The sequence below is a fragment of the Flavobacterium silvaticum genome (assembly GCF_012911565.1).
Classification (GTDB): Bacteria; Bacteroidota; Bacteroidia; order Flavobacteriales; family Flavobacteriaceae; genus Flavobacterium; species Flavobacterium silvaticum.
The window spans coordinates 1-47897 of record NZ_JAAMPU010000093.1; the positions used below are offsets into that span (position 1 = coordinate 1).

At 44.7% G+C, this 47897-nt stretch carries 44 protein-coding genes; 25 read left to right on the top strand and 19 right to left on the bottom strand.

Annotated elements, in window-relative coordinates:
* The first annotated feature begins 162 nt into the window (after nucleotides 1–162).
* Complete coding sequence (locus G6047_RS00985; protein ID WP_169525542.1) at nucleotides 163–546, top strand: heavy-metal-associated domain-containing protein; 384 nt, start codon at nucleotides 163–165, stop codon at nucleotides 544–546.
* Nucleotides 547–1383: 837 nt separating this feature from the next.
* Here G6047_RS00985 and G6047_RS00990 read toward each other — a convergent pair.
* Genes G6047_RS00990 through G6047_RS01000 form a run of 3 tightly spaced genes read right to left on the bottom strand, consistent with a single transcriptional unit; the run spans nucleotide 1384 to nucleotide 6291 of the window.
* Nucleotides 1384–2814, bottom strand: a complete 1431-nt coding sequence (locus G6047_RS00990) for a DUF5689 domain-containing protein (RefSeq protein ID WP_169525544.1) — start codon at nucleotides 2812–2814, stop codon at nucleotides 1384–1386.
* A gap of 10 nt (nucleotides 2815–2824) precedes the next feature.
* A complete protein-coding gene (locus G6047_RS00995; RefSeq protein WP_169525546.1) occupies nucleotides 2825–3457 on the bottom strand; it encodes a choice-of-anchor J domain-containing protein in 633 nt (210 codons plus the stop codon).
* Nucleotides 3458–3468: 11 nt separating this feature from the next.
* The gene (locus G6047_RS01000) at nucleotides 3469–6291 is read right to left on the bottom strand and encodes a TonB-dependent receptor (RefSeq protein WP_169525548.1); all 2823 of its coding nucleotides are present in this window, start codon (nucleotides 6289–6291) and stop codon (nucleotides 3469–3471) included.
* A 136-nt stretch (nucleotides 6292–6427) separates the two neighbouring features.
* Here G6047_RS01000 and G6047_RS01005 point away from each other — a divergent pair, with 136 nt between their 5' ends.
* The 4 genes from G6047_RS01005 (at nucleotide 6428) to G6047_RS01020 (ending at nucleotide 10492) form a co-directional block, all read left to right on the top strand.
* Nucleotides 6428–7528 (top strand): endonuclease/exonuclease/phosphatase family protein, encoded by a 1101-nt coding sequence (locus G6047_RS01005; RefSeq protein ID WP_169525550.1) that lies wholly within the window; start codon nucleotides 6428–6430, stop codon nucleotides 7526–7528.
* A gap of 180 nt (nucleotides 7529–7708) precedes the next feature.
* Complete coding sequence (locus tag G6047_RS01010) at nucleotides 7709–8242, top strand: 3-hydroxyanthranilate 3,4-dioxygenase (RefSeq protein WP_169525552.1); 534 nt, start codon at nucleotides 7709–7711, stop codon at nucleotides 8240–8242.
* Nucleotides 8243–8543: 301 nt separating this feature from the next.
* Complete coding sequence (gene amaB, locus G6047_RS01015; protein ID WP_169525553.1) at nucleotides 8544–10097, top strand: L-piperidine-6-carboxylate dehydrogenase; 1554 nt, start codon at nucleotides 8544–8546, stop codon at nucleotides 10095–10097.
* Between the two features lie 11 nt (nucleotides 10098–10108).
* Nucleotides 10109–10492 (top strand): peptidase associated/transthyretin-like domain-containing protein, encoded by a 384-nt coding sequence (locus G6047_RS01020; protein WP_169525555.1) that lies wholly within the window; start codon nucleotides 10109–10111, stop codon nucleotides 10490–10492.
* Nucleotides 10493–10522: 30 nt separating this feature from the next.
* Here G6047_RS01020 and G6047_RS01025 read toward each other — a convergent pair whose 3' ends face one another.
* Nucleotides 10523–11038 carry a DUF3575 domain-containing protein gene (locus G6047_RS01025; RefSeq protein ID WP_169525557.1) on the bottom strand — a complete coding sequence of 172 codons (516 nt, stop codon included), beginning with the start codon at nucleotides 11036–11038 and terminating at the stop codon, nucleotides 10523–10525.
* A gap of 311 nt (nucleotides 11039–11349) precedes the next feature.
* Between G6047_RS01025 and G6047_RS01030 the strand changes: the two genes are divergently transcribed.
* A complete protein-coding gene (locus G6047_RS01030) occupies nucleotides 11350–12216 on the top strand; it encodes a DUF6515 family protein (RefSeq protein ID WP_169525559.1) in 867 nt (288 codons plus the stop codon).
* A gap of 68 nt (nucleotides 12217–12284) precedes the next feature.
* Here G6047_RS01030 and G6047_RS01035 read toward each other — a convergent pair whose 3' ends face one another.
* From G6047_RS01035 to G6047_RS01050, 4 genes are all read right to left on the bottom strand, one after another.
* Nucleotides 12285–13007 carry a metallophosphoesterase family protein gene (locus G6047_RS01035; protein WP_169525561.1) on the bottom strand — a complete coding sequence of 241 codons (723 nt, stop codon included), beginning with the start codon at nucleotides 13005–13007 and terminating at the stop codon, nucleotides 12285–12287.
* A 58-nt stretch (nucleotides 13008–13065) separates the two neighbouring features.
* Nucleotides 13066–14211, bottom strand: coding sequence for an ATP-binding protein (locus tag G6047_RS01040; protein ID WP_169525563.1), 1146 nt, complete (start codon nucleotides 14209–14211; stop codon nucleotides 13066–13068).
* 278 nt (nucleotides 14212–14489) lie between these two features.
* The gene (locus tag G6047_RS01045; protein ID WP_169525565.1) at nucleotides 14490–15239 is read right to left on the bottom strand and encodes an SDR family NAD(P)-dependent oxidoreductase; all 750 of its coding nucleotides are present in this window, start codon (nucleotides 15237–15239) and stop codon (nucleotides 14490–14492) included.
* Nucleotides 15240–15338: 99 nt separating this feature from the next.
* Nucleotides 15339–16211: an aldo/keto reductase gene (locus G6047_RS01050; protein ID WP_169525618.1), complete on the bottom strand. Its 873-nt coding sequence runs from the start codon at nucleotides 16209–16211 to the stop codon at nucleotides 15339–15341.
* A gap of 155 nt (nucleotides 16212–16366) precedes the next feature.
* On the opposite strand from G6047_RS01050, the gene G6047_RS01055 reads away from it, so the two are divergent.
* The 8 genes from G6047_RS01055 (at nucleotide 16367) to G6047_RS01090 (ending at nucleotide 25297) form a co-directional block, all read left to right on the top strand.
* On the top strand, nucleotides 16367–17371 hold the full coding sequence (locus G6047_RS01055; protein ID WP_169525567.1) for an AAA family ATPase: 1005 nt from the start codon (nucleotides 16367–16369) through the stop codon (nucleotides 17369–17371).
* Between the two features lie 84 nt (nucleotides 17372–17455).
* The gene (locus tag G6047_RS01060; protein ID WP_169525569.1) at nucleotides 17456–18319 is read left to right on the top strand and encodes a DUF58 domain-containing protein; all 864 of its coding nucleotides are present in this window, start codon (nucleotides 17456–17458) and stop codon (nucleotides 18317–18319) included.
* Nucleotides 18320–18323: 4 nt separating this feature from the next.
* Complete coding sequence (locus G6047_RS01065; RefSeq protein ID WP_169525571.1) at nucleotides 18324–19949, top strand: hypothetical protein; 1626 nt, start codon at nucleotides 18324–18326, stop codon at nucleotides 19947–19949.
* The gene (locus G6047_RS01070) at nucleotides 19949–20950 is read left to right on the top strand and encodes a vWA domain-containing protein (protein WP_169525620.1); all 1002 of its coding nucleotides are present in this window, start codon (nucleotides 19949–19951) and stop codon (nucleotides 20948–20950) included. Before G6047_RS01065 ends, G6047_RS01070 begins: the two co-directional genes overlap by 1 nt.
* A gap of 2 nt (nucleotides 20951–20952) precedes the next feature.
* The gene (locus G6047_RS01075; RefSeq protein WP_169525573.1) at nucleotides 20953–21990 is read left to right on the top strand and encodes a VWA domain-containing protein; all 1038 of its coding nucleotides are present in this window, start codon (nucleotides 20953–20955) and stop codon (nucleotides 21988–21990) included.
* Nucleotides 21990–22763 carry a tetratricopeptide repeat protein gene (locus G6047_RS01080; RefSeq protein WP_169525622.1) on the top strand — a complete coding sequence of 258 codons (774 nt, stop codon included), beginning with the start codon at nucleotides 21990–21992 and terminating at the stop codon, nucleotides 22761–22763. Before G6047_RS01075 ends, G6047_RS01080 begins: the two co-directional genes overlap by 1 nt.
* Nucleotides 22764–22778: 15 nt before the next feature.
* Nucleotides 22779–24542 carry a BatD family protein gene (locus tag G6047_RS01085; RefSeq protein ID WP_169525575.1) on the top strand — a complete coding sequence of 588 codons (1764 nt, stop codon included), beginning with the start codon at nucleotides 22779–22781 and terminating at the stop codon, nucleotides 24540–24542.
* Nucleotides 24539–25297, top strand: a complete 759-nt coding sequence (locus tag G6047_RS01090; protein WP_169525577.1) for a tetratricopeptide repeat protein — start codon at nucleotides 24539–24541, stop codon at nucleotides 25295–25297. The genes G6047_RS01085 and G6047_RS01090 overlap by 4 nt, the downstream gene beginning before the upstream one ends.
* On the opposite strand, the gene G6047_RS01095 is transcribed toward G6047_RS01090, so the two are convergent.
* Entirely contained in the window at nucleotides 25298–25792 is a 495-nt protein-coding gene (locus G6047_RS01095) for a CvpA family protein (protein ID WP_169525579.1), read from the bottom strand.
* A 53-nt stretch (nucleotides 25793–25845) separates the two neighbouring features.
* Here G6047_RS01095 and G6047_RS01100 point away from each other — a divergent pair, with 53 nt between their 5' ends.
* The 3 genes from G6047_RS01100 to G6047_RS01110 all read left to right on the top strand — a co-directional run bounded on the left by G6047_RS01100 (nucleotide 25846) and on the right by G6047_RS01110 (nucleotide 27867).
* Nucleotides 25846–26202, top strand: a complete 357-nt coding sequence (locus tag G6047_RS01100; protein ID WP_169525581.1) for a hypothetical protein — start codon at nucleotides 25846–25848, stop codon at nucleotides 26200–26202.
* Between the two features lie 144 nt (nucleotides 26203–26346).
* Nucleotides 26347–27366, top strand: a complete 1020-nt coding sequence (gene pheS, locus G6047_RS01105; RefSeq protein ID WP_169525583.1) for a phenylalanine--tRNA ligase subunit alpha — start codon at nucleotides 26347–26349, stop codon at nucleotides 27364–27366.
* A 93-nt stretch (nucleotides 27367–27459) separates the two neighbouring features.
* A complete protein-coding gene (locus tag G6047_RS01110; protein WP_169525585.1) occupies nucleotides 27460–27867 on the top strand; it encodes a hypothetical protein in 408 nt (135 codons plus the stop codon).
* A gap of 3 nt (nucleotides 27868–27870) precedes the next feature.
* Here the strand turns inward: G6047_RS01110 and G6047_RS01115 are convergent, their stop codons facing one another.
* The gene (locus G6047_RS01115; protein WP_169525586.1) at nucleotides 27871–28236 is read right to left on the bottom strand and encodes a winged helix-turn-helix transcriptional regulator; all 366 of its coding nucleotides are present in this window, start codon (nucleotides 28234–28236) and stop codon (nucleotides 27871–27873) included.
* 101 nt (nucleotides 28237–28337) lie between these two features.
* Here G6047_RS01115 and G6047_RS01120 point away from each other — a divergent pair, with 101 nt between their 5' ends.
* Complete coding sequence (locus G6047_RS01120; protein ID WP_169525588.1) at nucleotides 28338–28937, top strand: FMN-dependent NADH-azoreductase; 600 nt, start codon at nucleotides 28338–28340, stop codon at nucleotides 28935–28937.
* Nucleotides 28938–28982: 45 nt separating this feature from the next.
* Here the strand turns inward: G6047_RS01120 and G6047_RS01125 are convergent, their stop codons facing one another.
* The 6 genes from G6047_RS01125 to G6047_RS01150 all read right to left on the bottom strand — a co-directional run bounded on the left by G6047_RS01125 (nucleotide 28983) and on the right by G6047_RS01150 (nucleotide 33463).
* Complete coding sequence (locus tag G6047_RS01125) at nucleotides 28983–29978, bottom strand: NAD(P)H-dependent glycerol-3-phosphate dehydrogenase (protein ID WP_169525590.1); 996 nt, start codon at nucleotides 29976–29978, stop codon at nucleotides 28983–28985.
* A gap of 273 nt (nucleotides 29979–30251) precedes the next feature.
* On the bottom strand, nucleotides 30252–30830 hold the full coding sequence (nadD, locus tag G6047_RS01130; protein WP_169525592.1) for a nicotinate (nicotinamide) nucleotide adenylyltransferase: 579 nt from the start codon (nucleotides 30828–30830) through the stop codon (nucleotides 30252–30254).
* Nucleotides 30830–31405: a guanylate kinase gene (gene gmk, locus G6047_RS01135; RefSeq protein WP_169525594.1), complete on the bottom strand. Its 576-nt coding sequence runs from the start codon at nucleotides 31403–31405 to the stop codon at nucleotides 30830–30832. The genes nadD and gmk overlap by 1 nt, the downstream gene beginning before the upstream one ends.
* On the bottom strand, nucleotides 31402–32262 hold the full coding sequence (locus tag G6047_RS01140; RefSeq protein WP_169525596.1) for a YicC/YloC family endoribonuclease: 861 nt from the start codon (nucleotides 32260–32262) through the stop codon (nucleotides 31402–31404). Before G6047_RS01140 ends, gmk begins: the two co-directional genes overlap by 4 nt.
* 57 nt (nucleotides 32263–32319) lie before the next feature.
* Nucleotides 32320–32670, bottom strand: coding sequence for an arsenate reductase family protein (locus G6047_RS01145; protein ID WP_169525598.1), 351 nt, complete (start codon nucleotides 32668–32670; stop codon nucleotides 32320–32322).
* A 10-nt stretch (nucleotides 32671–32680) separates the two neighbouring features.
* Nucleotides 32681–33463, bottom strand: coding sequence for a DUF3298 and DUF4163 domain-containing protein (locus tag G6047_RS01150; protein ID WP_169525600.1), 783 nt, complete (start codon nucleotides 33461–33463; stop codon nucleotides 32681–32683).
* A 109-nt stretch (nucleotides 33464–33572) separates the two neighbouring features.
* Between G6047_RS01150 and G6047_RS01155 the strand changes: the two genes are divergently transcribed.
* Nucleotides 33573–34715 carry a cystathionine gamma-synthase gene (locus tag G6047_RS01155; RefSeq protein WP_169525602.1) on the top strand — a complete coding sequence of 381 codons (1143 nt, stop codon included), beginning with the start codon at nucleotides 33573–33575 and terminating at the stop codon, nucleotides 34713–34715.
* A gap of 46 nt (nucleotides 34716–34761) precedes the next feature.
* Here G6047_RS01155 and G6047_RS01160 read toward each other — a convergent pair whose 3' ends face one another.
* The gene (locus G6047_RS01160) at nucleotides 34762–35547 is read right to left on the bottom strand and encodes a THC0290_0291 family protein (RefSeq protein WP_169525604.1); all 786 of its coding nucleotides are present in this window, start codon (nucleotides 35545–35547) and stop codon (nucleotides 34762–34764) included.
* A 297-nt stretch (nucleotides 35548–35844) separates the two neighbouring features.
* Here G6047_RS01160 and gdhA point away from each other — a divergent pair, with 297 nt between their 5' ends.
* The 3 genes from gdhA to recO all read left to right on the top strand — a co-directional run bounded on the left by gdhA (nucleotide 35845) and on the right by recO (nucleotide 40429).
* On the top strand, nucleotides 35845–37188 hold the full coding sequence (gdhA, locus tag G6047_RS01165) for an NADP-specific glutamate dehydrogenase (RefSeq protein ID WP_169525606.1): 1344 nt from the start codon (nucleotides 35845–35847) through the stop codon (nucleotides 37186–37188).
* Between the two features lie 114 nt (nucleotides 37189–37302).
* Nucleotides 37303–39606: a type IX secretion system anionic LPS delivery protein PorZ gene (gene porZ, locus G6047_RS01170; RefSeq protein ID WP_169525608.1), complete on the top strand. Its 2304-nt coding sequence runs from the start codon at nucleotides 37303–37305 to the stop codon at nucleotides 39604–39606.
* A gap of 106 nt (nucleotides 39607–39712) precedes the next feature.
* Nucleotides 39713–40429 (top strand): DNA repair protein RecO, encoded by a 717-nt coding sequence (gene recO, locus G6047_RS01175; protein WP_169525610.1) that lies wholly within the window; start codon nucleotides 39713–39715, stop codon nucleotides 40427–40429.
* A 3-nt stretch (nucleotides 40430–40432) separates the two neighbouring features.
* On the opposite strand, the gene G6047_RS01180 is transcribed toward recO, so the two are convergent.
* Both G6047_RS01180 and G6047_RS01185 read right to left on the bottom strand, forming a co-directional pair.
* Complete coding sequence (locus G6047_RS01180; RefSeq protein ID WP_169525612.1) at nucleotides 40433–41191, bottom strand: NADase-type glycan-binding domain-containing protein; 759 nt, start codon at nucleotides 41189–41191, stop codon at nucleotides 40433–40435.
* A 9-nt stretch (nucleotides 41192–41200) separates the two neighbouring features.
* Nucleotides 41201–41539, bottom strand: coding sequence for a TfoX/Sxy family protein (locus G6047_RS01185; RefSeq protein ID WP_169525613.1), 339 nt, complete (start codon nucleotides 41537–41539; stop codon nucleotides 41201–41203).
* A 137-nt stretch (nucleotides 41540–41676) separates the two neighbouring features.
* Here G6047_RS01185 and ileS point away from each other — a divergent pair, with 137 nt between their 5' ends.
* From ileS to G6047_RS01200, 3 genes are all read left to right on the top strand, one after another.
* Nucleotides 41677–45105, top strand: a complete 3429-nt coding sequence (gene ileS / locus G6047_RS01190) for an isoleucine--tRNA ligase (RefSeq protein ID WP_169525615.1) — start codon at nucleotides 41677–41679, stop codon at nucleotides 45103–45105.
* Between the two features lie 7 nt (nucleotides 45106–45112).
* Entirely contained in the window at nucleotides 45113–45493 is a 381-nt protein-coding gene (locus G6047_RS01195) for a TraR/DksA family transcriptional regulator (protein WP_169525616.1), read from the top strand.
* A gap of 249 nt (nucleotides 45494–45742) precedes the next feature.
* Nucleotides 45743–47897: Ig-like domain-containing protein (locus G6047_RS01200; RefSeq protein WP_449404254.1), on the top strand; the 2155-nt coding region annotated here is incomplete at its 3' end.

Below are 47897 nucleotides of genomic sequence, written 5' to 3' on the forward strand. Positions count from 1 at the left end.
CTGCGGGGAGAACTGCACCGAGGAGCAGCATGCCCAGAACCGCCGTTCGGAGTTCCTCATCGTGAAGAAATGACCCATACCATATCTTTGATACAAAAGCCGGCATCCCCGGCTTTTTTGTATTTATAGATTTAGGCGATTTAAACGAACAAATAAATTTTTATGGCTAATGTTGTATTTCTAAATAGATATCAAATGAAACACACGCTAATGCTTTTTCTGGGCTTGCTTATGGCAGTATCCGGATATGGACAAACCGCAAAGAATGCCAAAGCGGTCATTCAAACAACCATTTTTTGTGACCATTGCAAACAATGCGAAACCTGCGGCAAGAATTTCCAGGATAAATTACTTGCTATAAAAGGAGTCAGAATGTATGAATTGGATGAAAAGAAAATGACACTCACCGTTTATTACAATAGCCAAAAGACAAATCTCGAAAATATTAAGAAGGTGATTAGCGATCTTGGTTATGATGCTGATGATGTAAAAGCAAATCCTATTGCTTATGAAAATCTTGACGGCTGTTGCAAAAAGCCTGATTGACTTTGCTGGATTGTTGCAGACAAAGCAAGAATGGAAATTGTAAAAATGGTTTGCCCGCTCTTTTTTCTGTGATACATAACAGTTCAGATGTGAACGGACAGGACACATAAAATAAATTATGTCATCGCTGAAATTTCATCTTGGGTAAATCCATTCGTTTTACTAAGGATAATGGCAAAATGTTTTAGCATTGACCCTAAGAATAATCAGGAGTAAGTTTATAACGATTGCATTTATAATTGTCTATGCGATGATTTCTAAAGCCGTCCCATCTGAAGAAAAAATATTAAGGGGAAGAAGTAAAGAGCGGGAAATCCATAATTATAAATATGATAGTTCAGTATATCCTAATAAGTAGGGGCAAGCTTTATGAAGTAAAAAAATTAAAGATGAACTCACAGAATTACAAGAATGTGAATAGCTGCCTTGACCGCGATAGATGACAAAAAGCAGCAGCATAAAATTCCCGTTTCCTAATTTTCTGTTTACAGAATTTTGTAAACGATACATCTGTAAACAATAATCCAATGTCCCAGACTTCTGGTCAGTACCCATAAAAATAATACGGAATAAAAGTTCAGCTTACCCATCCATAGTATGTCTGCCATTTTCCCTAGTGAATCCCTATTGAATTTGCCTGCCACTTCCGCTTAGGAATATTCAGGATCTCAAGACGGTACGGAAAAAATATGTAAATGATCTTTGATCTAAAGTTGGACGAATCACGCGGAACTCCCACAGATGAAGGCAGAATGGCCCAAAGCAACTACGCATAGCCATTGGTTCCAATAAAAAAGCCTCCTTAATCCGGAGGCTTTCAATTTTGGGCAGATTCTTTTATGGAACAAGTTTGACATCGTCAATCTCGACGTTCGTAGTAATTCCGGTATCGTCCTGGCCAGAATATTCAAAAATGAAATATCCATTACCGCTGAGCGTAGCCGGAATGATGTAATCACCACTATTCGTAAACGATGTTGCATAGGTGTTTGAAGGTCCTACGGAATAAGCAAAATTGTTCGAAATATCCACCAATGTCGCCTGGGACATTATTCCACCAGGAGTATAATCTGTAGAATAATAAACCTTCATAGGATTGCCGTTATAATATCCGGTAAGGGTTTTGAACGAAAATTTATAGCCGGCAGTCATGGTTACCGGGAAAACCAGATATGACTTGTTTGAACCGCCTGAGCCGAAAGATGACATGAAAGCATACTTGTTACTGCTGAAAGTACGTATATCCCAATATCTTCCGCCTATTGCCGGATCGTTCACATATTTAGGGAAGTTGATCCCTGCATAGCTCGATGAAGTGGCATAGCTTTCAAAGTTCTCGTTGAAAGTTGCAGGATATACAATGGCGTTCCCAACTTTTGGAGGAAATCCATCTACACGTGGTCCATTCAAATCAAAATCTGAAGTCGAACGGATAAGGAACTGGAAATCGCTCTGGTAACGTGTAAGCACACCGCGAATGGTACCACTGCCTTCCGGCACGGGTTGGTTGTAGAAAGAAGCGAAACTACTGAAACGGATATATTTTTGGCCTCCTGTCTGTGGAATCGTAGCGCTTTCGATAAGCTGGTTGGTTGCTCCGCCACCTGAATCTACGTCATACAAAGTACGGCCAAGAGACGAGTCTGAAAACTGGACATTCTGGATATCGATAAGAAGCCCCTGGTATTGGTCTGCAAAAGCTGTAGCAAATGGTACCGGATGCACCAATTCAGCCTCAGATACTACGTCACAACTTGGGAAAAGATATCTTTTCCATTCTGTGTCGTTGATACGGCCAATTTCAGCTGCAACGTTAGGATTTGGCTGATAAATGCCGCCAATGGAAAGGATTCCATCAACCATAGCCGTGTATAGGCCTTCAAGCTTCACGTATATCTTTCTTCCCGGATAAAAACCTTCACCAAACGAAGTGGTCACATCGAGCGGAAGGCTGAAACCAATTGGGAGGCTGCCATCTGTCGGCTTGGTCTGAAGATAAACCACTTTGTAAAAGTTACCTTTTTCGTCGTTTGAAGTGACATAACCTTCAATGATGTCGTTGGTAGTAGTGGTGTATCGTGTAGGAACAGTTGCATTGGCACCGCGGGCCAGCACTTCACTTTTAAGTGCAGCTACTGTTTTGTTGGCGGTGAGTCCCGGATCAACGCAATCCAGGTTTGGGTTGGAATACTCGTCACTGTTGACGCAGCTTGTTGCCAGGCCAAGCGACAATAGTAAAATCCCTATTTTGAATATATTCGATTTCATAATTAATTTTTTAGTAGTAAACTCTTACATTATCCAGTTGGTAACTTCCGTCAAGCAAGGTTGTCGAAGTACCTTCGCCTGATACCTTAAATGCGATGTAGATAGTACCGGTATAGGAAGAAAGATCGATAACGCCTGAATCCTGAAACTCAAAATACGTAGCGCTGGTTCCGGGAATACTTGCCGATAATGGCTGCCAATTGGCGCCTTCTACGTCAGTGCCATTGTAGTTTGTAGAGATAAGTACCTGAAGCGAATTGGCCGCATTTACCACATAACTTTGTGAAACGTCAAAATCAAATTTTTCTCCTTCGTGAAGGTCCATGTTTATCGGAGGTGTAATAAGCCAGCCAATATTTACGGCATCTCCAGATTGATAACTGCTGAATTCAGCATAACTATTACCGGAATAATATTGGTTGCGCCATTTAGCAGAACCAGTCTGTGCATAATTTCTCCAACCTGCCTGTTCCAACAGGTCGTCATTTTCGGCGAGGATGTCGTTGTCATATAAACCGACTTCAAAATCAGTTCCCACAACAGTAGGTGTGTATGGGGAAAGTACCGTGTCCTCGTCACCGACGCAGCTTGAAAGTACAAGCGTCAATGCGAAAGCAAATCCAAAAAGGTTAAACAATTTCATTTTCATAGCTATTAAAATTGGATATACAAGTTAACGAAATAAGTTCTGCCGTATCCGTAGAAGTATTTAGGGCCAAAAACAGGAGTGCCACTGCTTGCGTCCTGATCCAGTTCGCGGTAATTGGCGTTACGCGCCTGTTCGAATCCGCCTGTTTTATATGTTTCGTCCAACAGGTTGTTGATGCTGGCAAAGAAGCCGAAAGTCTTGTTGTCGATTCTCCAGGATTTTCCACCAGTGAGGTTGACAAGGAAGAAGTTGTCGAATTTTTCCTGGTGCAGCAACTGACGCGCACGGTCATCATTTATATTGATGAACGAATTACCTGTTGCCGGGTCGCGGAAGAAACTTTGCGTCCTTAGAAGCGGGGAAACATCAAGGTAGTTGTCTCCCAAATAGTTTCCGTTGGCACCAATCCACCAGAAGTGCGGATCGCGGTATTCGATACCAATGGAGTAGGCTTGTTGCGGAGAGCCCGGCAATCTGTAATCTTTCATATTTGCCTCTCCGTAAGCAATAAGCGGATTAGGGTTATCAGGTGTTGCTGCAGCATCCTGGTTCAGATAGACAAGCGGATTGTTGTCATAGGTGTACTGTCCGTATGCGGCGCTACCGAGAATTTTTATAGTAGGTGTGATTTGGTATTCCAAACCAAGTTCACCGCCCATGTATTTTTTGTCAAGGTGGGTCACCGTTTCAGCTACGAATGCATCGGCATCAGATCCTTCTCCCTCCAGAACTCCTTCTGCAAAGAAGAAGGATGTTTCTGTAGCATCTTTGATTTTTGAGAAATATCCGGTCAGTCTCGCCTTGAATTTTGGCGTACGCACCACATAACTCGCATCGGTACTAAGGATTCTTTCATCAATGGCATCTTCCATGATAAAGTTGTTCAGACGTGCATTAGGGAAAACATTTCTCATGGTTGGCGCCTTGGTCATGTACAGACCGTTGAACACAAGGTAATTCTGACCTGTGATTTTGTAGGTCAAGCCACCTTTGAATCCGAAATTCTCAAATACGACAGACTTTCCTTTTCCATACGAATCAGTGGGATAATAACCGTTGCGGTACAATCCTTCACGTTGGTATTCCGTGCGAGTGAACGTCTGTGACAGATAAAAATCGAATTTTTTGTAAGCGAATTTGAATTGGGTGAACGCATCGGCAACATTGGCCATAAGGTTGTAGTTATAACCAAAAGTATCACCTTCACGTACAGTTCTGTTCGGGTTGTTCAAATCTGATTGTTCCTGGTCGCCTGTTCCGAACGGATCGATATCCTTGTAATATCCGCCACCCAACAAATCAAGCAGGTTCTGGAAGTTGTGAGATTTCAATTTGCGGAAAGAGGCTCCGGCATTCAAACCTACGTTTTCAGACAATTGGGAAGTCAGGATGGTGTTTGCAGTCCATTGTTTGTCATCGGTGCGGTCTTCATAAAGCACATATACCGAATTGCCGTCCTCAGTTGTCTGGTTGGCATTGTACATAAAGTTCCAGTCAATCTGGCGATTGTTCAGAAACGTGGCGTTTTGTGCATAACCTGGTTCAACAACGCCGGTTGCAGGGTTTAGGCCTGTCGTGTACGGATATTGGTCGCCCACAAAAACTCCATTCAAGTAAGTCGATGTGAAATAACTCGGAAGGTTTCTGTAATAAGTAGGATCCGGGTTGCGTGCATCCTGGTAATCCAGACGACTGTTTCCTACAGTACCTGACTGGTACGTTACGTTTGTCTGCAAGCTGGTCAGTTCATTGAATTTCCAGTAGTGGGAAAGCATTAAGATAGGCTCAGCTACATCTTTGTCGCGTGAGTTGCGTTTTTTGCCGTTCTGCCAACCCCAATAGGAGTTATATTTTTCGCCGGCTATAGCGGTTACTTCATCTGTATTCGGAGAGTTCTTTCCGCGACTGTTCTGTGCGTAGATACTTGTGAAGTTCAGGGAATGATGGTCATTGAAACGTTTCTCGACACTTGCAAAAAGTGAATTTGCACTGTAATCGGTACCTTCAAAATAACCTTCCTGTGCCCAACGGCGTGAAGCGGAAACTACATAAGCCCAACCGTCTTTTGTCATTCCGGAGGCATGTGTACCCATTGCTCTCCAGCTGTAGTTCGTATTCGTTCCTGAAAAAGAGACACGTGTCCCGGGACGGAAAATAGAAGCGCGGGTATTTATTTCCTGAGTTCCCAGTATGCTGCCGAACGTATAATCGGACGGAGCAGAACCCATGGTGAATTCCTGGTTACGTGTAGCGTCGTTCAAACCACCCCAGTTGCTCCATTGCGGGCGACCGTCATACAGTTTGTTCATCACGACACCGTTGATCATGGTTGTTCCATACTCATTGTCGTATCCGCGGATGCGAAAACGAGCCTGTCCCCAGTTAAAGGCAGCTGCCTGCTGGAATACATCGCGTGTGGCCTGTAAAAGCCCGGCTGTGTTGTCTGACCCGGAATTGTCATCGCCCAAATCATTTTCCGTGATTGTGATCAGGGAAAGCTGTTGTTCAGATGTAATATCTTCCTCCATTACAAGAGTTCCCAAATCAAGTACTTTACCCGATTCCACTTTTACCGGAAGGACCTGGTCTTTGTAACCGGTACTCCTGACGCGTACGATCTGGTCGCCGGGACCTACGTCCGGGATGTTGAACGTTCCCGAGATGTCAGTCAGTTGGGAAAGGTTGGTGTTGAAAACCGATACTTCTACGTTCTGTAACGGCTTTTGATTTTTTGCATCGACTATCTTACCGGAAATCTTACCCGGAGCCTGTGCAAATGTGATAAGCGCCTGGAGTGTGAACAACGCGCAAATGACAAGTTTTTTCATAAATGGGTTTAAATTAATTCGTTGCCAGAGTCTTAATAAAAACTTAAAGCGGGCAAATGTACTGCAAAACATATAAATATTTACTTTTGGCCCGAAGTTTAGCTAAAACTTCATCTAAAAATAACATTGAACAATTATGAAAATTAAGTTCCATTTGACGGTTGTAATTGCTTTATTCGCAACGTTTCAGTCGTTTTCACAAAAGCAATATAAAGTTTATACCGTTGCTTTTTACAATCTAGAAAATCTGTTCGACACCATCAACCAACCGAATAATGATGAAGAATATTTGCCGTCGCGGGGTTGGACCAGTAAAAAGTATCATAAAAAACTCGACAATCTGGGGCGCGTCATTCCTCAAATCGGGACGAATGACCAACAAAAAGAATCTCCGGTAATCGTAGGGTGTGCCGAAGTCGAGAACAAAGGCGTGCTTGAAGACCTTGTCAAAAATTACCAGATGATTGGAAAAGATTATGGCGTAATTGAATTTCCGTCGCCCGACAAACGCGGAATAGACGTAGGATTTTTGTATCAGAAGAAACATTTCAAACCAACGAGTTACATCAATATCCCGCTTTTGATCAATAACGACATGAGCGACTACAAAGCCAAGACGGAATCTGAAGATAAAAGCGACGATCCGTCCGAAGTCACCGTTTCTACAGTTGACAAACGTGTCTACACGCGTGACCAGTTGCTTGTTACGGGCTTGCTCGATGGAGAAGAAATTCATGTTATCGTAAACCACTGGCCGTCCCGTTCCGGCGGTGAAAAAAAATCGAGTCCATACCGTGAAGCTGCCGGCCGTTTGAACCGTAAAATCATGGATTCTTTGTTCAAGATCAATCCGAAAGCCAAGATCATTACTATGGGCGATTTGAACGACGGACCTTACAACAAGAGCGTCAAGCAGGGAATCGGAGCCAAGTTAAAGAAGGACGATTTGAAGCAAGGTGATATTTACAACCCGTTCGAGCAGATGCAGAAAAACGGGGAAGCCACTTTGTTCTACCGTGATTCAGGTGATATTTTTGACCAGATCATGGTTTCGGAAGGATTGTGCAACGCCGATTCGGATAAATTGCATTATTGGAAAGCAGGTATCTTCAACAAATCATTCCTTATCCAGACCTCAGGACAATATAAAGGTTATCCGCTTAGGAATTCAACTGCCGAACCGGGTTTTAGTGACCACTTCCCGGTTTATGTGTATCTGATCAAGGAGGTGAAATAAGTAACAATTAACAGGTAACAGTTAACGGTTATTAGAAGTCAGATTGCTCCTTCGTTGAAATGAAAACCATTTTCGACGAAGGAGAATCTCTTCATATACCAAACCCTATTTTCCCTACCTTTATAATCCACGGTTCAGCAAAACTGTTAACCGTTATCTGTTAAACGTTAACCTGTAATTATGCCTGTCACACCACCTTTCAACCTCAATAAATGGATTTCAGAAAACCGGCACTTGTTAAAACCGCCGGTCGGGAACAAAAACATCTATCCGCTGAGCCAGGATTACATTGTCATGGTCGTCGCGGGTCCGAACGCCCGTAAAGACTATCATTACAACGAAACCGAAGAGTTTTTCTACCAGCTCGAAGGTTCGATAAAAGTCTTTATCCAGGACGAAGGCGAAAAACGCGAATTCGAGCTCAATGCCGGAGATATGTACCTGCATCCGGCAAAAACACCGCATTCACCGGTGCGTTCCGAAAATTCAATCGGGCTTGTCGTGGAGCGTGTCCGTGCAGGAAAAGGGTTTACTGACGGACTGCTTTGGTTTTGTGAAAACTGCAACCATAAACTTTACGATATCTATTTCGAATTGCACGACATCGAAAAGGATTTTTTGCCGCATTACCAGCACTTTTATAATTCGGAAGAACTTCGCACCTGTGACAACTGCGGAACAGTGATGGAGTCAGATCCTAAATATATGAAGTAGCAAGATCCCGCTGCCCGCTTTTAGCTTTACCTCACCACCACGATTTTGCCGTGGCTCAGGCGAGCTTCTGGTAGTCGCTGCCTGAGCCACGCAAAATCAGCGGCGCTATCGGCAAAGGCTAACCGCTCGCATCGGGGCTAGGTTCCAACTCCCAAAGAAGGAGTTTTCCAGCGTTGAATCAAAATTCTAAATTTCCCGGAGTCCAAAAATCCAGCGATCCAAAAATCGAAACCAACTAAAACGATATATTTGCACCACCAAAGGCCACAAGGCCAAACGGAACAATGATAAAATAAAATCCATGGAAACAGCCATCGACAACTTCGGCATCGCAGCCGCTCTCGAACAACTCGGAATTCAGGAAATCAACAACGGAACCTCTACGGGAAACAACAGTTTCGCATCTGGGGCATTACTCGAAAGCTATTCGCCGGTTGACGGCCAGCTAATCGCCAAAGTAAAAATGTCAACGCCTGACGATTACCAAAAGGCAATCACAGCGGCGCAGGAAGCATTCAAAACGTTCCGAACCATGCCGGCTCCGCAACGCGGTGAAATCGTGAGACAATTCGGTGAAAAGCTTCGCGAGAACAAAGAAGCTCTTGGCAAATTGGTTTCCTATGAAATGGGAAAATCGTTGCAGGAAGGTTACGGAGAAGTCCAGGAAATGATCGATATCTGTGATTTTGCGGTCGGATTGTCGCGGCAGCTTTACGGTTTGACCATGCACAGCGAACGTCCTGGCCACAGAATGTATGAGCAATATCATCCGCTTGGCATCGTCGGGATTATTTCCGCGTTTAACTTTCCGGTTGCCGTTTGGGCCTGGAATACGGCTTTAGCCTGGATTTGCGGGGATGTCTGCATCTGGAAACCATCTGAAAAAACACCACTTTGCGGAATCGCCTGCCAGAACATCATCGCACAGGTCTTAAAAGAAAATAAGCTACCGGAAGGCATTTGCTGTCTGGTAAACGGAAACCATGAAATTGGTCATTTGATCGCATCAGATACGCGTATCCCGTTGATTTCCGCAACCGGATCAACACGAATGGGTAAGATCGTCGCTCAAACTGTTGCGGCCCGCCTTGGCAAATCATTGCTTGAACTCGGAGGAAACAATGCCATCATCGTAACGCCGGATGCCGATATCAAAATGACCGTTATCGGTGCCGTTTTCGGAGCTGTCGGAACTGCGGGACAACGTTGTACATCAACACGTCGTCTTATCATCCACGAAAGCATGTACGACCAGGTGAAAGAAGCTATCGTTTCTGCTTATGGACAATTGAGAATCGGAAATCCCCTTGACCAGAATAATCATGTTGGGCCACTAATCGATACAGATGCTGTCCGTATGTATTCGGAAGCCATCGAAAAGATAAAGGCACAAGGTGGAAAACTGCTTGTCGAAGGCGGCGTACTTTCGGGCGAAGGCTATGAAAGTGGTTGTTATGTAAAACCTGCCATTGCCGAAGCATCGAACGAACTTGAAATTGTCCAGCACGAGACATTCGCTCCAATTCTGTATCTGCTCAAATATTCTGGCGGTGTTGAAAATGCCATCGATCAGCAGAATGGAGTCGCTCAAGGGCTTTCATCTGCCATCATGACCAATAATTTGCGTGAAGCGGAACGTTTTCTTTCTGCCGAAGGTTCAGATTGCGGTATCGCGAATGTAAACATCGGAACATCTGGTGCTGAAATTGGTGGTGCTTTTGGTGGGGAAAAAGAAACCGGCGGCGGACGCGAATCTGGCTCCGATGCGTGGAAAGTCTATATGAGAAGACAAACCAATACCATCAATTACACAACGAAACTGCCGTTGGCGCAAGGAATAAAATTCGACCTGTAAACTCCCAAGCTATGAAAAAACTGATCCTGCTTTTGTTTTGTACGCCGCTTTTGCTGGCATCTATGTGTGAGGATGACGATGATAATTTATCGGAACCATGTTCACAGGTAGCAGCTTACGGATTGAATATCCAGGTTCAGGATGCGGAAACCGGTGTGTATTTTTATTCCCAGATGAATGTTTCCGTACAGGACGGCACCTATTCCGATTTGTTGGGAGTGGCGCCTCAAAGTGATCCGCCAACGTATATTGGTGCTTTGGAACGCACCGGAACATATGTTATTACGGTAACGAAATCTGGATATGAAACATACGTATCTGATCCTGTTGTGGTGACGGCGAATTCGTGCCACGTGATTCCACAATTCATCAACATACAGTTACAACCTCAATAAAAAATCCCGGTCGATTGGCCGGGATTTTTTTTAAAAACGATATCCGATTCCGAAGCCGGCGTGGAATTCAACGGCTGTGTCAAATTCGTCATTGACTTTGTCACTAAAGTTGCGGCCAATGCTTCCGTATGGGCCAAACGTGAATTTGTCATTCAGGATCCACTTATAACCCATCTGGATTCCGAGAATAAAGCTGTCCATGTCGATTTTTGGGTCAGACGCGGTTTTTTGGTAATCTCCGGTGCGGAATTTCAGCATAGGAGAAATCACGAAGCTGCTGTTGTGTCCGTTAACATAATAGCTGTATGTGAGTTGAAAACTGTTGGTATTGAAATCTTTTACCTGTCTGCCGATGCTTAAATTATAGGTGTCGTTGATGAGGAGTTCGGCGCCGACGGATTGATTTTCATCGAATAGATATTCATATCCTATTTCTGCGGAAGCAAAGGCGATCGTGTTCGCAATATTCCATTTGACTTCGTGTTTGGATTGGGCATACGTTCCTAACGTAATCAGGAACAGGCTAAAAAAAAGTGTTTTTTTCATCAGGGAAATATGTTTTCGAAGGCAAAAGTATCAAAAAACTATTGTTCCAGGCAGATGCCGACAGTTTATCAGCTTCTAAATTCCCACGGTGTTTCCAGATGTTATTTTTTTGTAGTTTTGGAATTTCGGGTGTATTTTTCCATTGACAATCCTCAGTCATTCGCGCCTGAATCAGCAAGCAAAATCAAAATGATGGTGCCGAATCCTATTTTTTTGGAAATTTCTGAATTTAAAGGAATCTGTTTAAAGCGAATAAACCTTTTCCATAGAAAACCTGTCCTTGTAAAAATGTCCAACTAATAAAGAAAATCATGAATGTAATTCCCAAAAAGCTCCATTTCTTGCTGAGCGTTATTTTTTGTCTGGTTCTTTTAAGTTCTTCTTTCGATGGGTTTTCCCAAAACAGGCGCGGTGGCAGTGCTTCACACAACAGGGCCTCGAAAAATGTGAGTAGCAGGAACAAGGTTTCATCTCCTAAAAAAGCTACGGTGAACCGCACAGATAAAAGTAACAGGACTTCTGTTTCAAACAGAGGCAACAACAAGGTAAGCGTCGACAAGAGCAAGAGAAATGTCAATGTCAACGTGGACAGAAGCAAGAACATCCAGGTCAACAACAACCGCACGGTCGTTCGGCGCAATACCAGAGTTTACAGCAGACCGCCTCATATTTATGGAGGCCATCGATATTACGCATACCATCCGTACCACTATCATCCCTATCGCCCGTATTATTGGGGACCGGTTTGGCATCCGTGGGGCTTTTTTGTAACTACATTGGCTACTACAGCTATAATCGTCAGCATACACAACCATCACTATCACTACGATCACGGCGTGTACTATGTAGCTGGCAACGGAGGTTATACGGTTGTGGAGGCACCGGTAGGCGCTACCATTACAACATTACCCGAAAGTTCCCAGACGGTCGTGGTCAATGAAACCACCAACAACTATTATTACGGTGGCACATTCTATGAAAAATCAGATGGCGGATATACCGTAGTACCGCCTACAGCCGGAACCCTGGTGGAAAATCTTCCGGAAGGCGCAACCGAGGAAAAAATCGGCGATCAAACCTATGTCAAACTTGGTGAAACCTATTACCAGCCCATAGAAAAAGACGGCAAAAACATGTATGAAGTAGTGCAGGTTGAGCAGGAAGACGAAAAAAAATAATTAAATACTGTCCATAACCAGGAAAGCTGCCGAAAGGTGGCTTTTTTGTTTTTGAATGTTTGAGAAAATCAGTTGCGTCCTTTTTCGCCCGGATACAATTCCGGTAGCACATCACTCTGCCAATACGATTTGGTATCTATATCCAGAATGCTCAGTTTTCCCTTAAATGCCGCGCCAGTATCGATGTTCCAGATATTCGCGCGGTTTTGAGGTGTGTTTTCCCCGATTCGCGTCACAGGCGTATGCCCTATGAAAACTTCGCGATAGACTTTGAATCGTTTAGGGTATGTAACATCGGCAGCGGAAAGTTTCGGATCCAATGCCAAAGCCGTTTCCCAAAGCGTGCGTTCCCAATACAGCATTTTTGGGAAATGTTCATGGGAAACTCCGTGCAGATTGGTGAAACCGGCATGGACGAATAATCTGTTCTTATCATCAAGAAAGTAATTACGCAGCGATTCTAAAAACGCGATATGTTTCTGTTTGTGTACAGATGACAATTTCGAATATCCTTCAATGGTGCTTTCTCCACCGTGCTGATGCCACAATTCGTTGTCTTTTCCGTTGAGCCAATCCAAAAGCAATTCATCATGGTTTCCGCGAAGGAAAATACAGTCTTGTCGCTGTGACAGTTCGATCAAAAAGTCAATGACCTGAGGCGATTCGCTCCAGCCGTCTACATAATCCCCAAGAAAAATAAGTTGGTCTTCAATTGTAACATCCGCTCTTTCAAGAACCTGTTTCAAAGCCCGCAGGCCGCCGTGTATGTCGCCAATAACAAATTTCCGCATACTTCTAATCTAAGCAAAACCGTGCAAAGTCTGCTGCTTTTTTATAGTTAGGGAGTAATTAACCCACATCATATTTCATCTTTCGCAAAACCCGCATCGCTTCCTTGAATGAAAGGTAAACCGACGGATTCGGCTGTGTTTTCAAAACCGATTTGGCATCGATCAATTTCTGCCTTGCCTCATCGAATCCGTTCAAATAACAAATCATCAATGTTGACGGCAAATTCTGTATGTCGCGCTTTTCACGTGGAGACAATTCAATCCCTTTCTGCATCTTATCGATCAGTGACAGATTCGAATTGTACACATGATGCAGCATCTTGCGGTTGAACTGAGGCGGCTCAAACAAAAATTCGCGGTCGATCTTATAATAGCCGTTGTCGTAAAACCGGATCTTCTGCGTCTCTAACGGATAATAACTCGTCTTGTCGTTGAGGCCGAGCGGCACATATTCAGTAATCGTAAACGAATCGTCATCGAACTCGATTGTCACATCGTCCAAAGCCGAATAAAAAAGTTTTACCTGTTCGTTGATCAGCTCAATATCAACCCGCGAAAGAAAACTTTTATCGCGAACCCGACGTTTGATCCCAGCCCAGCAAATCACGAAAAGCTCCTTGAAAACCTTGTAATTCGGGCCAATGTCCGGATGTCGGTTGTTCATGAAATCTATGACGCCGTCCAGCGTATATTCAATGCTGTTGCGCGAACTGTTTTCGATGTCGATGACCGTTTGCGTGTTCTGGAAATTTTTCTCAAAGTCAACATCTACTGGCATCGAATTGCTCCCGACACGCATAAAAACCGAATTCATCGGAATGGTGTAAATGTTCTTTTTAAAACGCGAAACCTTTGTTTTTGGCCGGATCGTAACCAAACCCACGACGCGGTCTTTAGGCAAATTCGGGAACGGAACGTTTTCATACAGAATCCGCGGTGGGTTTTCGAGGAACGCGTTCACGAGATTCTGGATTCTGCTGTCATCGAAAAAATCATCACCCACAATGGTGTTTTCCTGATCTTCAACCCCAACCACGATATAAGAATTGTTCCCCGGATTCGAATTCGACAACGCGCAAATGTGTTTGAGGAATTTCGCCTTGCCTTCTTTGGTATGTAAATTCAACTGCCGCTTCTTGTCATAAAAACTGCTCTCGTCATTGTGGGCGAGCAGGTTTTTGATTAATAGGCGTTTGTTAATCATAGTAATTATTTGAAGCAATTCTCCCGCTTTCTTCTTCACCCGAGCAAAGCGAATTGTTCGAATTCCTATTAAAAATATTATCCAATGAGAAAATTCCTCATTCGCAAAAACCATTTTACATCGGTTTGAAAAGAGCTTCCGTTGGTCGCTTTTTCAAACGGTAAAATGCGTTTTTCCTAATTCCGGGATTTCCGCTTCAATCTGGGCTAGGCCACTTTTTCAATTGTAACTTTCAGTGTCAATCGGGCAAAAAAAAAATTCCGAAACAACGTCCGGAATCAATTTCTTTTAACGACAGTCGCACTTGCTTGGGCCGTCGGTAAAACGACCAAATCAGAAATATTGATATGGTACGGCCTTGAAACCACAAAATAGATCACATCGGCCACATCATCGGCAGAAAGTGCATGCAAACCTTTATACACATTCGCCGCACGCTCCGAATCGCCTTTGAACCGAACCTCGGAAAATTCCGTTTCAACCATTCCCGGATGCACCGCGCCGACCTTGATTCCATACGGATTCAAATCGAGCAACATGCCTTTCGTTAGTGCATCTACGGCGTGCTTCGTGGCACAATACACATTTCCATTCGTATAAACTTCCTTTCCGGCAATCGAACCTATGTTTATGATGTGTCCGCTTCTTCTGTCGACCATTCCCGGAATCACCGCTTTTGAAACATAGAGCAAGCCTTTTACATTAATGTCAATCATCGCATCCCAATCGTCTGTATCGCCGGTCTGGATCGGATCGAGTCCGTGAGCGTTTCCGGCGTTGTTGATCAGCACATCTATAGTTGCGAAATCAACGGGCAAAGATGCAATCGCTTCTGCTGCTTTTTTCTTATCGGAAACATCAAAAAGCAACGTATGTACCTCGGTTTGTGCCGAAAGTTCTTCCCGCAATTCAGCCAATCGATCTTCACGTCGTCCGCAAATAATCACCTTGAAATTATTCCGTGCAAAAACACGGGCCGTCGCCTTTCCTATTCCGCTTGTTGCGCCTGTAATGAGTACTGTTTTCATTTTTTGATTAATGACAAATGACTAAACACGAATCACGAAGGAAGTCAAATTCACAATATTGTAGTCCTTCATCTTTCGTCTTTCCGACTTTCATCTATATTAAGGCACTTTATCGCCCATGCTTTCGCTCCATATTGCAAACCAGTCTTCCAATTCAAGTTGCAATGTTGTCGCTTTCATTAATTGCTGCACACGTCCTGAATTCACGGTTCCGGCTATCGGAAGTATTTTGGCCGGATGTTGCAATACCCAAGCAAGCAGGATTAAATCTGAACCGACACCATATTTTTCTACCAATGAAGCCAGAAGTTTCTTTAACCAACGCGTCTGTTCCGAATCTTCGCGGAACACATTTCCCAGCGGATTCCAAGCCATCGGCCGTATTCCATTGACCTGCATATGATCTAGCGAACCGTCGAGCATTGGGAAATAATGCGTCGCCGAAAACTGGATTTGGTTGTAATCGACCTCAATTTTCTGGCGGATCAGATCAGTTTGCGAAGGCGTAAAATTCGAAAGCCCGAAATCGATGAGTTTTCCTTCTGATTTTAGTTTGGTGACGGCTTCGGCAATTTCATCTGCAACCATCAAAGGACTTGGACGATGCAAAAGCAACACGTCGAGATATTCGGTCTGAAGGTTCTTTAATGAATTTTCAACGGACCAAATGATGTATTCCTTTGAATAATCGTAATGCTTGATGCGATAATTGCGGTCGCCGGTGATGTGCTTGATGCCGCATTTGGAAATCAGCTGGATCTTTTCACGAGCGATGCGGCTCTTTTTGAAGCCATGACCGAATTCAGCTTCGGTGGTGTAACCGCCATAAATATCAGCGTGGTCAAAGGTCGAGATACCGTTTTCGAGAAACATATGGATCATATGCGACATCTCTTCGGTATTGAGTTTTTTGTCCCATGCACCCCAGTTCATTGTACCGGAAATGATGGGCGAAAGCGTAGTTTTCAACAGATAATCTTTTAAGGTCTTAAAAATATAAAAACCAAATCACAAATCATCCTTAACGACAAGGGTTTCAAAGGTATTTTAACGGAGCGTTAACATTGTTAAAAAGATTAAATTTTCAATTTGCGCTGTCTTTTCACCCAACACTCATTTAACGAAAAATGGAAGAAACCGCATCCGCCTTGGACATCAGGGCGATCAACGAAAAAATCGAACGCGAAAGCGCATTCATAGACCTGTTGAACCTCGAGATCGGAAAGGTCATCGTTGGACAAAAACACATGACCGAGCGATTGCTCATAGGTCTTTTGGGACAAGGCCACGTACTCCTCGAAGGCGTTCCCGGACTTGCAAAGACACTTGCAATAAATACCTTATCGCAAGCGGTCAATGGGAGTTTCAGCCGAATCCAGTTCACGCCGGATTTGCTTCCTGCAGACGTTGTCGGAACCATGATCTACAACATCAAGGCGAACGAATTCTCAATCAAAAAAGGCCCGATTTTCGCAAATTTCGTATTGGCAGATGAGATCAACCGTGCTCCGGCAAAAGTACAATCGGCTTTGCTTGAAGCGATGCAGGAAAAACAGGTGACGATCGGCGATACGACTTTCAAACTCGAAAAACCGTTCCTGGTATTGGCGACCCAAAACCCGATAGAGCAGGAAGGAACGTATCCGCTTCCGGAAGCACAGGTCGACCGTTTTATGCTTAAAGTCGTCATCGATTATCCAAAAATGGAAGACGAGCGCATCGTAATCCGACAAAATCTCAAAGGTGCTTTTGAAAAAGTGAATCAGGTTATTTCTACCGATCAGATCCTGAAAGCCCAGCAAGCCGTCCGTGAAGTCTATATGGACGAAAAAATCGAAAAATACATCCTCGATATTATTTTTGCTACCCGTTTTCCGGAGAAATACAAACTGGAAAGCCTGAAGCCGCTTATTTCGTTCGGTTCTTCGCCTCGTGGAAGCATTAACCTGGCGACGGCTGCTAAATGTTACGCCTTTATCAAACGTCGCGGTTATGTGATTCCGGAAGATGTGCGCGCCGTTGTACATGATGTGTTGCGTCACCGCATTGGGGTTACGTATGAAGCTGAGGCAGAGAACGTGACATCGGTAGATATCATCAACAAAATCGTAAACGAAGTCGAAGTGCCTTAAAAGTATTGAGTAGTGAGTATTGAGTAATAAGACTGTTCACGTTACCCAAACTCAATACTAAAATCTCAATACTCAAAACTGAAAATGGATACCAAAGAACTTCTCAAGAAAGTCCGCAAGATCGAGATCAAGACGCGGCGGCTCAGCGACCACATTTTTTCGGGCGAATACAACACGACCTTTAAAGGACGCGGTATGACCTTTAGTGAGGTGCGTCAATACCAGTTCGGTGATGACGTGCGCGCGATTGACTGGAATGTGACCGCGCGCTACAACGAGCCCTACATCAAGGTTTTTGAGGAAGAACGCGAATTGACCATGATGCTTATGGTGGATATTTCGGGTTCGGAAAGTTTCGGTTCCAAGAATCAGTTCAAGGAGGAAATCGTTACGGAAATTGCCGCGACCATGGCATTTTCGGCTACACAGAACAACGACAAGATTGGGTTGATCTTATTTTCGGACCAGATCGAATTATACATTCCGCCCAAAAAAGGAAAATCGCACGTGCTTCGCATCATCCGTGAACTTATCGAATACAAGCCCAAAAGCCGCAAGACCGATATTTCCCAGGCACTCAAATTCCTGTCCGGCACCCAAAAGAAAAAAGCCATCGTTTTCCTGATTTCAGATTTCATGGCCGATTCATACGAACACACACTCAAGATCGCTTCAAAAAAACACGACATCACCGGAATCCGGGTTTACGATGTGCGAGATGAATCGATCCCGAATTTAGGAATGGTTCCGATGCTCGACGCGGAAACAGGGGAACAGCGATTGGTGAACACCGGTTCAAAGTCAGTTCGTCTCGGATACGAAAAGTATTATCAGGAAAACCTGAAATATTTCAAAGAAACGTTCAGTAAATGTGGCGCAGGTGTAGTTTCGACACGGGTTGGCGAAAGCTACGTGACCAAACTGCTCGGTTATTTCAAATCGCGCTGATCCAATGAAAATGAAGAACTTCACATACGTATTATTGCTACTGACAACCATGGGTTTTGCCCAGCATAAGGTTGAAACCAGCATCGATACGACCAAAAATAAAATAGGCGCACAGTTCAACCTGACGCTTCGTACCAATGTCGACACGTTATCGCAGGTGGTTTTCCCGTCCGGAACGAATTTCGGGCCCATGGAAGTCATCCGCAATTATGTTGTCGATACGGTCAAAAAAGACAATCGCTACGAACTGATCAAACGATATGGCTTGGCCAATTTTGATTCCGGAGCGTACACCATTCCACAACTTAAGGTCATCATCAATAAGAAGCCATTTCTTTCTGACAGTCTGCGCGTTGAGGTTTCGCCGGTAAAAGTCGATACGATCAAGCAAAAAATGTTCGATATCAAGCCGATTGCGCAGGATGATTCCTCACACGGTACGATGTTCTGGATTTGGATTGTTCTGGGAATCCTGCTTTGTGCCGCCGGTGGAGCAGTGGTTTATTTCCTCGTAAAAAAGGCACAGCAAAAACAAACCGAGCAGGAAATTTTCAAAACACCGATTGAAAAAGCGACAACATTATTATCTAACCTAGAAAAGAAAGAGCTTTGGCAAAAAGGGGAAGTCAAAGATTATTACAGCCAACTGACTGATATTGCCCGGACGTACATTGAAGAAGTCGTCCATATTCCTGCGATGGAAAGTACTACAAGTGAATTGATCGTCGCGCTTCGTTCGGCCGCTTCACAAAAAAACATGCCGATTGCACAGGAAACGTTTGAAAATCTCGAACGCGTATTGAAACAGGCAGATTTAGTGAAATTCGCCAAGTCGCGTCCGCTGGATTTTGAGATTGCCGAAGACCGCAATAAAATAGAACGCGTAATCGTAACCATCGATAAATCGGTTCCAACAGAAGTTGAAGAAGATGATTCCGAAGCTTTCCGCGAATTGCAACGCCAGAAATTGATGAAGCAGAAACGCCGCAAACGCATTATGATTTCGGTTGCATCCGTACTGTTTTTGCTGCTTGCTACCGGAACCTATTTCGTCATAAAAAATGGCTTCCGTCACACGGTCGATGCCATAACCGGAAAACAAACCTTGTATCTGCTTGAAGGCGAATGGGTCAAAAGCGAATACGGAAATCCATCGGTTATTATCGAAACACCAAAAGTCCTCGTTCGGACAAATGCCGATACGGTCTTGCCAAAAGATGTGATGGCGCTTATGAAAGAATTCCAAATGTTCGGATATGGTTCTGTTACGGGCGATTTTTACATTGGCGTATCGACCAATACCTACAAAGGCGAACAACAGGTTGACCTTGAAAAAGCAATGGATGCCGCCATCAGTGTCCTGGAAAAACAAGGTGCGCAGAATATGCTCATCAAGCAGGAAACGTATGATACCAAAGAAGGTGTCAACGGACGAAAAGCCTACGGGACTTTCTCAAGGATAGATTCCGGAAGCCGTTCAAGCGCCAAATATTATTACGAAATGCTGCTGTTCGGGCAACAAAACGGTTTGCAGTTAATCACATTGATCTATCCGGAAGGCGACGAATATGCCAAGCAGATTTCCGACCGAGTCCTGAATTCCGTCGAACTTAAAACAGTCTCACAATGATGGATGGCGTGACTTTTATGAACCCCGGATTTTTCTGGCTGTTGCTGATACTTCCTGTATTGATCGGTTGGTATGTCTGGAAGCGGAAGCAGCAATCGGCTACACTCAAAATGGGAACACTCAAAGGTTTCAAGACCGGAACATCGATTCTTGGAAAACTGAGACCGGCTCTTTTTGCGATGCGGATTTTGGCACTAGCTTTTATAATTGTAGCCATGGCGCGTCCCAGAACCGTCGATGTGAGCAGCAAGACCAAAACCACAAAAGGAATCGATATCGTCATGGCGGTCGATGTTTCAGGTTCGATGCTTGCAAAAGACCTGAAACCGAACCGTATGGAAGCGCTAAAGGACGTAGCCAAAGATTTCGTCGAGGCGCGCCCGAACGACCGTATCGGGCTTGTGGTTTACGCTGCCGAAGCTTACACAAAAACACCGGTGACTTCTGACAAAGCTGTCGTCGAACAAGCTATCGAGAGCATCAAATATGACAATGTGCTTCAGGACGGAACCGGAATTGGGATGGGACTTGGAACAGCGATCAATCGTCTCAAGGAATCCAAAGCCAAAAGCAAGATCATCATCCTGATGACCGACGGTGTCAACAACGCCGGTTTCATCGAACCTGAAACTGCCGCCGATATCGCGAGAGAGCACGGAATCAAAGTATACACGATTGGAATCGGATCCAAAGGAATGGCCGAATCACCATATGCCTACGCGCCAAATGGAAGCCTGTTGTTCCGCATGATGCCGGTAGAAATCGATGAGCAACTCATGAGAAGCATCGCCACCAAAACCGGCGGAAAATACTTTAGGGCCACGAGCAAGAACAGCCTTGAAAAGATTTATGACGATATCAACAAACTCGAAACCACCGAGATCGAAGAACTCAAATTCTATGATTACGATGAACGTTTCCGCCCCTTTGTTATCGGTGCTTTGGTGCTTTTGCTAGCCGAAGCCGGACTCAGAAATACCTTATTCAGAAGTTTTATCTAGCCATGTACGAATTAGACGAAAAGAAATACTTGTATCTGCTCGCTGTCATTCCAGTGCTGGCTTTGATTTTCCTTGCCAATTTGTACTGGAAACGAAAAAAGCAGCGCGAATTCGGCGATCTGGAAATGGTCAAACGCCTAAGTCCTGAAAAATCGACGTTCAAAAGCACGCTCAAGTTTGTGGTGGTCATGCTGGGATTGGCATCGGTGATTTTAGGTTTGGTCAATCCGAAAATCGGCACAAAAACCGAAACCGTAAAACGCGAAGGAATCGACATTGTGTTTGCCATGGACGTTTCCAAAAGTATGCTTGCCGAAGACGTTGCCCCAAGCCGTCTGGAAAAAAGCAAACAACTCGTTTCACAATTGATCAATCAGCTTGCAGGCGACAGGATTGGAATCGTTGCCTATGCCGGAAGTGCATTTCCCGTATTGCCGATTACTACCGATTACGCCGCATCAAAAATGTTCCTTCAGAGTATGAATACAGATATCGTATCATCCCAGGGAACGGCTTTGGATGAAGCGATACGGTTGTCGGCATCTTATTTTGATAAGGACGATAAGTCAACCAGCAAAATGATTATCCTGGTTTCGGACGGGGAGGATCACGGAGAAGGAGCAGGTGAAGCGGCCGAAGAAGCCAAGAAACAAGGCATCAAGATTATTACCATTGGTGTGGGAACTGAAAAAGGCGGACCGATTCCGCTCAAGGAAAACGGTCGTCCGATGGGGTTCAAGCGCGACAGGAACGATGAGGTCGTCATCACGAAATTATATCCGGAAAACCTTAAGGCGATTGCAAAGAATTCCAAAGGTTATGTGCTCGGGAACAATACGGCCCAGGTGCTTGATTACGTGAAGAAAGCGCTTGATAACATCGAACGCACCGAATTCGAAAGCGAGGAATTCACCGATTACAACTCACAATTCCAGTGGTTTTTAGGGTTCGGTTTGCTATTGTTGGTGGCAGATGTATTTTTGCTCGAGAAAAAAACGGCCTGGATCCGGAAAATGAATCTATTCAACGAAAAGGAATGATGAAGAATTTCTTGCTATATCTGCTTGTTTTGACTGTCGGGATGGTCCGTGCACAGGAAGAGCCGAAGGAGGAAAAAGACAAATTCCTCCCGAAAGGCAATTCGGCATATGATGCGAAAAAATACACCGAGGCTGAAGCCAGTTACCGTGAATCGCAGTCGAAATTCGCGAAGAAATCGGTATCATCCTACAATCTTGGAAACAGTATCTACAAGATAAAACAACCAGCCGAAGCCAAAGCGGCTTACCTGAATGCGATAAAAAATGCCACGACACGACCGGAAAAGCATCAGGCGTATCACAATCTCGGAAATGTGTACATGGGACAGAAAGATTACACGGCTGCCGTATCTGCTTATAAAAATGCCTTGATCAACGATCCGGCCGATGAAGAATCGCGGTATAATTACGCCCTGGCCAAAAAAATGCTCAAGGACAATCCGCCTCCTCCGCCAAAGAACGATAAGAAGGACAAAAAAGACAAGAAGGATAAAAAGGACGACAAGGGCGGCGACAAAAATAAAAAAGACGACAAGAAGCAGGACGACAACAAAGACAAAAACGATAAGAAAGACAATAAAGGGAATCAGGACCAGGACAAAAAAGACGGAAACCAGCCCGATAAAAAACCACAGCCACGTCCCGGAGGAATCTCGGAACAACGCATGCAGAATATGCTTGACGCGGTGAACAACGAAGAGAAAAAAGTACAGGATAAAGTGAAAGCCCGCCAGCAAAAAGGCAAGCCGGTGCAAACCGAAAAAGACTGGTAGGCAAATGGAATTGACATGAAAAAGATAGGTGTAATCATAGCATTGCTTTGTTGCTTCGGCATTCAGGCCCAGGTGCAGTTCGAGGCCAAAGTGAGCCGACAGACGCTTGGCCAGAACGAGACGCTGCGCATCGACTTTGAGATGAATGCAGACGGGGACAACTTTACGCCTCCGAATTTTGAAGGTTTCCGTGTAGTTGGCGGACCGAGCCAGCGTGTGAGCCAATCCTGGATCAACGGCAGAAGTTCGTTCGTCAAGAGTTATTCGTATTTTCTCGAGCCGAAACAACGAGGATCACTTGTCATAAAGCAAGCCGTTATCGAGATCAACGGACAAGTCTATAAAACGAATCCGGTGCGTATCAATGTGACGAACCCAATAGACCGTCCGCGCCAGCCCGGAGAACCGGAACCTGTGAATACGGATGATGCTATCAAGCTGGTCGCCGAGGTTTCCAAAACCAATCCGTACATCAACGAACCCATCACGGTTGTTTATAAACTCTATCTGAGCTACAACATTGGTGTTACGAACTGGCGCGAACTCGAAAAGCCGAAATACAACGACTTCTGGAGCCAGAATATCGATATCAAACAACTCGTTGCCGAACAAGGTACGTTCAACGGCCAGCCCATGCGTTTTGTGGTACTTCGGAAAACCGTGCTGTATCCGCAGAAATCCGGAAAGCTTACCATTGAGCCGCTTGCACTCGATCTTGACATACAGGTTCCGACCGGAAGACGAAATTTCTTCGGGCAGCAACAGGTTGTAAACGACAGCAAAAAAGTATCGGCAGGAGCAAAGACCATTAGTGTGCGTGCGCTGCCGGAAGCTGGAAAGCCTGATGATTTTACCGGCGCCGTAGGAAGTTTCGACTTTAAGGTCAAGCCGTCCAAAACGACATTGCAAAACGGGGAAAGCCTTGATCTTTCGGTCAGCGTGACCGGAAACGGAAACCTGAAACTGTTCGATTTGCCAAAACCTGTCGTTCCGGCATCTCTTGAAATGTACGATCCGGTTCACAAAGAAAACGTAACGACGCCTCTATCGGGAATGTCCGGAAAGATTTCAGACACCTATACCATCGTTCCGTCGTATAAAGGAAATTATCCTATCCAACCCATGTCGTTCTCGTATTTCGACTTGAAATCGGGCCGATACAAAACCATCACATCACCGGAAATCATGGTGAAAGTACTTGATGGTCCAGGAAATCCGACGCAGCCTTCGGTCGCACAGAATACACCCGGAAAACAGGAAGTGCTTAAATCGGATCAATTCGGTTTTATCAAATTAAAGACAAAACTGGAACCGGTCAACCAGCCGTCGTTTTTTGGATCCGGAATGTTCTATACCTTGCTGATAGCGCCTTTCCTGGCTATCCCGCTTTTGGTAGTGGTTCGTCGTCGCAAGGAAGAAAGAGACAGCGATGTGGTCGGGAACAGAAAACGCCAGTCGAATCGCCTGGCCAAAAAATACCTGTCCGAAGCCAAAAAGGCGATCCACGACAAAGAGCGTTTCTACATTGCGCTTGAACGTGCGTTACATAACTTTTTGAAGGCTAAATTACAGATTGAAACTTCGGAGATGAGCAAAGATAAAATCCGTGAATTGTTGCTGGCCAAACGCGCCAATCCGGAAACGGTCGACCAATATATACGTCTGACCGAAAATTGTGAATTCGCCCGATATGCGCCTGCATCAGATGCATCGATACAATCAGATTACGATAAGGCTGCCGGATTATTGTCGGAACTTGAAAAACAACTGGCGTCATGAGAAGCATCGTAAAAAACCTGACTCTTAGCCTGATGTTGCTTGCTTCGATTTTTAGCCGAACGCAAAACGGATTCGAACTCGGTAACGCCGAATACCGCAAAGGCAATTTTGACGCGGCCGCAAAGGCGTATGAAAGTGTGTTGGCATCCAAAAAGGAATCGGTCGAGCTGTATTACAATCTTGGTAACAGCTATTATAAGATGAATAAAGTGGCACCTGCGATCTTCAATTATGAAAAAGCACTGTTGCTTGATCCGGAAAACCACGACGTGAAAACCAATCTCAAATTCGCCCAGAAATTACAGATCGACGATGTCAAGGAAATCCCTAAAGTTGGTTTCCGTAAGATGATGGAAGATTACACCTCGTCTATGACCGTCAATGGCTGGGCGTGGCTCAGCGTGGTTTCGGCCTTTATGATCCTGGCACTTTTTGCCGGATATTACTTTAGCTGGTCGACACTTTTGAAACGGATTTTGTTTATTGGAATGGGCGTTTTTCTTTTGGTATTGATTGTCAGTCTTTTTGCCGCTTATTTTGAAAAGGTACGTATCTCAAGCAATCGGCCGGCTATTGTCTTTGCATCGATTTCGGGTGTGAAAAGCGAGCCCCAAAATGCTGCGCAGGATGCTTTTGTGTTACACGAAGGAACCAAAGTACAGGTTCTTGAACAATTGGATGACTGGAAAAAAGTGGAACTTCAGGACGGCAACCAAGGCTGGATCAGGCAGGCCGATATCCGCGAATTGAAATAATCACATTTCCAGATACCATTGTTCCAACATAGGGTAAATGGTAGTTCCGAATTGACGTATCGGGTTAAAAAAATACGACTGGTCCAATTCTTCTTTTGTCGCAAAGAAACCGCCTGAGTTGAGGTTAAAGAATAAATTCAGGAAGATGCTTATGATAAGCAAGGTTTTGAAAAACCCTATGAATCCTCCGGCAACTTTATTGAACGGACTCAATCCACCAAGCGAAACAACCTTGTTCAGCCATCTGGCCAACAAGCTTATCCCAATGATGGTAAATAAAAACGGAATGCCAAAAGCGATCATGCGTATTGAAATGGGTTGCCATTTTGTATGGGCTTCAAGGAATTCTTTTAAAGACCCCGAAATGGCAAGTGCCACATAAATACCAAGGAAAAAGGAAATCAAAGCAGCCAGTTCGGCAAAAAATCCGTTCCACAATCCTTTGACTGTTCCGTAAAGTAGTGCGCCGGCAAGCAAGAGGTCCAGGATTAACATGGCATAAGCTCAGGGTTAATGTGTACTTTTACCAAAAATAATCAAAAAGGCCCATGTCCCGCGATATAGTATTGAAAGAGCGATGGGAAAAGCTCGTCCAATTGTTGTCCGACCGTTTTTCCCAAGGTGAAGACCTAGATTTGGATTCCATCATTTACCTGATCGGCGTTCAGGAATTAGGACAATTGCACAGAACCTACAAAAAAGACGAGAAGATCAATTTGATGCACGTTGCCATTTGCCGTCTGCTCGAACCTTATGGATTCTATGAATTCGATTATGTCGACCGCGAAGGCTGGCCACATTATAAGGTCAAGGAACAATTGCCAGCTTTGAAAGCCGGGGAACAATCTGTTTTAATGAAAGAAGCTATCGTCAATTATTTCATTGAAAAGGAGTTCATTGATTAATTAATAATGAACGATTAACAAGTAAGAATTTACTCCGGACAATGATTGCCAATCCTTCTGGTTACAAGCATAATTGTTACTTATTCCTTGTTAATTGTTCATTCTAAATTGTAAATTTGCACCTTTCAAGACAAGACCTGAACGATGACCGATAAGATCAAAGAATACATTCTCGAAGCCCAGAATTTCCACACCGACTCAAAGGAACAACTCGAAACGTTCCGAATTAAATTCCTCGGGAGCAAAGGACTTTTAAAGGATTTCTTCGCAGAATTCAAGAATGTGCCGAACGACCAGAAAAAGGAATTCGGCCAGGTCATAAATCAGCTCAAGAATACAGCCGAGGAGAAAGTCAAATCCATACAGGAAGCACTCGAAGCCAAAGACGAAAAAGTTGGTATTTACGGCGATTTGACACGTCCGGCCGAACCGATGCCGATTGGTTCACGCCACCCGATCTCCATCGTCAAAAACCAGATCATCGATATTTTTTCAAGTGTCGGGTTCAACGTGAGTGAAGGGCCGGAAATTGAAGACGACTGGCATAATTTCACCGCGCTCAATCTTCCGGAATACCATCCGGCCCGGGACATGCAGGATACGTTTTTTATCCAGACTAACCCTGATGTTTTGTTGCGGACGCATACCTCGTCGGTTCAGGTTCGCTACATGGAAAACAACAAACCGCCAATCCGGACTATTTCTCCGGGTCGTGTTTTCCGGAACGAAGCTGTTTCCAGCCGTTCACATTGTATTTTCCACCAGGTCGAAGGCTTGTATATCGACAAAGATGTTTCGTTTGCCGATTTGAAGCAGACGCTGTTATATTTCACCAAGGAAATGTTCGGAAAGTCAAAAATCCGTTTGCGTCCTTCGTATTTCCCGTTCACCGAACCAAGCGCCGAAGTCGATATCTATTGGGGTTTAAAGACCGAAACAGATTACCGCATCACCAAAGGAACGGGCTGGCTTGAAATCATGGGCTGCGGAATGGTCGATCCTAACGTACTTAAAAATTGCGGAATCAACCCGGACGAATACAACGGATTCGCCTTTGGTATGGGAATCGAACGTATCGCGATGTTATTGTATCAGATTGGCGACATCCGTATGTTTTATGAAAATGACGTGCGGTTTTTGGAGCAATTCAAGGCGAGTATATAGACAAATGGCCAAAGACGAAAGACAAAGCATATGAATTCGGTTTGACCCCGATTTTAAGCTGTAGCAATTCCTCCATCATTCAGACTTTCGTCTATGAAAAAAGACATCATAATCCCAAAAGTAGAAAACGTTTTCCTCGCCGCCGTCCAGGAATGGAATGACGATTTCATGGAAAAGGTCTGGTATGTCTATTTAGTCAATGATTCAGATTTTGACATAGATTCCGTAATGGTCGTTTCAAAAGCCTTTGGAACTATCGATGGTGAAATGAAAAAGACATCGTTGCTTCGGCATGCGTTTGTCAAAGTGCCTTCGGTTTCCGTTGTCAAAATTGAGATGGTAGAAAAAAGCGTACTCGCACTCAACAATGAATTCATGGTCACGTACTTCATAGGCAATACACTTTACGACAAAAAATTCATCTTCCGGACGAATACCATAAACGAACGCGCTACTGAAGAAGTGCCTATTCTGTTCGTCCCGGGCGTCGTCCTGCTCTGATTATCATCCTTCCTTTCGCAATTTCTCTCGGTGCATCGTCCCCCATTTGTTCAATGACTCCAATACATCGTGTAAGGTATCGCTGTAAGATGTCGGTTCATACTCCACGACAACTGGCGGACCTTCATGGACGGTACGACGTACAAATCCGTTTATTTCAAGGTCTTTGAGTTCATTGGATAACATCTTTGCCGAAATGCCGTCTATCGCGCGCTGAAGCTCGTTAAAACGTTTTGTACCAGACGATAACGTGATGATGATACGCAGTTTCCATTTTCCGCCAATGACATAAAGTGCGTCGCCCACAGCATTGAGTCTTGCGGTACATTCCTGAGGTGAAATTTTTTCGTTGAGGATTTCGGTTTCCATATCGGTAACTTAAAAGTAAGCACTTACCTTTTGTTAACTACTAACATTAGGTTAGCAAATGTAGGTAATTTTGTGATGTAAAAGTTAAACACCAAATCCTCATGAAAAATATATTGCATGTTACTTCAAGCCCACGTGGTGATGAATCCATAAGCACACAACTCGGAAGAGCAATCGTATCGGAACTGATCAGCAAAAATCCCGGAAGCGAACTGGTAGAAATTGACCTGGTCAACAATCCGTTTCCACATCTAGACGGGAAGCAGACAACCGCATTGCGTACACCAACGGATTTATTGACAGAAGAGCAAAAACAACTGTTGGAACGCAGCAATGAAGCCGTCCGGCAATTGTTTACAGCCGACCATATCATCATTAGTCTTCCGCTTCACAACTTTGGGATTGCATCCGTATTAAAAAGCTGGCTCGATAATGTGATCCGTGCCGGGCATACGTTCAGTTATAGTTCCGAAGGCCCAAAAGGATTGCTATCAGGCAAAAAAGTCCATATCGCCATAGCTACGGGTGGCATTTACTCAGATGGCCCGATGGCGGCTCTTGATTTTGCAGTTCCGTACCTCGAAAGCATCTTTAAATTTATCGGGATCACAGATTTTGAAGTCTATCGTGCCGAAGGATTGGGAATTCCGGCTCTTCAGGAAAAAGCGCTCGAAAAAGCAATTGAAAGCATAGCCGTTTAAATAAAAAGCCCGCTCTTATGAACGGGCTTTTTTATTGTCTTTGGATCAATCGAGTTTTTCGGTAAGCTTCCTGAAAACGGAACGCGCCTCCTTGCCTTCATAAAGCACATCGTTGACAGCGTTTATTATAGGTGTTTTGGCCCCGAGTTTTTCGTTGAGTTTATGCGCACTTTTGGTCGCGTAATACCCTTCGGCAACCATATTCATTTCCATCATGGCACTTTTGACCGTGTAGCCTTTACCGATCATATTCCCGAACATCCTGTTTCTGGAAAAAACAGAATATCCGGTAACGAGTAAATCACCCAGATAAGCGGAGTTGTTGATGTTGCGTTTCATCTTGTGAACTTTGCGGATGAATTTTTTCATCTCACGGATTCCGTTGCTCATCAAAACCGACTGGAAATTATCGCCATAACCCAACCCGTGTGCGATTCCGGCGGCAATAGCGTAGATATTCTTGAGCATTGCAGCATATTCGGTACCTATGATATCATCGGAAATCTTGGCTTTGATGTAATCGCTCGACAGTGATTTCGCCATGATTTTTGCTTTTTTCGGATCGCCACAGGCAATGGTTAGATAAGACAGACGTTCCAAAGCGACTTCTTCCGCGTGGCAAGGACCGGTAATGACACCGATGTTTTCAAAAGGAATCTCATAGGTTTCGTTAAAATGTTCGCCTACTATAAGACTCGTTTCAGGGACAATACCTTTGATGGCAGAAAAAATTACCTTATCGTCAAGGCTTGCTGTAAGCTTTTCCAATTCCGAACTAAGGAAGGCCGACGGAATCGCAAAGATGATATAGTCGGCAAATGCAACCGCTTCGTTTATATCGCTGGTGAGGAAAAGTTTCTTTGGATTGAATTCTACAGAACTCAGATAATTCGGGTTGTGGAAGTGCGTCCGTAAATGCTCGATGGCATCCTGGTTTCGCATATACCATGCAATTTCAGGTTCATTCACACAAAGCATTTTTGCAATCGCAGTGGCCCAACTTCCGCCGCCAATCACCGCAAACTTATGTTTTTGGCTCATTCAAATAGTAGTTTGGATTCAAAAGTAGGATAAAAAAATAAATAGCTCCAAAAGATAGAGATGAATATTCCCGTTAAAAATCCCAAAGGTTTCGGGTACTTAACTTTTTTAACTTAATATTCACATTCACAGCGCAATGCATCGGCTAACTTTGCGTTATCACAAGAGTTAATTTAGGCCTTTACAGGTCGCAAAAAGTTAGTTAAATTTTGTTTTTGGTGTTTTGAGAAAGGCGCTTTCCGGAGATTTCAGGGAAGCGCCTTTTAATTTGAGCTATTTTCTATAGAGATTGTTGTCGTCTATAAACCTCCAGACTTTTTCCGGCAGGAGCGGCCGGATGCTTTTCCCATCTTTTATTGCTTTGCGGATGAACGTCGAAGAAATTTCCATGACAGGCGCATCAATTTTATGGATGCCGGCTTTTGTTTTGAAAGTGGGCATTTCGGCTTCTGAAATCCGCGGATACACATAAATGGGATAATGTTCCAGGATCATCTCATAGTTCTTCCACTTCGCAAGCGATTTGAGGTTATCTTCTCCCATGATAAGAGAGAATTGATGACGGTCGAATTTTTCTTCCAGATGAACCAGCGTATTTACGGTGTAATTCGGCTGAGGCAGTTTGAATTCGATGTCCGAGGGCTTGAGTTTCGGATAATCTTCCGTTGCCAGATGTACCAACTCGAGGCGTTTATAATCATCGAGAAGCGTCGATTTGTCCTTCAACGGATTATGAGGCGTCACGACAAGCCACACCTGATCCAGCTCTGTAAACTCAACCATATGGTTCGCAATGGCCAGATGTCCGATGTGTATCGGGTTGAACGTGCCAAAATACAAACCGACTTTCATCAGTCTTTATTTACAAAATCGTTGACCAGGTCGTATGCTTTCTGCTTGGCGAAATCAAGATCCTGATTCTCCACGATAACATCAAAAAGCGGTGCCGTCGCCAATTCCGCCGAAGATTTTGCGATGCGCATGGCAATTTTCTCCTCGCTTTCGGTAGATCGTTCCTTGAGCCTTCGTTTGAGTTCATCCACGCTTGGCGGTTTTACGAAGATGGCAAGTGTTTCTTCCGGGAATTTACGTTTGATGCGCAATCCGCCCGAAACATCGATGTCAAAAATCACGTTCTTTCCCTGTTCGCGGATTTTTTCCACTTCAGATTTCAATGTCCCGTAGAAATTATCAGCGTATACTTCTTCCCACTCAAGGAAATCGTCGTTGCGTATGTGCTGCTTGAATTCGGACAGCGGCATGAAATGATAATCTTTTCCATGTGTTTCCTGACCTCTCGGTCCACGTGACGTAGCGGAAATCGAAAATTCAAGATGGAGTTCCGGCAAGCCCAACAAATGACGGACAATGGTGGTTTTGCCTGCGCCAGACGGAGCCGAAAAAACAATGAGTTTGCCTTTTTTCATAATACGTTTAGTACCTGTTCCTTGATTTTTTCGAGTTCGTCTTTCATCTGGACTACAATTTTCTGCATTTGTGCATGATTCGATTTTGAACCCATCGTGTTGATCTCACGTCCCATTTCCTGGGTGATGAACCCGAGTTTTCGACCATTTGCCTCTTTGCCTGCAAGCGTTTCTATGAAATAGTTGAGGTGGTTTTCGAGCCGGACTTTTTCCTCGGTGATATCGTATTTCTCCAGATAGAAAATCAGTTCCTGCTCGAAGCGGTTTTCATCCAACGTCACTTTTAATTCGTCAAGAGCTGCATTGAGACGGTTTTTCACGTTGATGATACGTTCGCCGTCAAGAGCCATCGCTTCGTTCATCATCCGCATGATGTTGCTGATGCGGAACAGGAATTCCTTTTCAAGGGAAACACCTTCACTGGTGCGGAATTGCTGGATATTGACCAAACCTTCATCAATGACTTTCTGGATTTCTTTCCACTCGTTTTCGTCGATTTCCTCACGTTCGGTTTTTAAGGCATCGGGCATACGCACAGCCATTTTTATCAGTTCGGTTTCATCTGCCTGAGCGTAAACCTCACGCAATTGTTCAACGTAGGCACGGACTATGGGAACATTGACGCGGGTTGCAGTCTGCTCTGTAGTATTCTCAATGTAAATGGAGAAATCGATTTTGCCGCGTTCGAGCGCGCCGGCTATCTGATTCCGTACCCCAAGTTCCATCTCGCGGTACGCCGATGGCATTCTTACGTTAAGGTCAAGGCCTTTACTGTTGAGGGATTTTACTTCTACGGTAATTTTTTTGGCAGGCAATTGTACGAATGCCTTTCCAAAGCCCGTCATTGATTGTATCATGCTGAAAATTTGAAAGCCCAAAGATACGCAAATTTGCGAGTGGCTTTGAGTGCACTTTCATGACAGGGCTTCGATGACTTTAGCGACGTTTTCCGGTCTGTTCCCGATAAAGATTATACCACCGATCACAAAAACCGGCCGGCTCAAAAAAGTGTAATGTTCGAGAAGGTATTTGCGGTAATCAGGCTCTGTAAGTTTTTTGTCTTTGAGGCCGAGGCTTTTGTACAGTTGGGCCTTTCTGCTAAAAAGCGCCTCATAGCTTCCGGCCAGGTTTTTCAAGGCATCTACTTCTGATCCCGTCAGCGGTTGTTGCTTAATGTCACGTAGCTGTAAATTATTCTTTGGCAATGAAGCCAGTATTTTGCGGCATGTATCGCACGATGCCATATAATAAACGATAGTATCCATCAGGGTGAAATTATTCAATTGCCAGAAAAGGTTTTGCTTCGGCCATCGGAATCAATATTTGTTGTGGGCCATCTGCATACGAGGCAATTTCATACGGGTTATAATAAAGCAGTATTCCGCTTTTTGTAAAGAAAATAGTTTCCGGAAGCGTAAACGATTGGGTTTCGAACATGAAGCCGTCCGAGTTTATAGGTGCTTTTTGGTCAATGCCGTACTGCTTCCGGAATTTGCTTTCGGCTAATTTGGTAAATCCTTTCACATCTGAGAACAGCTTTTCATTCGGAACTGATTTTCCAGTTTGGGCATCAAACAACAAAGATCTTTTTCCGGCATAACCATGTGCGCCACCGGTAAATGTATAATGCTGGATTTCAATATCGATAAGATTTTCAGACGTGTAGATGACTTTTCCCGTGACTTCGCCTTCCCATCCAAAAAGATCATCGGGATTATCGCGCTGTGTTTTTTCATAGGAAGCCATGAAGTCGGTAACCAAACCTTTATAATCTTTGGCATCATACGGTTTTTCACCAAAGTAAATAATCTGTTTGAGTACGGAAAAAACCTTGTTATTGATACTGTCTGCCTGAGGCTGCTGGTTTTTCGCAATCGGGATTTTAAGCACAACGTGCGGACATACGCCTTTGCACGGAAGCGATGTTTTTTTTTCAAACGTCTGGGTTTCGAATTCCAGTTCCTTTTGGCAGGATTGGAAAAACAAGGCGATCAGTATCAGAACTGAAAGAAAGACAAATCCTGTAGGACGTTTAGTATCAGATTTGGGTAAAGGCATTTTTCGTGATTTGGATGAAAGAACCGTTGAAATCTTTTCTCGCGAAGCAAAATTTGAAACCGGATCAATGGTAAATTTGCAAATTATCGACAACTATAAAAAACCTTTTATGAAGTTTAACACAAAGGCAATCCACGGGAACCAACACCATGAAGAAGTGACCGGAGCCGTGATGCCACCTGTTTTCCTGACCTCTACGTATGCCCAGAAAAGCCCCGGCGTTCCGGTAGGCGAATATGAATACAGCCGTGCCGCGAACCCAACACGCACCGCTTTGGAAAATGCGTTGGCCAGCATTGAAAACGGAAGCCGCGGATTGGCGTTTTCATCTGGTTTGGCAGCGACAGATTGCCTGCTTCGCGGATTGAAAGCCGGTGACGAAGTGATTGCGATGGACGATTTGTACGGAGGAACGTATAGGATGTTCACGCGTATCTACAAAGAATCCGGGATTGTTTTCCATTTTGTGGATTTTAATGATACCGATGCATTTTCGAAATTACTTTCAGATAAAACCAAACTCATCTGGGCTGAAACGCCTACAAATCCGCTCATGAAATTGTGCGATATCAAAGTAATTGCCGAATTGGTCAAAGGTCGCGGGATCATCTTCGCCGTCGATAATACATTCGCGACGCCATATCTACAACGTCCGTTGGATTTAGGTGCCGATGTCGTGATGCACTCGGCGACAAAATACCTTAGTGGGCATTCCGATGTTATCGCCGGCGCTTTGGTCATAAAAGATGCTGCGTTGGGCGAGCAATTACATTTCCAGCAATTCGCGACAGGTGCTACGCTCGGGCCTCACGATTCGTATTTGGTGTTGCGTGGTATCAAGACGCTTCATCTGCGAATGCAAAGACATGGTGAAAATGGAGAGAAAGTCGCCGAATTCCTCGAGAACCATCCGAAAGTAAAACAGGTTTTTTATCCCGGCTTGAAGTCGCACCCATTCCATGGATTGGCAAAAACACAAATGGAAGGTTTTGGGGGAATGGTTTCATTCACGTTCAAATCCGGCGACAAAGCAGAAGCCGTAAAGTTCCTCGAAAATCTCAAGGTATTTACTCTTGCAGAATCTCTTGGCGGAGTGGAATCTCTTGCGAATCATCCGGCTACGATGACACATGCATCTATTCCAGAAGATAAACGCAAAGCAGGCGGAATTTCAGATGATCTGGTTCGACTGAGCGTTGGGGTCGAAGATATCGAAGACTTGCTTGCCGACATCGAACAGGCACTAAAATAAAAAAGGCCCGAAATCACTTTCGGGCCTTTTTATATATCGTTTTGTCTTAATCCAAATAGTAAATGTATCCCACGTTAAGCCAAACCAGCCAGTCGTTGGCTTTGTTTTCTTTGTAAACGTCCGGATTCGGGTTTAGGCCGTCAACCCAGTTTGAGAAATAATACTGCCAGCGCAGGTCAATCATCAAATCTGAAAGGACTGTAAGTTTGTAACGCGTTCCAATACTTCCTACCACAGACCACGTGGTTCCGCCTTCCTGATCGAAAGCATCGAAATACTTCACCGGTGTAATTGTCGGGTCGTCACCTAATTTTCCAGGGCCTAAAGTAGAGTAGGCTTTAGGATTGTAAAATGAAAACTGTCCGCCAAGGCTTATAAAAGGAGCCAATTTTCCGGGAGATGCCGAAAATTCACGGATACTTAACGGGAAAAATTCAAGTTGTACACCAATATTGGTAACTGAAGTCTCACCTTGCATGGCTTTTAACTGACGCCCAAAGGTATTGTTCTTATCTGCCCATTCCCCTTCGTGGTTCAGCTTGGTTTTGTTGAAAGAAAGCTCGCTGCGGAGTTTGAAATGGTCGTTGAAGAAAGTCTCGGGAGCATAACAGTTACACTCGGCACGATAGGCAAAGTTGAGGTAATGGATAAGACCGACTCCGATTCCGGTATTCCCGGCATTGGTCTTAAAGTCATGGCGTTCCCCATAATCAGACTGGAATGCAACAGGACCCACGATGGCTCCTATTTCATGCGAGAATCCTAATTGAGCAGTAGCCTGGCCTGAAAAGCCCAATACCATTAATAAGCTCGCGATAAAATACTTGGGCATTGTATCTGGGGATTGATTTAACTTATTTCAGTCGGCATATGCCTCGTGTGGTGGCAAATATATAAAAATCGCTTTCAGTTTCTAAAATAAAATAAAAAATACTTGGAACTCACTGAAATTGACAGCATCAGCAATCTAGCCTTGTGTTTGTTGCTGAATTTCGCAATAAAGGTTATGCAAATAATAATTTTTTTGCGAAATTCAAAAAATTTGATTCAGCTGATTTGGAAAAATGTACCTTTGCCCCGTTTAACGAAATCGTTTTCTTACTCATATTATAAATTTTACAGATAACTTATGTCACAGTCCATTGCTGCGTTTGTAGATTCGGTTGCCAATCGTAACCCAAACGAACCAGAATTCATCCAGGCCGTACACGAGGTTGCCGAAACCGTATTGCCTTTCATCGAAAAAAACAAAAAATATCAGGGCAAAATGTTGCTCGAACGCATGGTCGAAGCCGAGCGTATCATCACGTTCCGCGTTTGCTGGATCGATGATGCCGGAAACACCCAGGTCAACCGCGGTTACCGTATCCAGATGAACTCTGCGATAGGCCCTTACAAAGGAGGTTTGCGTTTCCACCCGTCGGTAAACCTTTCCATCCTTAAATTCCTCGCTTTCGAGCAGACATTCAAAAACAGCCTTACTACTTTGCCAATGGGTGGAGGTAAAGGTGGTTCCGATTTTGACCCGAAAGGAAAATCAGACAATGAAGTCATGCGTTTCTGCCAGGCTTTCATGACCGAACTTTCAAAACATATAGGTGCTGATACCGACGTTCCTGCAGGAGATATTGGAGTCGGCGGACGCGAAGTAGGCTACATGTTCGGTCAATATAAAAGATTGCGCAATGAATTTACGGGCGTTTTGACAGGAAAAGGGATTCCGTTCGGAGGTTCTTTGATCCGTCCGGAAGCTACGGGTTACGGATGTGTTTATTTTGCCGAGAGCATGCTCAAAACAAAAGGGCAACATTTCAGAAGCAAGCATGTAGCGATTTCCGGTTCAGGAAACGTAGCACAATACGCAGCAGAAAAAGTCACTGAACTTGGCGGTGTAGTAGTTACGCTTTCCGATTCGTCGGGATATATTTATGATGCGGACGGAATCAACGGCGAAAAACTCGCTTACGTCATGGAAATCAAAAACGAGTTGCGCGGACGCATCAGTGAATATGTCACCAAATATCCGTCTGCAATATTCGTCGAAGGTAAACGTCCGTGGGAAGTGAAATGTGATGTGGCTTTGCCGTGTGCGACCCAAAACGAACTGAACGGAGACGAGGCTAAAATGCTTATCGCCAACGGATGCATCTGCGTGGCAGAAGGAGCAAACATGCCTTCGACACCAGAAGCCGTGATTGAATTCCAGAAAGCCAGAATCCTTTTTGCTCCCGGAAAAGCGTCGAATGCCGGAGGAGTTGCCACTTCGGGTCTTGAAATGTCACAGAACTCGCTTCGCCTGAGCTGGACAAGGGAAGAAGTAGACCAACGTCTGCAAGGAATCATGCTCAACATCCATGCGGCTTGTATGGAATACGGGCGTGAATCTGCCGATTATATCGATTATGTAAAAGGAGCGAATATCGCCGGTTTCGTAAAAGTAGCCGATGCGATGCTTGCGCAGGGTGTCGTATAATTCACATCTCTATAAAACAAAATGCCTTCTGTAACCGGGAGGCATTTTTTATTACCCTCATATGAAAATGTGCCGATTGGCGTTTTACGTATATTTGCGAACTATCTCAGCCAGATGAAGCCATACCTTTACCTTCTTGTTTTCTTTTGCGGATTGCCGATGCTTTTCGGCCAGAGCCAGAATCCCTGGAAAGGTTATTTTTCGTTTACGGCCATAAAAGACATCAGCCAGGGAAACCAGAAATTTGTCGCGGCTGCCGAAAATGCGTTGTTCAGTCAACAACTCAATACCAATGTTTCTAAGACCGTTACAACGGTTGACGGACTTGCAGGCCAGAATATATCATCGGTTTATTACAGCCAGCAGTTCAACAAAACCCTCATTGGTTACGAGAACGGATTGATGACGGTTATCAATGAAGCCGATGGAACCATATTGAAAGTCGTCGACATCATCAACAAACAATTGCCGCCCAACATCAAAAAGGTCAACCATTTCTCTGAATATGACGGAATGGTCTACGTGTCCTGCGATTTTGGAATCTGCCAATACAATCTGGCTACGTTACAATTCGGAGATACGTATTTCATAGGACCATCGACTCCTGAGATAGTCGTGAACCAAACCACTGTTTTTGACGGATATATTTATGCCGCCACGGCCAATAATGGTGTCAGGCGGGCTTTAGTGACGAATCCGAACCTGATCGATGCTACCCAATGGACAGAATTCGCATCCGGAAGCTGGGTAGGAGTAGCCAATTTCGGGACTCAACTTGTTGCAGCCGAATCATCAGGAACTTTGTACAGAAGTTCAGGCGGGCCATTCCAATTCTTTTCCCAGGTCAACACACCTTTGGATTTTCGGGCTGTCGGTGATTATGTAATCGTAACTTCGGCAGACAAGGTAAGTGTGTTCAATACTTCTCTCGGCATCGTCTCTCAGGTAAACGCGACTTCGATTCCAGATTTGACCGGAACATTGAGCTGTGCTACCGTTGCCGGTTCGACCCTTTTCATCGGAACTACGGCCAACGGCGTTTTTGAAACTACAATTTCCAATCCGGGCCAATTCACAGATATCACTCCTGCAGGCCCAATCCGGAATTATATTTTCTCGCTCAATACACAATCTCCGGATTTATGGATGACTTATGGCGGCTATTCGTATGAGAATTTCATCAATCCGTATCCGCTGGATTCGTTCGGTATCAGTAAATTCAGCTCAACCGATGGCTGGAAGCACATTCCCTATGAAGAAATGCATGAGCCTGGAAAAAATGCCCATGATTTGGTCCGTATGACTTTTAATCCGGCCAACCTGAATCAATTTTATGTAAGCAGTTATTTTTCAGGGTTGCTCAAGTTTGAGAATGAGACATTGGTAACCCAATATGACAATACAAATTCTCAGGACAAATTGCGAACGCTTAATCCCAGCATCATTGATGTACGTGTGGAACAGAGCGTGTTTGACAGAAATGGAACCTTATGGATGAGCGCTACCTTTTTCAGCAGCGGAATCAAGTCTTTGAGCACCAATGGCACATGGGAGGCCTATGACATGACCTCTGTCATGGATAATCCGGCTGCGGACCGATACAACCGGATGGTCATCGATAGCAACGGTGTAAAATGGGTTGCCACCGAAGCCAATGGTGTTGTAGGGTTTTATGAAAACGGCCCGACGTTTCAAAGGATTACCGTGGGGGACGAAGCCGGAAATCTGCCTGTATCCAATACCAGGGCACTCGCCATAGATAAAAGGGGGGCGCTTTGGATTGGCACTATCCTGGGGCTTCGGGTTGTTAATAATGTAGGTGCTTTTTCCGGGGGCGAACAAATAGAATCCCAATCCATCATCATTCTTGACGATGACGGTGTTGCCCAGGAACTATTTTACCGTGAGCCGATTACAGACATCGCAGTGGATGGTGCCAATAATAAATGGGTTTCAACTGCAGATGCAGGAGTATTCCTTCTTTCGCCAAACGGACAGGAAACCATATATCATTTTACCATAGATAATTCTCCGCTTCCAAGTAATGAAATCCTTGACATAGAGATCAACGGATCAACGGGAGAAGTTTTTATTGCCACGACTAAAGGTTTGGTTTCATTCGGAGGGATTTCGACCGATTCAAGCGATAATCTCGATAACGTAAAAGTCTATCCGAATCCTGTGCGTCCTGAATATACAGGAACCGTCAAGATCACAAACCTGATCGATAACGCTAACGTCAAAATCGCCGACATTGCCGGAAACCTTGTTTTTGAAACTATTGCAGAAGGCGGAACCATAGAATGGGATACGACAGCCTTTGGCAAATACCGCGTGGCATCGGGAGTTTACATGATTTTTATTTCTACCGATGACGGTTTGAAGACGAGGGTTAAAAAAGTGATGATTGTCCGCTGATGAGAAGCAAGAAGCAAGAGGCGGAAATCAAAAAGATAGAGGTAAAAATCATGTTGAATCATGGTGTGCAAGTCATTCGACATTCGACATTCGACATTCGACTCTCATGCTGATCAAGACAAAAGCTATCGTCTTGTCTGCGTTAAAATATCAGGAAAAAAGCCTGATCGTAAAATGTTTTACGGAATCGGACGGACTCAAATCTTACTTTGTCCACAACGCCTTTTCATCGTCCAAAACAGCTTCTCGCAAAATCGCCTATTTCCAGCCGCTGACGATTCTCGAAATAGAAGCCAGCCACAAAAACAAAGGCACGCTTGAAACCTTCAAGGAAATCCGGCTTTCTTCGCCTTTTGCAACTGTGGCGGCCGATATTTCCAAGAGCACGATTGCGCTTTTTTTATCGGAACTGCTGCATCATAGCATTCGCGAAGAAGAAAAGAACCCGGATCTTTTTGCCTTTCTCGAAACAGCTTTACTTTGGCTCGACCATCATGACGAGGTGGCGAATTTCCATTTGGTTACGTTGTTGCAGATGACAAAATTCCTCGGCTTTTATCCGGCGAACCGCCAGGATGGGGAAAATTATTTTGATATGGTCGAAGGATTTTTCACCGAATTGCCCGGAATGAACGCCCTCGATGCATCAGAAACCGAATTGGTGTCAAGGCTGCTTCCGCTGCGGTTTGAAAATGGGCAAGGGATTTTTTCGGCATCGGAAAGGCGAAGATTGCTTAAAATCCTCATCGATTATTACGCGTTGCATCTCGAAGGTTTCCGCCGGCCGAAATCTTTGGAAGTCTTGCAGCAGATTTTTGTCTGATATTCAATGCACATCTATTCCGTCGAAATATATTTCGGTAATCACAGTGTCCTCGAATTTGCTTCCGGGATAGACCTCGAGAATCTCAAATTTTATCGTCCACCACGGCTTGTTTTTTAAGATGTCCCAGTTTTGCCTGTCGGAATAACCCAACGGCCCGATTTTGAAATGCTGTTCGTTGCGACTGTCCGACAGATTCAAAACGGCAAACACGTTATCATCGACATACATTTTCAGTTTTTTGACACGTGAGTTTTCTTTCCAGAGCTTCGCAGATTTCACATAGCCGTTTACCACGATTATTTCTGTGATCCTTGGGTTTTCGGGCGGAAAATGATACACGACAAATTCCCCGATTCCATAACCTTTTACACCTTCAATCCAGGCCGACTTGTAATCGAGATCATGGATGTTCTTAGGCGAATAATCTATTTTGGCCGACTTTAGATAGGATGATGCCGAAATCGTGTCTTCTCCCGCGCCGCAATACCAACTGCATCCGGGACCTAATACGTCCCAATAACTTTCCATTTCGAAATCGCATTTTTCTGCTAACTTTTTTTGCTCTTTGGACAGTTTGGAACGTTCGAGTTGCGCCACGTTCGAGTTATAGAAATCATCGCATTGCTTTTTTAGTTCGATGAATTCAGCTTCTTCCTTTTCACTTTTGTCGATGAGTGCGCCCAATTCCGGATACAATTGCGTAACCGATTGGCCAAAACCGGCCAGGCTGATAAGTAAGAATAAGATACGGATTGCCATAACCAGCTATTATTTGCTTTTTTTCGCTTGCGGATTGTAAGCCAAAGCCATATTGATCCAATTGTCCAACTGTTTTTTAGACTTGAAGCCATCTTCATGAATATAAAGGAAATTCTTCATTTTGTCACTCATGGGCTGGCAATCCGGATTTTCGATTTCTCTTTCGTAATCGGCATCTGAAATTCTTACCAAAAGTGTTTCTCCATCTGGTTTCGTGCGTGTGCAGACACACATTTTCTCATCGACCATAAAGCAAATGCCGCCGAACATTTTCTTTTGGGTAAAATCAATGTTATGTTCGAGTAACGCTTGCTGGAGCCGAAGTGCCGTTTGTTCGCTGTATGCCATATTTTCCAGATTGGTGAAACTGCCTAAAACGTTTGAATTTACTGGGTTGAGGCCAAAACTATCAGGTGTTCAACACTTAACATCAATTTATATAAAAAATTCGTTACATTCGCCGATTGATTTTAGAAAACCACTCAATGAATACTGGCTTTAAGGAATACAAAGGGCTCGATTTGCCAAAGGTAGCAGACGATGTCCTCGAATTCTGGAAAAACGAAAATATCTTCGAAAAAAGTGTCTCGACCCGCGAAGGCAAAACCCCTTATGTTTTCTTTGAAGGGCCGCCGTCTGCAAACGGGCTTCCGGGCATTCACCACGTTATGGCACGCGCCATCAAGGATATTTTCTGCCGATACAAAACCCAGAAAGGCTTTCAGGTAAAAAGAAAAGCCGGTTGGGATACGCATGGATTGCCGGTTGAATTGGGAACTGAGAAAGAACTCGGCATCACCAAAGAAGACATCGGCAAGAAAATCACCATCGCCGAATACAACGAAGCCTGCAAACGCACCGTCATGCGCTACACCGATGTGTGGAACGACCTGACGGAGAAAATGGGCTATTGGGTGGATATGGAAAATCCGTATGTGACCTACGAGCCGAAATACATGGAAACGGTCTGGTGGCTGTTGAAGCAGATCTACGACAAAGGACTTCTTTATAAAGGATATACGATCCAACCGTATTCGCCAAAAGCGGGAACAGGACTTTCTTCACACGAAGTCAATCAGCCTGGAGCTTATCGCGATGTGACCGATACGACGATTGTCGCACAATTCAAAACCATTGCAGATTCACTTCCTGACTTTTTACAAGGTTTCGGAGAAGTTCATTTTATGGCCTGGACTACGACACCTTGGACGTTGCCTTCGAATACGGCTTTGACTGTCGGACCGAAGATCGATTACGTTTTAGTCAAGACATTCAATCAATATACGTTTGAGCCAATTAATGTCGTATTGGCGAAGAACTTAATCGGGAAACAATTCGGCAAGAATTATTTCGAAGCGAAAGAAGCTTCTGATTTTGACAATTTCAAGTCGGGCGATAAAAATATCCCGTATCAAATACTGACGGAATTCAAAGGAGCAGCTGCCGTCGGAATTAAATACGAGCAATTGTTGCCGTTCGTCCTTCCATACCAGAATCCGGAAAATGCATTTCGCGTCATTTCCGGAGATTTCGTAACTACAGAAGACGGAACCGGAATCGTGCACACCGCGCCAACATTCGGTGCAGACGATGCCAAGGTTGCCAAGGAAGCTTCGCCTGAAGTGCCGCCGATGCTGGTGCTCGATGAATACGGAAATCCCGTTCCGCTTGTCGATTTACAGGGAAAATTCACGTCGCATCTTGAAAGCCTGGACAATCCGAACGGAAACGCACTGAAACTTGCCGGGAAATATGTCAAGAACGAATATTACGATGCCGGAACCGCGCCGGAACGTTCGTCCGATGTCGAGATTTCGATCTTCCTCAAAGAAAACAACAAAGCGTTCAAAGTAGAAAAATACGTCCACAGTTATCCGCATAGCTGGAGAACGGACGAGCCGCTTTTGTATTATCCGCTTGATTCCTGGTTCATCAAAATGACCGAGGTCAAAGAGCGCATGTTCGATTTGAACGAAACCATCAACTGGAAGCCCAAAGCCACTGGCGAAGGCCGATTCGGGAACTGGCTCAAGAATGCGAATGACTGGAATTTGTCTCGTTCACGCTATTGGGGCATTCCGTTGCCGATTTGGAGAACCGAAGATAAATCGGAAGAAATACTCATAGGTTCGGTTGAAGAATTATACAGCGAAATAGAGAAATCTGTCGCTGCCGGACATCAATCGGAAAATCCGTTCAAAGGTTTCGTGGCAGGCGATATGTCTGAAGAAAATTACAAGCTCGTCGATCTTCATAAAAATATCGTCGATGCGATTACGTTGGTTTCTGCTTCAGGCAAGCCGATGAAACGCGAAAGTGATTTGATCGATGTTTGGTTCGATTCGGGTGCCATGCCTTATGCACAATGGCATTATCCGTTCGAGAACAAGGAAAAAATCGATGGCAAAACAGATTTTCCAGCCGATTTCATTGCCGAAGGTGTCGACCAGACGCGCGGTTGGTTCTATACCTTGCACGCCATCGGGACTTTGGTTTTTGATTCGATTGCTTATAAAAATGTCGTTTCCAACGGATTGGTCCTCGATAAGAACGGACAGAAAATGTCCAAACGCCTCGGGAATGCCGTAGATCCGTTCACCACATTGGCCGAATATGGAGCCGACGCCACACGCTGGTATATGATTTCGAACGCGAATCCATGGGACAACCTCAAATTCGACATCGAAGGAGTGGCAGAAGTGAGACGCAAGTTCTTCGGGACACTCTATAATACGTACAGTTTCTTTGCGTTATACGCCAACATTGATGGATTTACCTATTCTGAAGAAGAAATACCGATGAACCAGAGGCCGGAAATCGATCAGTGGATCATATCGGAACTCAACACCTTAATAAAAGATGTGGATGTTTTCTACGCTGATTACGAACCGACGCGTGCCGCACGGGCCATTTCAGATTTCGTCCAGGAAAACCTGAGTAACTGGTATGTGCGTTTGTGCCGTCGTCGTTTCTGGAAAGGCGAGTATGCCCAGGATAAAATAGCCGCTTACCAAACCTTGTATCAATGTCTGGATACGGTTGCCAAACTGATCGCCCCGATTGCTCCGTTCTTTGCAGATCAGCTATATAAAGACCTGAATGCCGCGACTTTGAAGGAAAGTTTCGAGAGTGTACACCTGGCTGATTTTCCGGTTGCTGTCGAAAACTTTGTTGATAAAACCCTTGAGAGCAAAATGGCTAAGGCACAGACCATTTCTTCGTTGGTTTTATCCTTGCGCAAGAAGGAGATGATCAAGGTTCGTCAACCGTTGCAAAAGATAATGATTCCGGTACTTGACGCGAATCAGAAGGCTGAAATCGAGGCGGTTTCGGACCTTGTAAAAGCCGAGGTAAACGTCAAGGAAATCGAATTATTGGACGATGCATCGGGTGTTTTGGTCAAGCAGATCAAACCGAATTTCAAAGCCCTGGGGCCGCGTTTTGGAAAAGATATGGGCTTGATTGCCAACGAAATAAAAGAATTTTCACAAGATCAGATAGCCGAATTGGAACGCAATGGTGAATTGAAGCTTGCCGTTTCAGGAAAAACGATAACTTTAACCGCGTCAGATGTGGAAATCGCATCACAGGATATTGAAGGCTGGCTCGTTGCCAATTCAAACGGGCTGACCGTAGCGTTGGATATCACGATCACCGATGCGTTGAGGAATGAAGGCATCGCGCGTGAATTAGTCAACCGCATCCAGAACCTGCGCAAGGATTCCGGATTCGAAGTGACAGACAAAATACGCGTCACTATCCAAAGCCAACAAACAATCAATGCGGCCATCGAAAATTTTGGCCATTATATCAAAGAAGAAACATTAACCGAAGTCCTCAGCATCGACCCTGAGGTCATTGGAACTGAAGTCGAATTCGACGACATCAAAACATCAATATTAATCTCAAAATGACTAAACAATGGTAGATGAAAAGATTAGATATTCCGACGCCGACCTCGCGGAATTCAAAGAGATCATCCTAAAAAAAATCGAAAAGGCAAAAGCAGACCTTGACCTGATAAAAAGTGCCTATATGAATGATTTGAACAATGGTACCGACGATACGTCACCCACGTTCAAAGCGTTTGAGGAAGGTAGTGAAACCATGAGCAAGGAAGCGAATTCCCAACTGGCTATCCGTCAGGAGAAATTCATCCGCGATTTGAAGAACGCACTTTTCAGGGTCGAAAACAAGACATACGGAATCTGCAAAGTGACCGGAAAACTCATCGGTAAGGAACGCCTTAAAATTGTTCCTCACGCCACCATGAGCATCGAGGCGAAGAACCTGCAGCGATAATAGATTTCAAAAAGAATAGAAACCCTGGTAGTAACCGGGGTTTTTGTTTTCCGGAAAATCGATTATTCAATAATGACTAACGAATTTGTGTCCAAAGCCGACGAATATACATTGGGAATTTACGCCTGTATACAACATTGTATTTTAGGCCTTTAAATTACGGCCTGACTGAAAACTAACAATAATTTAAAGTCTGAAAATGCTTACAATAAGCTATTTTTGCACAACCAAAACAAACGCAGTTTCTCAATGAAAAGAATTTTACCTCTTTTATTACTTATCGGATGGGCAGCCACAGCCCAAAACGTTATTCCCGGGCGACTCGATTCGACCTTCCTGATCGGAACCGGTTTTGAAGACAATATGGACGCTTTGGCCATCCAGCCAGACGGCAAGATCTTGGTGGCCGGACAGGGAGACGATTACCAGGGCGTTCCCATCAAAAGGATCATCAGGCTTAATGAAGATGGAACTCCGGATCCTACTTTCAGTGGCCCGAATCTGCTCATATATGAGAATTACAACAAAATTGCGCTCCAGCCCGATGGAAAAATCCTGGCCTTGAGTCATTATACGGTCAATGTAAATTCCACTGACATTTACAATCATTTCAAAAGAATGAATTCCGACGGATCGATCGATGCGACGTTCAATGCCGGAGGAACCGGAGTGGTGGAAACCATTTATTCCAGAATTGAAAATATGGTCGTCCAGCCAGATGGAAAAATCATCATCGGAGGCCAGTTTACCCAGTACAATGGTGTGGCGCGAAAAAACATCGCGAGGCTTAACGCAGACGGAACGCTTGATACCACATTTGTCGTAGGAACCGGATTGAATAGTTCCGTTGATGCGCTTTGCCTGCAACCAGATGGTAAATTGATCGTGTCGGGAGATTTCAGTTCGTACAACGGATCTTTTGCACCAGATTTGATTCGCTTAAATACAGATGGGTCACTCGATACCACTTTTACACCGAGCCTCGCAGAAGGTGTCGGAACTGTCGGAATCCAATCGAATGGAAATATCGTCATTACCGGAGGATTCAGTACCATTTCCGGTGTGACCCGAAACCGTATTGCCATCCTGAACCCGAACGGTGTCCTTATCAATGATGGAAATGTACCGCCTGGGCCAACAAGTGCGTCAAACGACGCCATTCTCGATTTTGTGATCCAACCTGATGATAAGATTCTCATTGGGGGATATTTCACGCAATGGGGTGGTGTAACGAAGCGCTGTATCGTCAGGCTCAATGCCAATGGCTTTCCCGATAGTACCTTCAATCCAATAAGCGGGGCCAACTGGATGGTTTGGGAAATCAAAGCTTATCCGGGTGACCGATATGTGATTGCCGGTGGATTTTCTACCTATGACGGCGTATCCCAGAAGTATATAGCCCGTATCAACGGACTGGCGAGTATCGAAACACCTACAGGATCGTCGGCGCAAACTGTCTGCGGAACCGGAACGTTGGCTTCACTTTCTGTTACAGGAACCAGCATCAAGTGGTATGATGCGCCAACCGATGGCAACCTGCTTCCATCGACCACACCATTGGTAAACGGAACAACCTACTACGCTTCGCAAACTGTTTCCGGAAACGAAAGCACCACGCGGCTAACAGTTACGGTAACGCTTACATCATCGATAACTCCTGAGTTTACACAAGTCGGGCCCATTTGTTCCGGAGCTTCAGGTTACAGTCTGCCGACAACTTCAACCAACGGAATTACCGGAACATGGTCACCGGCTTTGAATAATACCGCGACTACGACTTATACGTTCACCCCGACTGCAGGTCAGTGTGCGACTACGGCTATGATGTCCATCACGGTCAACTCGAACACGGCACCTACATTTACCCAGGTAGCTGCGATCTGTTCCGGGGCGACTCTATCGGCTTTGCCTACGACTTCCAATAACGGCATCACGGGAAGCTGGTCACCGGCGCTCAATAACACCGCGACTACGACTTATACGTTCACCCCGACAGCTGGTCAGTGTGCGACTACGGCTACGATGTCCATCACGGTCAACTCGAACACGGCACCTACGTTCACCCAAGTGGCTGAGATCTGTTCGGGAGCGACTTTATCGGCTTTGCCTACGACTTCCAATAACGGTATCACGGGAAGCTGGTCACCGGCGCTCAATAACACCGCGACTACGACTTATACGTTCACCCCGACTGCAGGTCAGTGTGCGACTACGGCTACGATGTCCATCACGGTCAACTCGAATACGGCACCGACTTTCACCCAGGTGGCTGCAATCTGTTCAGGGGCGACTCTATCGGCTTTGCCTACGACTTCCAATAACGGCATCACGGGAAGCTGGTCACCGGCGCTCAATAACACCGCTACTATGACGTACACGTTCACGCCATCGGCAGGTCAGTGTG

Coding starts and splice junctions, on each gene's coding strand:
- G6047_RS00985 (WP_169525542.1), top strand. CDS start 163: ATGGCTAATGTTGTATTTCTAAATAGATATCAAATGAAACACACGCTA.
- G6047_RS00990 (WP_169525544.1), bottom strand. CDS start 2,814: ATGAAATCGAATATATTCAAAATAGGGATTTTACTATTGTCGCTTGGC.
- G6047_RS00995 (WP_169525546.1), bottom strand. CDS start 3,457: ATGAAATTGTTTAACCTTTTTGGATTTGCTTTCGCATTGACGCTTGTA.
- G6047_RS01000 (WP_169525548.1), bottom strand. CDS start 6,291: ATGAAAAAACTTGTCATTTGCGCGTTGTTCACACTCCAGGCGCTTATC.
- G6047_RS01005 (WP_169525550.1), top strand. CDS start 6,428: ATGAAAATTAAGTTCCATTTGACGGTTGTAATTGCTTTATTCGCAACG.
- G6047_RS01010 (WP_169525552.1), top strand. CDS start 7,709: ATGCCTGTCACACCACCTTTCAACCTCAATAAATGGATTTCAGAAAAC.
- amaB (WP_169525553.1), top strand. CDS start 8,544: ATGGAAACAGCCATCGACAACTTCGGCATCGCAGCCGCTCTCGAACAA.
- G6047_RS01020 (WP_169525555.1), top strand. CDS start 10,109: ATGAAAAAACTGATCCTGCTTTTGTTTTGTACGCCGCTTTTGCTGGCA.
- G6047_RS01025 (WP_169525557.1), bottom strand. CDS start 11,038: ATGAAAAAAACACTTTTTTTTAGCCTGTTCCTGATTACGTTAGGAACG.
- G6047_RS01030 (WP_169525559.1), top strand. CDS start 11,350: ATGAATGTAATTCCCAAAAAGCTCCATTTCTTGCTGAGCGTTATTTTT.
- G6047_RS01035 (WP_169525561.1), bottom strand. CDS start 13,007: ATGCGGAAATTTGTTATTGGCGACATACACGGCGGCCTGCGGGCTTTG.
- G6047_RS01040 (WP_169525563.1), bottom strand. CDS start 14,211: ATGATTAACAAACGCCTATTAATCAAAAACCTGCTCGCCCACAATGAC.
- G6047_RS01045 (WP_169525565.1), bottom strand. CDS start 15,239: ATGAAAACAGTACTCATTACAGGCGCAACAAGCGGAATAGGAAAGGCG.
- G6047_RS01055 (WP_169525567.1), top strand. CDS start 16,367: ATGGAAGAAACCGCATCCGCCTTGGACATCAGGGCGATCAACGAAAAA.
- G6047_RS01060 (WP_169525569.1), top strand. CDS start 17,456: ATGGATACCAAAGAACTTCTCAAGAAAGTCCGCAAGATCGAGATCAAG.
- G6047_RS01065 (WP_169525571.1), top strand. CDS start 18,324: ATGAAAATGAAGAACTTCACATACGTATTATTGCTACTGACAACCATG.
- G6047_RS01070 (WP_169525620.1), top strand. CDS start 19,949: ATGGATGGCGTGACTTTTATGAACCCCGGATTTTTCTGGCTGTTGCTG.
- G6047_RS01075 (WP_169525573.1), top strand. CDS start 20,953: ATGTACGAATTAGACGAAAAGAAATACTTGTATCTGCTCGCTGTCATT.
- G6047_RS01080 (WP_169525622.1), top strand. CDS start 21,990: ATGAAGAATTTCTTGCTATATCTGCTTGTTTTGACTGTCGGGATGGTC.
- G6047_RS01085 (WP_169525575.1), top strand. CDS start 22,779: ATGAAAAAGATAGGTGTAATCATAGCATTGCTTTGTTGCTTCGGCATT.
- G6047_RS01090 (WP_169525577.1), top strand. CDS start 24,539: ATGAGAAGCATCGTAAAAAACCTGACTCTTAGCCTGATGTTGCTTGCT.
- G6047_RS01095 (WP_169525579.1), bottom strand. CDS start 25,792: ATGTTAATCCTGGACCTCTTGCTTGCCGGCGCACTACTTTACGGAACA.
- G6047_RS01100 (WP_169525581.1), top strand. CDS start 25,846: ATGTCCCGCGATATAGTATTGAAAGAGCGATGGGAAAAGCTCGTCCAA.
- pheS (WP_169525583.1), top strand. CDS start 26,347: ATGACCGATAAGATCAAAGAATACATTCTCGAAGCCCAGAATTTCCAC.
- G6047_RS01110 (WP_169525585.1), top strand. CDS start 27,460: ATGAAAAAAGACATCATAATCCCAAAAGTAGAAAACGTTTTCCTCGCC.
- G6047_RS01115 (WP_169525586.1), bottom strand. CDS start 28,236: ATGGAAACCGAAATCCTCAACGAAAAAATTTCACCTCAGGAATGTACC.
- G6047_RS01120 (WP_169525588.1), top strand. CDS start 28,338: ATGAAAAATATATTGCATGTTACTTCAAGCCCACGTGGTGATGAATCC.
- G6047_RS01125 (WP_169525590.1), bottom strand. CDS start 29,978: ATGAGCCAAAAACATAAGTTTGCGGTGATTGGCGGCGGAAGTTGGGCC.
- nadD (WP_169525592.1), bottom strand. CDS start 30,830: ATGAAAGTCGGTTTGTATTTTGGCACGTTCAACCCGATACACATCGGA.
- gmk (WP_169525594.1), bottom strand. CDS start 31,405: ATGAAAAAAGGCAAACTCATTGTTTTTTCGGCTCCGTCTGGCGCAGGC.
- G6047_RS01140 (WP_169525596.1), bottom strand. CDS start 32,262: ATGATACAATCAATGACGGGCTTTGGAAAGGCATTCGTACAATTGCCT.
- G6047_RS01145 (WP_169525598.1), bottom strand. CDS start 32,670: ATGGATACTATCGTTTATTATATGGCATCGTGCGATACATGCCGCAAA.
- G6047_RS01150 (WP_169525600.1), bottom strand. CDS start 33,463: ATGCCTTTACCCAAATCTGATACTAAACGTCCTACAGGATTTGTCTTT.
- G6047_RS01155 (WP_169525602.1), top strand. CDS start 33,573: ATGAAGTTTAACACAAAGGCAATCCACGGGAACCAACACCATGAAGAA.
- G6047_RS01160 (WP_169525604.1), bottom strand. CDS start 35,547: ATGCCCAAGTATTTTATCGCGAGCTTATTAATGGTATTGGGCTTTTCA.
- gdhA (WP_169525606.1), top strand. CDS start 35,845: ATGTCACAGTCCATTGCTGCGTTTGTAGATTCGGTTGCCAATCGTAAC.
- porZ (WP_169525608.1), top strand. CDS start 37,303: ATGAAGCCATACCTTTACCTTCTTGTTTTCTTTTGCGGATTGCCGATG.
- recO (WP_169525610.1), top strand. CDS start 39,713: ATGCTGATCAAGACAAAAGCTATCGTCTTGTCTGCGTTAAAATATCAG.
- G6047_RS01180 (WP_169525612.1), bottom strand. CDS start 41,191: ATGGCAATCCGTATCTTATTCTTACTTATCAGCCTGGCCGGTTTTGGC.
- G6047_RS01185 (WP_169525613.1), bottom strand. CDS start 41,539: ATGGCATACAGCGAACAAACGGCACTTCGGCTCCAGCAAGCGTTACTC.
- ileS (WP_169525615.1), top strand. CDS start 41,677: ATGAATACTGGCTTTAAGGAATACAAAGGGCTCGATTTGCCAAAGGTA.
- G6047_RS01195 (WP_169525616.1), top strand. CDS start 45,113: ATGGTAGATGAAAAGATTAGATATTCCGACGCCGACCTCGCGGAATTC.